At 72.8% G+C, this 57,671-nt stretch carries 49 protein-coding genes and 1 other RNA gene (1 of these 50 running past the window's edge); 16 read left to right on the top strand and 34 right to left on the bottom strand.

Going from position 1 to position 57,671, the window contains the following annotated elements:
• On the top strand, positions 1 to 422 hold the 3' portion of the coding sequence (locus tag MTQ01_RS21160; protein WP_247492335.1) for an SsgA family sporulation/cell division regulator. The gene continues 55 nt to the left of window position 1, outside the view; 422 of the gene's 477 nt are visible here — the last part of the coding sequence; its start codon lies beyond the left edge, outside the window; it ends in the stop codon at positions 420 to 422.
• Positions 423 to 448: 26 nt separating this feature from the next.
• Here MTQ01_RS21160 and MTQ01_RS21155 read toward each other — a convergent pair whose 3' ends face one another.
• On the bottom strand, positions 449 to 1,816 hold the full coding sequence (locus tag MTQ01_RS21155) for an FAD-binding oxidoreductase (RefSeq protein ID WP_247492334.1): 1,368 nt from the start codon (positions 1,814 to 1,816) through the stop codon (positions 449 to 451).
• A 280-nt stretch (positions 1,817 to 2,096) separates the two neighbouring features.
• The gene (gene hppD, locus MTQ01_RS21150) at positions 2,097 to 3,239 is read right to left on the bottom strand and encodes a 4-hydroxyphenylpyruvate dioxygenase (RefSeq protein ID WP_247492333.1); all 1,143 of its coding nucleotides are present in this window, start codon (positions 3,237 to 3,239) and stop codon (positions 2,097 to 2,099) included.
• Positions 3,240 to 3,461: 222 nt separating this feature from the next.
• Here hppD and MTQ01_RS21145 point away from each other — a divergent pair, with 222 nt between their 5' ends.
• From MTQ01_RS21145 to MTQ01_RS21125, 5 genes are all read left to right on the top strand, one after another.
• The gene (locus MTQ01_RS21145; protein WP_247492332.1) at positions 3,462 to 3,977 is read left to right on the top strand and encodes an Lrp/AsnC family transcriptional regulator; all 516 of its coding nucleotides are present in this window, start codon (positions 3,462 to 3,464) and stop codon (positions 3,975 to 3,977) included.
• The gene (locus MTQ01_RS21140) at positions 3,974 to 4,621 is read left to right on the top strand and encodes an ABC transporter permease (protein ID WP_211042568.1); all 648 of its coding nucleotides are present in this window, start codon (positions 3,974 to 3,976) and stop codon (positions 4,619 to 4,621) included. The genes MTQ01_RS21145 and MTQ01_RS21140 overlap by 4 nt, the downstream gene beginning before the upstream one ends.
• Complete coding sequence (locus MTQ01_RS21135; RefSeq protein WP_247492331.1) at positions 4,614 to 5,852, top strand: betaine/proline/choline family ABC transporter ATP-binding protein; 1,239 nt, start codon at positions 4,614 to 4,616, stop codon at positions 5,850 to 5,852. The genes MTQ01_RS21140 and MTQ01_RS21135 overlap by 8 nt, the downstream gene beginning before the upstream one ends.
• The gene (locus MTQ01_RS21130) at positions 5,849 to 6,730 is read left to right on the top strand and encodes an ABC transporter permease (RefSeq protein WP_247492330.1); all 882 of its coding nucleotides are present in this window, start codon (positions 5,849 to 5,851) and stop codon (positions 6,728 to 6,730) included. The genes MTQ01_RS21135 and MTQ01_RS21130 overlap by 4 nt, the downstream gene beginning before the upstream one ends.
• A 71-nt stretch (positions 6,731 to 6,801) precedes the next feature.
• Positions 6,802 to 7,782, top strand: a complete 981-nt coding sequence (locus MTQ01_RS21125; protein ID WP_374207825.1) for a glycine betaine ABC transporter substrate-binding protein — start codon at positions 6,802 to 6,804, stop codon at positions 7,780 to 7,782.
• 170 nt (positions 7,783 to 7,952) lie between these two features.
• Here the strand turns inward: MTQ01_RS21125 and MTQ01_RS21120 are convergent, their stop codons facing one another.
• The 11 genes from MTQ01_RS21120 to MTQ01_RS21070 form a co-directional block, all read right to left on the bottom strand.
• Positions 7,953 to 8,753: a S16 family serine protease gene (locus MTQ01_RS21120; RefSeq protein ID WP_247492329.1), complete on the bottom strand. Its 801-nt coding sequence runs from the start codon at positions 8,751 to 8,753 to the stop codon at positions 7,953 to 7,955.
• 187 nt (positions 8,754 to 8,940) lie between these two features.
• Entirely contained in the window at positions 8,941 to 9,585 is a 645-nt protein-coding gene (locus MTQ01_RS21115; RefSeq protein WP_247492327.1) for an IclR family transcriptional regulator, read from the bottom strand.
• Between the two features lie 487 nt (positions 9,586 to 10,072).
• Positions 10,073 to 11,854 carry a DEAD/DEAH box helicase gene (locus MTQ01_RS21110; protein ID WP_247492325.1) on the bottom strand — a complete coding sequence of 594 codons (1,782 nt, stop codon included), beginning with the start codon at positions 11,852 to 11,854 and terminating at the stop codon, positions 10,073 to 10,075.
• Between the two features lie 216 nt (positions 11,855 to 12,070).
• Entirely contained in the window at positions 12,071 to 14,374 is a 2,304-nt protein-coding gene (locus MTQ01_RS21105; RefSeq protein ID WP_247492324.1) for a xanthine dehydrogenase family protein molybdopterin-binding subunit, read from the bottom strand.
• Positions 14,375 to 14,385: 11 nt separating this feature from the next.
• Positions 14,386 to 16,464: a 2Fe-2S iron-sulfur cluster-binding protein gene (locus MTQ01_RS21100; protein ID WP_247492322.1), complete on the bottom strand. Its 2,079-nt coding sequence runs from the start codon at positions 16,462 to 16,464 to the stop codon at positions 14,386 to 14,388.
• Positions 16,461 to 17,390, bottom strand: coding sequence for a xanthine dehydrogenase family protein subunit M (locus tag MTQ01_RS21095; protein WP_374207823.1), 930 nt, complete (start codon positions 17,388 to 17,390; stop codon positions 16,461 to 16,463). The genes MTQ01_RS21100 and MTQ01_RS21095 overlap by 4 nt, the downstream gene beginning before the upstream one ends.
• Positions 17,391 to 17,778: 388 nt before the next feature.
• Positions 17,779 to 19,458 (bottom strand): beta-N-acetylhexosaminidase, encoded by a 1,680-nt coding sequence (locus MTQ01_RS21090; protein WP_247492321.1) that lies wholly within the window; start codon positions 19,456 to 19,458, stop codon positions 17,779 to 17,781.
• 83 nt (positions 19,459 to 19,541) lie between these two features.
• The gene (locus tag MTQ01_RS21085; RefSeq protein WP_211043103.1) at positions 19,542 to 19,679 is read right to left on the bottom strand and encodes a DUF6126 family protein; all 138 of its coding nucleotides are present in this window, start codon (positions 19,677 to 19,679) and stop codon (positions 19,542 to 19,544) included.
• 254 nt (positions 19,680 to 19,933) lie between these two features.
• The gene (locus tag MTQ01_RS21080; protein ID WP_247492320.1) at positions 19,934 to 21,163 is read right to left on the bottom strand and encodes a hypothetical protein; all 1,230 of its coding nucleotides are present in this window, start codon (positions 21,161 to 21,163) and stop codon (positions 19,934 to 19,936) included.
• Between the two features lie 133 nt (positions 21,164 to 21,296).
• Positions 21,297 to 21,596, bottom strand: coding sequence for a DUF3039 domain-containing protein (locus MTQ01_RS21075; RefSeq protein ID WP_247492319.1), 300 nt, complete (start codon positions 21,594 to 21,596; stop codon positions 21,297 to 21,299).
• A 278-nt stretch (positions 21,597 to 21,874) separates the two neighbouring features.
• The gene (locus tag MTQ01_RS21070; protein ID WP_211041116.1) at positions 21,875 to 22,435 is read right to left on the bottom strand and encodes a YqgE/AlgH family protein; all 561 of its coding nucleotides are present in this window, start codon (positions 22,433 to 22,435) and stop codon (positions 21,875 to 21,877) included.
• A 238-nt stretch (positions 22,436 to 22,673) separates the two neighbouring features.
• Between MTQ01_RS21070 and murA the strand changes: the two genes are divergently transcribed.
• The 3 genes from murA to MTQ01_RS21055 all read left to right on the top strand — a co-directional run bounded on the left by murA (position 22,674) and on the right by MTQ01_RS21055 (position 25,750).
• Positions 22,674 to 24,002 (top strand): UDP-N-acetylglucosamine 1-carboxyvinyltransferase, encoded by a 1,329-nt coding sequence (gene murA, locus MTQ01_RS21065; protein ID WP_211041117.1) that lies wholly within the window; start codon positions 22,674 to 22,676, stop codon positions 24,000 to 24,002.
• A 215-nt stretch (positions 24,003 to 24,217) separates the two neighbouring features.
• Positions 24,218 to 24,958, top strand: coding sequence for a GntR family transcriptional regulator (locus MTQ01_RS21060; protein WP_247492318.1), 741 nt, complete (start codon positions 24,218 to 24,220; stop codon positions 24,956 to 24,958).
• 153 nt (positions 24,959 to 25,111) lie between these two features.
• Positions 25,112 to 25,750, top strand: a complete 639-nt coding sequence (locus MTQ01_RS21055) for an HAD family phosphatase (protein WP_247492317.1) — start codon at positions 25,112 to 25,114, stop codon at positions 25,748 to 25,750.
• Between the two features lie 169 nt (positions 25,751 to 25,919).
• On the opposite strand, the gene MTQ01_RS21050 is transcribed toward MTQ01_RS21055, so the two are convergent.
• From MTQ01_RS21050 to MTQ01_RS21015, 8 genes are all read right to left on the bottom strand, one after another.
• On the bottom strand, positions 25,920 to 26,201 hold the full coding sequence (locus tag MTQ01_RS21050; RefSeq protein ID WP_007382399.1) for an HU family DNA-binding protein: 282 nt from the start codon (positions 26,199 to 26,201) through the stop codon (positions 25,920 to 25,922).
• Between the two features lie 454 nt (positions 26,202 to 26,655).
• On the bottom strand, positions 26,656 to 28,080 hold the full coding sequence (locus MTQ01_RS21045; protein WP_247492316.1) for an NAD-dependent malic enzyme: 1,425 nt from the start codon (positions 28,078 to 28,080) through the stop codon (positions 26,656 to 26,658).
• 565 nt (positions 28,081 to 28,645) lie between these two features.
• Positions 28,646 to 31,228, bottom strand: a complete 2,583-nt coding sequence (locus tag MTQ01_RS21040) for a UvrD-helicase domain-containing protein (protein WP_247492538.1) — start codon at positions 31,226 to 31,228, stop codon at positions 28,646 to 28,648.
• A 96-nt stretch (positions 31,229 to 31,324) separates the two neighbouring features.
• Positions 31,325 to 32,146 carry an anti-sigma factor gene (locus MTQ01_RS21035; protein WP_247492315.1) on the bottom strand — a complete coding sequence of 274 codons (822 nt, stop codon included), beginning with the start codon at positions 32,144 to 32,146 and terminating at the stop codon, positions 31,325 to 31,327.
• The gene (locus tag MTQ01_RS21030) at positions 32,143 to 32,682 is read right to left on the bottom strand and encodes a sigma-70 family RNA polymerase sigma factor (protein WP_308294424.1); all 540 of its coding nucleotides are present in this window, start codon (positions 32,680 to 32,682) and stop codon (positions 32,143 to 32,145) included. Before MTQ01_RS21030 ends, MTQ01_RS21035 begins: the two co-directional genes overlap by 4 nt.
• A 180-nt stretch (positions 32,683 to 32,862) precedes the next feature.
• Entirely contained in the window at positions 32,863 to 33,996 is a 1,134-nt protein-coding gene (locus MTQ01_RS21025; RefSeq protein ID WP_247492314.1) for a uroporphyrinogen-III synthase, read from the bottom strand.
• A gap of 342 nt (positions 33,997 to 34,338) precedes the next feature.
• The gene (locus MTQ01_RS21020; protein ID WP_247492312.1) at positions 34,339 to 35,736 is read right to left on the bottom strand and encodes a NarK/NasA family nitrate transporter; all 1,398 of its coding nucleotides are present in this window, start codon (positions 35,734 to 35,736) and stop codon (positions 34,339 to 34,341) included.
• 238 nt (positions 35,737 to 35,974) lie between these two features.
• Positions 35,975 to 36,961 (bottom strand): hypothetical protein, encoded by a 987-nt coding sequence (locus tag MTQ01_RS21015; protein WP_247492310.1) that lies wholly within the window; start codon positions 36,959 to 36,961, stop codon positions 35,975 to 35,977.
• 630 nt (positions 36,962 to 37,591) lie between these two features.
• Here MTQ01_RS21015 and MTQ01_RS21010 point away from each other — a divergent pair.
• Positions 37,592 to 38,566 carry a helix-turn-helix transcriptional regulator gene (locus MTQ01_RS21010; protein WP_247492536.1) on the top strand — a complete coding sequence of 325 codons (975 nt, stop codon included), beginning with the start codon at positions 37,592 to 37,594 and terminating at the stop codon, positions 38,564 to 38,566.
• A 228-nt stretch (positions 38,567 to 38,794) separates the two neighbouring features.
• On the opposite strand, the gene MTQ01_RS21005 is transcribed toward MTQ01_RS21010, so the two are convergent.
• Positions 38,795 to 39,610 carry an SDR family oxidoreductase gene (locus MTQ01_RS21005; protein WP_247492308.1) on the bottom strand — a complete coding sequence of 272 codons (816 nt, stop codon included), beginning with the start codon at positions 39,608 to 39,610 and terminating at the stop codon, positions 38,795 to 38,797.
• Between the two features lie 134 nt (positions 39,611 to 39,744).
• Positions 39,745 to 40,731 carry a pirin family protein gene (locus MTQ01_RS21000; protein ID WP_247492306.1) on the bottom strand — a complete coding sequence of 329 codons (987 nt, stop codon included), beginning with the start codon at positions 40,729 to 40,731 and terminating at the stop codon, positions 39,745 to 39,747.
• Between the two features lie 73 nt (positions 40,732 to 40,804).
• Between MTQ01_RS21000 and MTQ01_RS20995 the strand changes: the two genes are divergently transcribed.
• A complete protein-coding gene (locus MTQ01_RS20995) occupies positions 40,805 to 41,116 on the top strand; it encodes a GNAT family N-acetyltransferase (protein WP_247492303.1) in 312 nt (103 codons plus the stop codon).
• A 48-nt stretch (positions 41,117 to 41,164) separates the two neighbouring features.
• Here MTQ01_RS20995 and MTQ01_RS20990 read toward each other — a convergent pair whose 3' ends face one another.
• On the bottom strand, positions 41,165 to 41,632 hold the full coding sequence (locus tag MTQ01_RS20990) for a PPOX class F420-dependent oxidoreductase (RefSeq protein WP_247492301.1): 468 nt from the start codon (positions 41,630 to 41,632) through the stop codon (positions 41,165 to 41,167).
• A 61-nt stretch (positions 41,633 to 41,693) separates the two neighbouring features.
• Between MTQ01_RS20990 and MTQ01_RS20985 the strand changes: the two genes are divergently transcribed.
• Positions 41,694 to 42,572, top strand: a complete 879-nt coding sequence (locus tag MTQ01_RS20985; RefSeq protein WP_308294423.1) for a GNAT family N-acetyltransferase — start codon at positions 41,694 to 41,696, stop codon at positions 42,570 to 42,572.
• Between the two features lie 194 nt (positions 42,573 to 42,766).
• Positions 42,767 to 43,945: an MFS transporter gene (locus MTQ01_RS20980; RefSeq protein WP_308294422.1), complete on the top strand. Its 1,179-nt coding sequence runs from the start codon at positions 42,767 to 42,769 to the stop codon at positions 43,943 to 43,945.
• A 46-nt stretch (positions 43,946 to 43,991) separates the two neighbouring features.
• Here MTQ01_RS20980 and MTQ01_RS20975 read toward each other — a convergent pair whose 3' ends face one another.
• Positions 43,992 to 44,741 (bottom strand): chitinase, encoded by a 750-nt coding sequence (locus MTQ01_RS20975; protein WP_374207820.1) that lies wholly within the window; start codon positions 44,739 to 44,741, stop codon positions 43,992 to 43,994.
• Between the two features lie 334 nt (positions 44,742 to 45,075).
• Between MTQ01_RS20975 and MTQ01_RS20970 the strand changes: the two genes are divergently transcribed.
• Positions 45,076 to 45,966, top strand: coding sequence for a nucleotidyltransferase domain-containing protein (locus MTQ01_RS20970; protein WP_374207819.1), 891 nt, complete (start codon positions 45,076 to 45,078; stop codon positions 45,964 to 45,966).
• 107 nt (positions 45,967 to 46,073) lie between these two features.
• Here the strand turns inward: MTQ01_RS20970 and ssrA are convergent.
• The 5 genes from ssrA to ftsE form a co-directional block, all read right to left on the bottom strand.
• Positions 46,074 to 46,445, bottom strand: a transfer-messenger RNA (tmRNA) gene (gene ssrA / locus MTQ01_RS20965).
• 217 nt (positions 46,446 to 46,662) lie between these two features.
• Positions 46,663 to 47,142, bottom strand: a complete 480-nt coding sequence (gene smpB, locus MTQ01_RS20960) for an SsrA-binding protein SmpB (RefSeq protein WP_247492299.1) — start codon at positions 47,140 to 47,142, stop codon at positions 46,663 to 46,665.
• Positions 47,143 to 47,159: 17 nt separating this feature from the next.
• Positions 47,160 to 48,323, bottom strand: a complete 1,164-nt coding sequence (locus tag MTQ01_RS20955) for a S41 family peptidase (protein ID WP_247492298.1) — start codon at positions 48,321 to 48,323, stop codon at positions 47,160 to 47,162.
• 78 nt (positions 48,324 to 48,401) lie between these two features.
• The gene (gene ftsX / locus MTQ01_RS20950; protein ID WP_247492297.1) at positions 48,402 to 49,313 is read right to left on the bottom strand and encodes a permease-like cell division protein FtsX; all 912 of its coding nucleotides are present in this window, start codon (positions 49,311 to 49,313) and stop codon (positions 48,402 to 48,404) included.
• A 10-nt stretch (positions 49,314 to 49,323) separates the two neighbouring features.
• Positions 49,324 to 50,013: a cell division ATP-binding protein FtsE gene (gene ftsE, locus MTQ01_RS20945; protein ID WP_211041134.1), complete on the bottom strand. Its 690-nt coding sequence runs from the start codon at positions 50,011 to 50,013 to the stop codon at positions 49,324 to 49,326.
• Positions 50,014 to 50,553: 540 nt separating this feature from the next.
• Here ftsE and MTQ01_RS20940 point away from each other — a divergent pair.
• Positions 50,554 to 50,751: a hypothetical protein gene (locus tag MTQ01_RS20940; protein ID WP_247492296.1), complete on the top strand. Its 198-nt coding sequence runs from the start codon at positions 50,554 to 50,556 to the stop codon at positions 50,749 to 50,751.
• Positions 50,752 to 50,966: 215 nt separating this feature from the next.
• On the opposite strand, the gene MTQ01_RS20935 is transcribed toward MTQ01_RS20940, so the two are convergent.
• From MTQ01_RS20935 to MTQ01_RS20920, 4 genes are all read right to left on the bottom strand, one after another.
• The gene (locus MTQ01_RS20935) at positions 50,967 to 51,572 is read right to left on the bottom strand and encodes an LPXTG cell wall anchor domain-containing protein (RefSeq protein ID WP_247492295.1); all 606 of its coding nucleotides are present in this window, start codon (positions 51,570 to 51,572) and stop codon (positions 50,967 to 50,969) included.
• 673 nt (positions 51,573 to 52,245) lie between these two features.
• Positions 52,246 to 53,361: a peptide chain release factor 2 gene (prfB, locus tag MTQ01_RS20930; protein ID WP_247492294.1), complete on the bottom strand. Its 1,116-nt coding sequence runs from the start codon at positions 53,359 to 53,361 to the stop codon at positions 52,246 to 52,248.
• Between the two features lie 28 nt (positions 53,362 to 53,389).
• Positions 53,390 to 54,604: a serine/threonine-protein kinase gene (locus MTQ01_RS20925; RefSeq protein ID WP_247492293.1), complete on the bottom strand. Its 1,215-nt coding sequence runs from the start codon at positions 54,602 to 54,604 to the stop codon at positions 53,390 to 53,392.
• Positions 54,605 to 54,758: 154 nt separating this feature from the next.
• Positions 54,759 to 56,459 carry a serine/threonine-protein kinase gene (locus MTQ01_RS20920; RefSeq protein ID WP_247492530.1) on the bottom strand — a complete coding sequence of 567 codons (1,701 nt, stop codon included), beginning with the start codon at positions 56,457 to 56,459 and terminating at the stop codon, positions 54,759 to 54,761.
• 514 nt (positions 56,460 to 56,973) lie between these two features.
• Here MTQ01_RS20920 and MTQ01_RS20915 point away from each other — a divergent pair.
• Positions 56,974 to 57,671: FHA domain-containing protein (locus tag MTQ01_RS20915; protein WP_247492292.1), on the top strand; the 698-nt coding region annotated here is incomplete at its 3' end.

Below are 57,671 nucleotides of genomic sequence, written 5' to 3'. Positions count from 1 at the left end.
GTTCCGTCGTGGTTCCCGCGCAACTGCGCTACAGCGACGACGACCCGTACGCCGTCCACATCTCCTTCCACACCGACACCCCGCACCCGGTGCACTGGACCTTCGCGCGCGACCTGCTGGTGGAGGGCGTGTTCCGGCCGTGCGGACACGGGGACGTACGGGTCTGGCCGACCAAGGTGGACGGCCGCAACGTCGTCTGCATGGCGCTGACTTCACCCGACGGGGACGCTCTCCTGGAGATCCCCTCCGCGCCGATCGCCGCCTGGCTGGAACGCACCCTGCGGGTCGTTCCGCCGGGAACGGAGGCCGAACGGCTGGGAGTCGACGACGGGCTGCGGCTGCTGCTGACGCCCACTCCGGTGGACGACCCCTGCGCCGGCGATCTGCGCCCCTCGGACGATCCCGGCGAGACGGGCGCCTGAGTGCGCCCGACCCGCCGGGCGCGGGATCAGAAGAGCTTGCCGGGGTTGAGCAGACCGAGCGGGTCGAACGCCTGCTTGATGCCCCGGTGCAGCTCCAGGGAGACGGGCCCGACCTCCTGGGCGAGCCAGTCCTTCTTCAGTACGCCGACGCCGTGCTCACCGGTGATGGTGCCGCCCAACTCCAGGCCCAGGCCCATGATCTCGTCGAACGAGACCCTGGCCCTGGCCGACTCCTGCGGATCGCTCGCGTCGAAGCAGACCGTGGGGTGGGTGTTGCCGTCGCCGGCGTGTGCGCAGACGCCGATGGTCAGATCGTGCTTCTCGGCGATCTCCGCGACCCCGTCCAGCATCTCGCCGAGCCGGGAGCGCGGTACGCAGACGTCGTCGATCATCGTGGTGCCCTTGACCCGCTCCAGCGCCACCAGCGCCGAGCGCCGGGCCTGCAGGAGCATCTCCGACTCCGCCGCGTCCTCCGCCGGCACGACCTCGCTCGCCCCGGCCGCCGCGCACAGCTCGCCCACCGCGCGCAGGTCGGCCGCCGGGTCGGCGGTGTCGAAGGCCGCGAGCAGCAGCGCCTCGGTGGTCTCCGGAAGCCCCATCCGGGTCATGTCGTTGACCGCCCGAAGGGTGGTGCGGTCCATCAGCTCCAGCAGCGAGGGCACATGGCCGCCCTCCATGATCCGGCAGACCGCGTCGCAGGCGGCCTGTGCCGAGGGGAACTCCGCGGCGAGCACCAGCGGCCTGGGCGGCTCCGGGCGCAGCGCGAGCACCGCGCGCACCACGATGCCCAGACTCCCCTCCGACCCGACCATCAGCCGGGTGAGGTCGTAGCCTGCGACGCCCTTGGCGGTGCGCCGGCCGGTGGTCAGCAACCGCCCGTCGGCGAGCACCACTTCGAGGCCGAGTACGTACTCCGCGGTGACGCCGTACTTCACACAGCACAGCCCGCCGGAGGCGGTGCCGATGTTCCCGCCGATGGTGCACTCCTCCCAGCTGGAGGGGTCGGGCGGGTAGAAGAGGCCCTGTTCGGCGACGGCGCGCGAGAGCGTGGCGTTGACCACGCCCGGTTCGACGACGGCGATGCGGTCGACCGGGTTGATCTCCAGGATGCGGTCCATCTTCACCAGGGACAGCACGATGCAGCCGTCGCTGGCGTTCGCCGCCCCCGAGAGCCCGGTCCGCGCGCCCTGCGCGACGACGGGCGTACGGGTCGCCGTGGCCGTCCGCATGACGTGCTGCACCTGCTCCACGGTGCGCGGCAGCACGACGACCGCGGGCGCGCCGGCCGGGCAGAAGCCGGCCATGTCGCTGCCGTACGCGGCCATCACCTCGGGGTCGTCGACCAGGGCCTCGGGCGGGAGGCCCTCGCGCAGTGCTTCGATCAGGTCCGCCATGGGGTCAGCCTTGCACCTGCGGGCGGCCGGGGACAACACACCGTTCTCCCGGGAACCCGTGCGCCCGGCGGGCGCCGGACGCGGGGCGCGGGGGCGGCCGGACGCGGGGCGCGGGGGCGGCCGGACGCGGGGCGGGCCGGATGTCGCGCGGGTGCCGGGGCGGCACACCGCGACCGGTGCCGCACGGCGGCCGGCTCCGGCACGAACGGCGGCCGGCTCCGGCGGAACTCGTCGTCCGCCGGAGCCGGTTGGTGGAGGCAGCGGCTGCCGCCGGGATCGCTCAGAGGTTGCCGCGCCGCTCCTGCTCGCGCTCGATCGCCTCGAAGAGGGCCTTGAAGTTGCCCTTGCCGAAGCCCATGGAGCCGTGGCGCTCGATCATCTCGAAGAACACCGTCGGACGGTCCTGGACGGGCTTGGTGAAGATCTGCAGCAGATAGCCGTCCTCGTCGCGGTCGGCGAGGATCTTCAGCTCGCGCAGCTCGTCGACCGGCACCCGGGTGTCGCCGACCCACTCGCCGAGGGTGTCGTAGTAGCTGTCCGGCACGTCGAGGAACTGCACACCGGCGTCGCGCATCGTGCGGACCGTGGCGACGATGTCGTTGGTCGCGAGCGCGATGTGCTGGACGCCGGGGCCTCCGTAGAACTCCAGGTACTCGTCGATCTGGGACTTCTTCTTCGCCACGGCCGGCTCGTTGATCGGGAACTTCACCTTCTTGGTGCCGTCCGCGACCACCTTGGACATCAGCGCCGAGTACTCGGTCGCGATGTCGTCGCCGACGAACTCCTTCATGTTGGTGAAGCCCATGACCTTGTTGTAGAAGCCCGTCCACTCGTTCATCCTGCCGAGCTCGACGTTGCCCACGCAGTGGTCGATGGCCTGGAAGGTGCGCTTGGCGGGGCCGGCGACGATCGGCTCGGCAGCGACGTAGCCGGGCAGGTACGGGCCGTCGTAGCCGGTGCGCTCGACCAGGGTGTGGCGGGTCTGTCCGTAGGTCGCGATCTGCGCGAGCACGACGGTGCCGTGCTCGTCCTTCAGCTCGTGGGGCTCGGTGAGGCCGGTGGCTCCGTGCTCGACCGCGTGGGCGTACGCGCGGCGGGCGTCGGGCACCTCGATGGCCAGGTCGACGACGCCGTCGCCGTGGGCGGCGACGTGCTCCACCAGGAACCGGCCCCAGTCGCTCTCCTGCTTGACGACCGAGGTGAGCACGAAGCGGGCGCCGCCCGACTCCAGGACGTAACTCGCCAGCTCCCGGCTGCCGTTCTCCGGTCCGGAGTAGGCGACCAGCTTCATCCCGAAGGCGGTGGAGTAGTAGTGCGCGGCCTGCTTGGCATTGCCGACGGCGAAGACCACCGCGTCCATGCCCTTCACCGGGAAGGGGTCGTCCTGCCGGGGGGTCTGGAGGGTTTCAGTGAGCTCAGTCATGGCCGCAGGTTCTCGCCGATCCGCAAGGTGCGCAATAGTTCCGACAATCACTGGACATCGTGTACAGCGGAACTGGCCGACCGTCGGCACATCTGTACATGGTGACCAGAGGTTCTGGTCGTCGGGCGTGTAGTTGTCGGAGGACCGGGCAGAAGGACGCTCTGATGTGTCCAGGCCAACTCGACCCGGGGGCACGTCCGTACAAGAGGAGAACGGCACCGCATGGCCATAGACCCGCTCGACGGCAGACTCCTGGAGCTGCTGGCCGCCGAGCCGAGGATCGGCGTACTGGAGGCGTCCCGGCGGCTCGGCGTGGCACGGGGCACCGTGCAGGCGCGGCTGGACCGCCTTCAGTCGACCGGCGTAATCCGGGGGTTCGGCCCCGACGTGGACCCGGCGGCGCTCGGCTACCCGGTGACGGCGTTCGCGACGCTGGAGATCAAACAGGGCCAGGGCCCGGACGTGCGCGCCCATCTCGCCGGTGTCCCCGAGGTGTTGGAACTGCACACCATCACCGGCGAGGGCGACATGCTCTGCCGGCTGGTCGCCCGCTCCAACGGCGATCTCCAACGCGTGATCGACCGGGTCGTGGGCTTTGATGGGATCATGCGGGCCTCCACAGCCATCGTGATGGAGAACCCCGTGCCCCTGCGCATCATCCCGCTGGTCCGTCAGGCCGCGGGCACCGCGGGCCATCCGGGCGCCGAGGGCACAGTTCCGACGGGAGACGGCGAGTGAGTTTCTGGGAGTACCTGGGCAATCGGCACCAACAGCTGCTGACGGACGGCTTCCAGCACGCCAGCGCCGTCTTCCAGTGCATGGTGCTCGCCACCCTCATCGGCGTACTGCTCGCCGTGGCCACCTACCGCAGCGAGTGGGCCGGCAACCTGGCCACCACCACGACGGCGACGATCCTGACCGTCCCCTCGCTCGCCCTGCTCGGCCTGCTGATCCCCGTCGTGGGCCTCGGCGTCGCACCGACGGTCATCGCGCTGACGCTCTACGGGCTGCTGCCCATCGTGCGCAACGCCATCGTCGGCCTGCGCGGCGTCGACCCGACACTGGTGGACGCCGCGAACGGCATCGGGATGTCCCGGCTGACCCGGCTGGTACGGGTCGAACTCCCGCTCGCCTGGCCGCCGATCCTCACCGGGATCCGTGTGTCGACGCAGATGCTGATGGGCATCGCGGCCATCGCCGCGTACGCCTCCGGGCCGGGCCTGGGCAACCTCATCTTCCGCGGCATCGCCTCGCTGGGCAGCGCGAACGCGCTGAACCAGGTCCTCGCGGGCACGCTGGGCATCGTCATCCTGGCGCTGCTCTTCGACGCCGCCTACATCCTGATCGGACGACTGACCATCCCTAGGGGGATCCGTGCCTGAAGCAACCGGTGAGCCGAGCGAGACCTCGGGCGCGACGATCCGGCTGGAGGGCCTGACCAAGCGCTACCCGGGCAACCCCGCGCCCGCGGTGGAGAACGTCAACATGGAGATCAGGGCGGGCGAGACGGTGATCTTCGTCGGCCCGTCCGGCTGCGGCAAGTCGACGACGCTGAAGATGATCAACCGGCTGATCGAGCCGACCTCGGGTCGCATCCGGATCGACGGCGAGGACGTCACCGACATCGACCCGGTCCGACTGCGCCGTCAGATCGGCTACGCGATCCAGTCCTCCGGCCTCTTCCCGCACATGACGGTCGCCCAGAACATCGCGCTCGTCCCCAAGATGGTCGGCTGGTCCAAGGCGCGGGTCGCCTCCCGGGTGGAGGAGATGCTCGACCTGGTCGGTCTGGAGGCGCGGGAGTTCGCCGGCCGCTACCCGCGTCAGCTCTCCGGCGGCCAGCAGCAGCGCGTGGGAGTGGCGCGGGCGCTGGCGGCCGACCCCCCGGTGCTGCTGATGGACGAGCCGTTCGGCGCGGTGGACCCGATCACCAGGGACCACCTCCAGGACGAACTCATCAGGCTCCAGCACGAGTTGCGCAAGACCATCGTCTTCGTCACGCACGACTTCGACGAGGCCATCAAGCTCGGCGACCGCATCGCCGTACTGCGCGAGCGTTCGCACATCGCGCAGTTCGACAGCCCCGAGGCGATCCTGACCAATCCGGCCGACGAGTTCGTCGCCGGGTTCGTCGGGGCCGGGGCGGCGCTCAAGCGGCTGAACCTGACCCGGGTGCGGGACGTCGGGGTGGTCGACTTCCCGACCGCCTCGGTGGAGGACCCGCTGCAACGCATCTTCGACCTGCTCGGGCCCAACGGCACCAACGAGCTGCTCCTGCTCGACCGGCACCGCCGCCCGTACAAGTGGCTGCGCCGCGGCGACCTCTCGCGCGCACGCGAGTCGCTGGCCCGGGCGGGCTCGCCGGTCACCCACCACGTCTCCCGGGACGCCACGCTGCGCGACGCGCTGGAGGCCGTGCTGACCGACAGCGGCGGCCGGGTGGCCGTCACCGGGCGCCGCGGCGAGTACACCGGCGTGGTCGACATGAAGACGCTCATGAACTCCGTCCACGAACTCCTGGAGGAGGACCGGATGGAGGCCGTGGAACACCAGCACGACCTCGCCGAGGAGCGCGAGCGGCAGACCCAGGCCGCACAGGAGGGGTTGTCGTGAGCGCACCCGGACAGCCGCCGAGCACCGGTTCCACCGCGGTGCGCGCGGAGACGGAGCAGGGCGCGGCGGGGAGCGGGGCGGCGGAGGCCGAGCGCACACCGGGCGACCTGGTGGCACCCGAGTCGGTGCGGGCACGGCTGACCTGGCCGCGGCTGCTGGTGATCCCCGGCCTGGTCGCGGTCGCCCTGCTGCTGCTCTGGCTGTGGTTCCGCGGCGCCCAACTGGACGACGTCGCCCGCAACTCGCTTGCCGACGGCAACGTGTGGGTGCGCACCCGCCAGCACATCGAGATGACGGTGATCTCCACCTTCTTCGTGCTGATCATCGCCATTCCGCTCGGCATCGCACTGACCCGCCGGAGACTGCGCCCGGCCGCGCCGGTGGCGGTGGCCATCGCCAACCTCGGACAGGCGATCCCCGCGCTGGGACTGCTGATGCTGCTGGTCATCTGGCTGGGCATCGGCCAGCGTTCGGCGATCATCGGCATGGTGATCTACGCCGTGCTGCCGGTGCTGGCGAACACCATCGCCGGGCTGCGCGGCATCGACCCCCAGCTCACCGAGGCCGCCCGGGGCATGGGGATGTCACCGGTCGGAGTGCTCACCAGGGTCGAACTCCCGCTGGCCGTACCGCTGATCCTCGCCGGCGTCCGCAACGCCCTGGTGCTCAACGTCGGTACGGCGACGCTGGCGACGTTCGGCGGGGGCGGCGGGCTCGGCGACCTGATCGCCGACGGCATCACCAACCAGCGCATGCCGATCCTGGTGCTGGGTTCGACGCTCACCGTGGCGCTCGCCCTGCTGATCGACTGGTTGGGCTCGCTGGCCGAACTGCTGCTGCGCCCCAGGGGGCTGGAGACCGTGGAGGGGAAGTCGTGATGGGCGGCACGAGGACACGAGGTACGGGCGCCGCGCGAGCCGGCGCGGGGACAGGAGCGCGCGGACGGTTCGTGCGCCGCGCCTCGGCACCGGCGGCGGCGTTGACCGCACTCGCGCTGCTGCCCGCGCTCGCCGGCTGCGGACTGGTCAGCGGAAGCCCCATGACCGACGAGGTCGGGCCCGGCAGCATCGGGAAGGGCCAGCCGCTCAAGGGCGCCCAACTCACCGTCACCTCGAAGGAGTTCACCGAGCAGATCATCCTCGGCTCGATGCTCGGACTGGTCTTCAAGGCCGCGGGGGCGCAGGTCGTCGACCGCACCAACATCCAGGGCTCGATCGGCGCCCGGGAGGCGGTCAAGTCCGGCGACGCCGACGCCATGTACGAGTACACCGGCACCGGTTGGATCACCTACCTCGGCAACACCGAGCCGATCCCCGACCCGCAGAAGCAGTGGAAGGCCGTGCGCGACGGCGACCGCGGGAACGGCGTCACCTGGCTGCCGCGCTCCACCCTCAACAACACCTACGCCCTCGCGGTGAACCCGGCCAACAAGAAGAAGCTCGGTGTGGAGGACGTCTCCGACGTCGCCGCGCTGAGCAAGTCGGACCCCTCGGCCGTGACGGTCTGCGTGGGCGCCGAGTTCGCCTCCCGCGAGGACGGGCTGCCGGGCCTGACCGAGGCGTACGGCATGAAGATCCCGGCCTCCCGCATCAAGAAGATGAGCGACGGCGTGATCTACACCCAGACCGCCTCCGCGCGCTCCTGCAACTTCGGCCAGGTCTCCACCACCGACGGCCGCATCAAGGCGATGGACCTCCAGGTGCTCGATGACGACAAGCGCTTCTTCCCGCAGTACGACGCCGCGCCCACGATCCACACCCGGACGCTGGAGAAGTACCCGGCGATCGCGAAGGTCTTGGCACCGCTCACCAAGGCCCTCAACAACGGTGTCGCCCAGGAGCTCAACGGACGGGTCGACGTGGACGGCGAGGACCCGCACGAGGTGGCGAAGGACTGGCTGGTGGAGAAGGGGTTCATCAAGGAGGGCTGACCGCCCTGCAGGACGGTGGCCACCGCGGCGCACGGCCGTGCGGCGCACGCCGGGCGGCCGTGCGCCGGGCGGGGACGGACGGTCGGGCCGGTACGGCGCGCGGCCGGTACGGGTCCGCACCGGCGGCAGCCGGACTCCCGGGTCCGTACGGCGCAGGGGCTCGCGAGGGGTCAGCAGGACGGTACGTCTCCGCCGTCCTCCAGCGCCTTGAGCGAGTCCACCGCGCCCCGCAGGGTCTCCACCGGCACCAGTCGCAGCCCGTCGGGCGCGGCCGCCTCGGCCGCCGCGCACTCGTCCGCGGGCACCAGGAACACCGAGGCACCGTCGCGCTTGGCCGCCAGCGTCTTCAGCGGTACACCGCCGACCGGGCCGACCCGGCCGCTCGCGGTGATGGTGCCGGTGCCGGCGACCGTACGGCCGCCGGTGAGATCGCCACCGCGCCCGTCGCCGTCCAGCAGCTCGACGATGCCGAGCGCGAAGAGCAGTCCCGCGCTGGGTCCGCCGATGTCCTCCAGCGCGAGGTCGACCTCCACCTCGTCCGCCGAGAGCCGGAGTTGCCGGAGCGCGGCCTGCACCGCGGCGCTCTGCGACTTGTTCATCTGCTCGGTGTTGTGCTTGCGGATCTTCTCGACCGAGTCGCCCCGGGGGTAGACGGCTTCCTTGGGCATCACCGCCCGGTCGTCGTCCAACCAGCCCCTGACGACGTCGGTCAGCCGCAGCTCGGTGTCCGCCGTGGTGGCGGCGATGGTGGTCATCAGCAGCCTGCCGTCGGCACTGCGCACCTCGCCCCCGTCCGCCTGCACGCTGATCACCCGCTTGCCCTCGTGCTCGCCCAACACATCGGCGGTGACGCCGGGTTGGGCGACGACGTACGGCAGCGGGGCGAGGGCGGCTACCGCGACCAGCGCGACGATCGGCACGGCGCACGCCGCCAGCAGCGGGCCACGGCGGGAGGAGAGGCGAGACATCACCCGTGCAATCTAACGCGCGCCGGGCGCGTCACCCGCCGGGGGCCGCACCTGCCGCACCGGGCGGCGCGGGCGGCGTACGTGCCCGGCGTACGCGTCGAGGGCGGCGTACGCGTCGCGTGCGGGAGCGGGGGCGTCGTACAGGGCGGGGCCGGGGGTGTGGATCGGCGGTGTGGATCGGGCGGGGCGGTCAGCGCAGGGCGTCCGCGACTTCCTTGGCGGCGGCGACGACCCGGTGGCCGATGCTTTCGGGAACGGAGTCGGAGAGCATGATCACGCCCACGCTGCCCTCGATCCCGCCGACGTCCCGCAGCGGTGCCGCGGCGCCGCTGGCGCCCGCCTCCAACTCGCCGTGGGTGAGCACGAAGCCGTCGGAGACCTCGTCGTCCGCCCTGCGTCCCACGGTGATCGCCCTGCCCGCGGCGCCGCGGTCCAGCGGATGGCGGAAGCCGGCGCGGTAGGCGACGTGGTAGTCGGTCCAGCTGGGTTCCACGACGGCCACCGCCAGCGCCTCCTGGCCGTCCACCAGGGTGAGATGGGCGGTCGCGCCCACCTCCTCGGCGAGCGAACGCAGCGCGGGCAGCGCCGCCTCCCTGACCAGCGGATGGACCTGGCGCCCCAGGCGCAGCACCCCGAGGCCCACACGTGCCCGGCCGCCGAGGTCGCGCCGGATCAGCGCGTGCTGCTCAAGCGTGGCGAGGAGTCGGTAGATGACGGTCCTGTTGACCCCGAGCCGGTGCGAGAGCTCGGTCACCGTCAGTCCGTGGTCGGTGTCGGCGAGCAGTTTGAGGACGCGCAGTCCCCGGTCGAGCGTCTGAGATGTCTCCGCGGTCACGACGCCCCTCTTCTCAAGTCACTGGGCGGACCGGGCCGGTTCCTCACGGAGGTGCCGACCGTCCGGTGAACGGACGCGGGTGGAGCCACCGGTCCGCGCCGGCACATCGCGCCGGCGGCGCTCCGGGGGCGGCGCTGCCCGCGGGGCGTACTGCGTGACCGGAAACCTAAGCGACCCGTACCGCTCACCGGAAGCCTCCGTCCAGAATCCGGTCAACTTCCGCACGGCTTCCCGGCGTCGCCACGACAACGGGTGTCCGACTAGCGGAACATCCGGCGCACTCACAGGACAGACCGCGTCCGCGGCGAGTTGGCGCCCGGCGCCAACTGGCCACCCCGGACGGCGAACCCCGCGCCCGGTACCGCACTCCCCCGCGCCGCCGAGGAGCCCGCAGACGGCCCGGCGGCGCACGACGCCCGCCGCGCGAGAGGACGGCCGCCCCGCGGCCCGCCGCATCGCGGACCCGGTGAGGATCCGACCGACGGACCTAACGCATCCGGGTCGCCCACTCCTGCACCTTGGCGATCCGGGTCTGCAACTGCCCCGCCGTCGCCTCGGCGGAGGCCGGACCGCCGCACAGCCGGCGCAGCTCGTTGTGGATGACACCGTGCGGTTTGCCGCTCTGGTGGACGTACGCACCGACCATCGTGTTGAGCTTGCGCCGCAGCTCCAGCAGCTCCTTGTGCGTGACCACCGGGCGGCGCTCGGCCGGAATCTCCGGCAGGTCGGCCTCGGCGTCCGGCCGCTTGCGGCTGTGCGCGATCTGCTTCGCCTGGCGCTTGTGCAGCAGTATCTGCACCTGGTCCGGCTCCAGCAGCCCCGGGATGCCCAGGTAGTCCTGCTCCTCCTCGCTGCCCGGGCGCGCCTGCATCCCGAACTCGGCGCCGTCGTACATCACCCGGTCGAAGACGGCGTCCGACTCCAGGGCCTCGAAGGAGAGTTCCTCCTGCTCGCCGGTGTTCTCGTCCTCGGCGCGCTCGGCCTCCTTCAGCAGGTCGGCCTCCTCGGCGTACGGGTCGTCGTCGGCCTTCTTGGGCTTGTCCAGGACGTGGTCGCGCTCGACCTCCATCTCGTGGGCGAACCCGAGCAGCATCGGGACCGTCGGCAGGAAGACCGAGGCGGTCTCGCCGCGCCGGCGCGACCGTACGAAGCGGCCCACGGCCTGGGCGAAGAAGAGCGGGGTCGAGACCGTGGTCGCGTACACCCCGACGGCCAGCCGCGGTACGTCGACGCCCTCGGAGACCATTCGCACCGCGACCATCCAGCGGTCCTCGGACTGCCGGAAGTCCTCGATGCGCTGGGAGGCGCCGGTGTCGTCGGAGAGCACGACGGTCACGGCCCGACCGCAGATGTCGCGCAGCAGCTTGGCGTACGCCCGGGCCGACTCCTGGTCGCTGGCGATCACCAGCCCGCCCGCGTCCGGGATGGCCTTGCGCACCTCCTCGAGGCGCCGGTCGGCGGCCTTCAGCACGCTCGGCATCCACTCGCCCTTGGGGTTGAGTGCGGTGCGCCATGCCTGGGAGACGGCGTCCTTGGTCATCGGCTCGCCGAGCCGGGCGGCGATCTCGTCGCCGGCCTTGGTGCGCCAGCGCATGTTGCCGCTGTAGGAGAGGAAGATGACCGGCCGCACGACGCCGTCGGCGAGCGCACCGCCGTAGCCGTAGGTGTAGTCGGCCGACGAACGGCGGATGCCGTCCGCCCCCTCGACGTAGGTGACGAACGGGATCGGGTTGGTGTCCGAACGGAACGGCGTACCGGTCAACGCCAGCCGCCGGGTGGCCGGTTCGAACGCCTCGGAGCACGCCTCGCCCCACGACTTGGAGTCGCCGGCGTGGTGGATCTCGTCCAGGATCACCAGGGTCTTGCGCTGCTCGCAGCGGTTGCGGTGCAGCATCGGCCGCACCCCGACACCCGCGTACGTCACGGCGACACCGTGGTACTCCTTGCTGAGCGCGCCCGCGCTGTACTCCGGATCGAGCTTGATCCCTATGCGCGCGGCGGCCTCCGCCCACTGCTTCTTCAGATGCTCGGTGGGCGCGACGACGGTGACCTGCTGGACGACGTGGTGGTGCAGCAGCCAGGAGGCCAGCGTCAGCGCGAAGGTCGTCTTGCCGGCACCCGGAGTGGCGACCGCGAGGAAGTCGCGCGGATGCTGCTCCAGGTACGCGTCCATGGCCCCCTGCTGCCAGGCGCGCAGCTTGCTGGCCGTGCCCCACGGGGCGCGGCCCGGGAAGGCCGGGGAGAGATGGTGCGAGGTGGCGGTACTCACGGTCTCCGGGAGGGGTCGGTCGACGGCAACCGCGTCAGCCTACCGGGCACTCGGGGGTGACGACGGCGGGATCCGGCCGCCGCGCTGTGCGACTCCGGGCACACTCCCGCCGTCTCCGACCCGGGCGACCGGACACGGCGCGGCCGGGCACGGGGCACGCCGCGAGGCGCGGCGCGGCCGTTCGCGGGCACGGGGCTGCCGGGCACGGCCGGGCCGCTAACCCGTCACCACCGCCGCGGCGGGGCGGATCGGCAGGCGGTTGACGGGCCGGCCGGTGGCCGCGCGCACCGCCGAGGCGATGGCGGCCGGGGTGACGACCACCGGTACGGCACTGACCGATTTGGCGCCGAAGGGCGCGACCACATCGCGCTCCTCCAGCAGCTTGACGATCTTGATGTCCGGTACGTCGAGAGAGGTCGGCATCGCGTAACTGGTCAGATCGGGATGGCGCACCACGCCCTTGGCGACCCGCAGATGCTCGGTGAGCGCGGCGCCCAGGCCCTGGGTCATCCCGGCCTCGATGCGGGAGCGGACGATCGCCGGGTTCAGCAGCCGCCCGACGTCCTGTGCCACGGCGAGCTCCACCACCCGTACGGTGCCGAGCTCCACGTCCACGTCGACCACCGCGCGCACCGCGGCGAAGGCGAGGCTGACGAAGGCGTCACCCTGCCCGCTGTCGTCCAGCGGCTCGGTGGGGTGCGGGCGGCACTGGGCCGTGGCCCAGAGCTCCTTGCCCTCCAGCACCTCGGCGACCGGCGTGGAGAGCACCCCGTCGTAGGAGGTGATCTTTCCCTCCGAGATGCTGAGCAGCTCGGTGGACATCCCGAACTTGGCCGCGAGCGGCTGGAGGAGCTGGGTGCGGACCATCTTCGCGGCGCGCTCGACCGCACCGCCGGAGACCCAGGTGTGCCGGCCGCGCGCGCCCGGACCGGCGGGCGGCTGGTCGGTGTCGACGGTGGCCACCCGCACCTCGTCGACGCCGAGCACGTCCTGCACGATCTGCCGCGCCAGGGTGGTGAAACCCTGGCCGGTTTCCACCGCGGCGCAGAGCACGGTCGCGACCGGGCCCTCGACCTTCACGGTCGCGGTGGACACCTCGTCGGTGCCCTCCGCGCCGAGCATGTGCACCATCCCGACCGCGTGGCCGACTCCCCGCCGCACCGCGCCGGGGTCGCCGGCACCCGCCGGGCCGCCGGGCAGCAGCCACTGCTCGGCCGGGGACTCGTTGGGCAGCGGCGGCAGCGGGTACTCCCGTACCGCGTCCAGGAGTTGGGCGACCGGCGCCGGGCAGGTGACGCTCTGGCCGGTGGGCAGCAGATCGCCGGTGGACATGACGTTGCGGCGGCGCAGCTCGACCGGGTCGAGCCCCAGCCGCGAGGCCAGCTTGTCCATCTGGCCCTCGTAGGCGGCGCACACCTGCATGGCGCCCTCGCCGCGGACATGGCCGGAGGGCGGGTTGTTGGTGCGCACCGCCCAGCCGTCGATCACCGCGTGCGGCACCACGTACGGGCCGACGGCGAAGGAGACCGCCGCGGCGAGCGCGTCGGCCGAGGCGTCGGCGTAGGCGCCGCCGTCCTGGAGGATCTGCGCCTCCACCTTGACCAACCGGCCCTCGCCGTCGGCGTGGTGGCGGTAGCGGAGCATGGTCGGGTGGCGGTGCGAGTGGCCGAGGAAGGACTCGTCGCGCGCCGCGGCCAGCTTGACCGGTCTCGCGGTGCGGATCGCCAGCAGCGCGAGCGGCAGCTGGAAGCTCAGGTCCTCGCGGTCCCCGGTCGCTCCGGGCACCGCGGTCACCACGAACTTGACCTGCTCGGCCGGGAGTCCGAGGCAGGCGGCGGCCTGGTCGCGGTCGCTGTGCGGATCGGTGCAGGAGGTGTGGATCTCCACACCGCCGTCCTGCCGGGGCACCGCGAGTCCGGCCTCGGCCCCCACCGGCGAGGGGTCCTGTCGGCCGATCCGGTAGAGCCCCTCGACGACGATCTCGCCGGTGGCCTCGGAGTCGCCGAAACGCAGCGGGATGTGGCGCAGCAGATTTCCGTCCGGGTGGATCGGCTCGGCCTCGAACGCCTGCTCCGGGTCGGTGACCGGCTCCAGCACCTCGTACTCCACCACGATCGCGGCCATCGCCATCCGGGCGGTGTCCGGGTGGTCGGCCGCGACGGCGGCGACCGCCTCGCCGTAGTGCCGGACGAGGTCGCGGGCGAAGGCCGGCCGGTCGGCGATCTTGCGCCCGTGGGTGGCGCTGCCGGGTACGTCCTCGTGGGTGACGATCGCGTGCACGCCGGGCATCGCCGCGGCCTGCGAGGTGTCGATCGAGGTGATGCGCGCGTGCGGGTGCGGGGCGCGGAGCACGGCCGCCCACAGCAGCCCCTCGGCCCACAGGTCGGCGGCGTAGGGGAAGGTGCCCTGGGCCTTGGCCAGACCGTCGGTGGGCAGCAGGGACCTGCCGAGGCCGCGGGGCGCGGCGGTGGCGGGAGGCGGCAGCGCGCCGTCGCCCGCGCCGGCCGTCTGGGACGTCATGTCGCCGATCGTCACGGCGCGCCTCCGGGCTGCTCCTCGGTCCTGGACTGCTGCGGCACCCCGTGCGGTGGCGACACGGGGCCGCGCGGCACATCGGCCGGGCCGCGGCCGACCGCACTCTGCTGGTCGGTGTGCGGCTGGTGCTGGTGTTCCTGGTGCGTGCCCTGCGCCTGGTGCGTGCCCTGCGTCTGCTGCGGGACGGGCGCCCGCTGTGCGGACTGCTGGTTCTGGTGCTGGTGGTTCTGGTGCTGGTGCTGGTTGTGGTGCGGCTGGCTCTGCTGTTCGGCGAGCTTGGCGGCGCGGGACTCGGAGACCTCGCGGACCGCCTCCAGAACGCCCCGGTAGCCCGAGCAGCGGCACAGATTGCCGCACAGCGCCTGCCGGACCTCCAGGTCGTTGGGGTTGTGGTTGCCGGCGAGCAGATCGTGCACCGTCATCGCCATGCCGGGTACGCAGAAGCCGCAGTGCGCACCGGCGCGTTCGGCCAACGCCCGCTGCACATCGGAGGGTTCGCCGTCCTTGGCCAGCCCCTCGACCGTACGGACCTCCGACTCCGCGGCGGTGATCGCGGGCACCAGGCACGAGGCGACCAACCGCCCGTCGACCTGTACGGAGCAGGCGCCGCACTCGCCCTGCGAGCAGCCGTCCTTGGCACCCGCGAGGCCCAGGCGCTCGCGCAGCACGTAGAGCAGCGACTCCCCGATCCACGCGTCGGCCACCGGCCGGTCCGCGCCGTTGACGTGCAGGACGTAGGACTCCAGCGGGTGTTCGGAGTCCTCGGCCGGCTGCACCTCGGCGGCCGGCTCCGGCTCCGCGTCCGCGGTCTGCTCCGCGGCCTCCGACCCGGTGTTCGTCGGCGCGGCGTCGCGGTCCGGCTCGGGGCTCTGCTCCGGCACGGCGTTCGTCGGCACGGCGTCGCGGTCCGGCTCGGGGCTCTGCTCCGGCGCGGCGTTCGTCGGCACGGAGTCCTGTTCCGGCTCGGCGTTCGTCGGCTCCGCGGCGCGCTCCGGCGCGGTGGCGGTGTCGGTCGCCGCGGTGTCGGTCGCCGCGGGGTCGGTCGCCGCGGGGTCGGTCGCCGCGGGGTCGCTCCCGGACCGCGGCACGGGGACCTCGAAGGCGGCGGCGTGCCCGCCCGGCTGCTCCGGGGTCGTTCCCCGCACGGCCGACGGCTCCGACGCGCCGCCCGTACCGGGCCCGGCCGGGTACTCCGCCGACGGCCCTGCCAGGTGGTCGGTGCCGTACTCCGTGCCCTGCCCGGGTCCGTGCTCCGCGAGGTGCTCCGTGCCGTGTACGGCGCCGTTCTCGCGGTCGTGATCCGCGGCGGGGGCGCCGGTGGTGTCCGGCGCGGGGCGCGGCTCGGGCACCGGCGCGTGCGCGGGAGTGTGCAGGTGCTCCGCCTCGCCGTACGCGCCCTCCGCGGGCCCGGGCGGGTAGCCCGCGGCCGGGTAGGGGGCGGCGGCGAAGTCCGGCGCGGGGTGGGCGGCGAGGTCGGGAGCGGGCCAGGAGACCGTCTCCCGGCCGTGGCCGTAGGTGCCGGTCTGTGCCGCGGCGACGTCCAGCGGGGTGGCCGGGTCCAGCGGGTCCAGCGTCGGCTGCGCGGCGTACCCGCCGTCGGGGCCGGGGAGCCGGCCCGCCTCCGGGTAACCGGTGCTTTCGGGTCCGGCGTCCGGGTGGCCGGTCGGCGTACGTGCCTCGTGGGCGCCCGCGAGTGCCGCGGCGGCGCCCTGGCCGAGGGCGGTGTGGTCGTTCGCCCGCATGCGGTCGGGGGTCTGGTCGACAGCCGGGTACTGCTCGCCCACCGGCGCGAACGGCATCGTCCACTGGCCGGTCGCCGTCGGGTCGGTGGACGCGGCCGGTGTCATCGGCGGGATGGCCGGCGGCTCCCAGCCCGCTCCGGTGCCGGGTGCGGCGAGCGGCGCGGCCAGCGGGTCGTACTCGGCGGCCCCGGCACCACCGCCGACCGGCGGCAGATCGGCCGGCAGCTGAACGAAGGCGGTGGCGTCCGCGTCGTACTCCCCGCCCCAGCCGCCGGCCGGCGGCACGCTGTGCGGGTCATCGGACGTGCGCCACCGCTGCTGGTCGTCGCTCATGCGAGAGCCCTCCCCAGTGCCCGGCGAGCCAGTGCCGCCACGGTACGCCGCAGATGCAGCGCGGCGGGCGGAAGTTCGACGGCCGCCTCCCCGTCCTCGGTGGGCTCGGGGTCGGGGATGCAGGCCATCGCGACGTACTGCCCGAAGGCTTCGAGCGCCTCGGGCGCGAGCGCGCTGGCGCCCTTGTCCATCACCACCGACCAGTCGATCAGCGAGGCCACCCACTGCTCGGCCTCCAACGGGCGCAGCGGCATCGGCGCCACCGCGCCGATCGCGCACCGCACCCCGCGTCTGGCCGGGTCGAGGACGACGGCCGCGGACGCCTGCGCGCGGCTCGGGCCGGTGCGGGCGGTGGCCTTGAGGAAGGACTGCGGGGCGTGCAGCAGCGGGACCCGGAGGTGGCCGATCACCTCGCCGGGCCGGAGCATCTCCATACCGGCGAGCAGGTGGCTGACCGGCACCTCGCGACGGGCGCCCCGGCTGCCGGCGATGACCAACACCGCTTCGAGGGCGGCCAGTACGGGCAGGGTGTCCCCGGTGGGGGCGGCGGTGACGACGTTCCCGCCGAGGGTGCCGGCGTTGCGGATCTGGGGCGGGCCGGCCGCGCGGGCGGCGGCGGCGAGCGCCGGGAAGAGGGCGGCGAAGTCGGGACGGCCCATCCGGGCGTGGGTGAGTCCGGCGCCCAGCAGTCCGTGGCCGTCCTGGTACTCCCAGCCGCGGAGTTCACTGATGCGGGCCAGGCTGACCAGCCCGGCGGGCCGCAGCCGACCGGAGTTGACGGCGACCATCAGGTCCGTGCCGCCCGCGACGGGTACGGCGGCGGGCATCTCGGTGAGCGCGGCCACCGCCTCGTCGAGCGTGGCGGGCAGGACGACGGACCGCCTGAGCCCTGGGCTGTGTGGCGCATGCGGCGCGTGCGTGCTCAATCCAGCTGCCCCTTCCCCGGCTGCCCGGCTTACTCAGCCGTACGGTACGTGCTCAGAGGCTGGAGGTGGCAACTCTGGCACAACTCCGGGGCCGCACGACGCGAGGGGCGCCGTTGTCCGGCGCTCCGCGGATCCGGTCGCGGCCACAAGGGAGTTGGGAAAGACCACGATGGGCAGGTTATGCCCGAATCGTCACCCTGTGCCGCGACGCCGAGCCCCGTACCGCCGCCCGGCGCCTCTCGGACACTTCCCGAAGCGCCGCCCCGCAGCCCCGACCCGGGGCGGCCGGGACCGCGCAGCGGGAGGACCGGTTCGCCGCCGCCGGCCCCGGCGACCGAAAGCCACGCTTCCAGCCGCCGGGGCCCACCGGGCGCCCATCAGCGTCCGCTCACACGATCGGGGGGACTCCGTCGATCGGACGTCCGAGCACACCGGGACGCTGCTGCCAGGGCCTGGGGCCGCCCGGCGGCCGGTAGTCGACGCCCATGGCGTCGAGCCGGGCGTAGTGCCCGCGCTCCATCCGACCCTCGAAATCCGGCCAACTCCGGTGCTCCCGGCCGCTCCAGACCACCTCCGCGAACGCGGCGAGCCGGGGGAACGCCTGGTAGTCCACCCGTTGACGGCTCTCCGCGACCTCGGTCCACAGGTTCGCCTGCGCGCCGAGCACCCGCCCCTCGGCGTCCGTACCGACCAACTCCGGCGGCAGCGGCTCGAACTCGTACACGTCGCGCAGCGTGCGGACGAAGCCGATGGGCACCGGCTCGTCCTCGCCCGCGGCCTGCCGGTGGTCCAGATAGACGTGCTGCTCGGGGCACATCACGACGTCCCGGCCGGAGCGCGCCGCCGCCACACCGCCCGCGTAGCCGCGCCAGGAGGTGACGGCCGCCCGCGGCCCCAGTCCGCGACCGTCGGTCGCCAGACCGCCGCCGGAGAGGATCTCGTCCCAGCCGATGAGCCGGCGCCCGCGCTCGGCCAGCCAGCGGTCGAAGTGCCGGATGAACCAGGCCTGCAGCTCCTCCTCGTCCGCGAGTTCGAGGTCGACGATGCGCTGCTTGGCGGTCTGCGAGGCCTGCCACTGCTCCTTGGGGCACTCGTCCCCGCCGAGGTGCACGAACTCACCGGGGAAGAGCTCCAGGATCTCGGTGAGCACGTTCTCGTAGAAGTGCAGCACCTCGTCGGTGGGGGCGAGCACATTGGCGCTGATGCCCCAGTCCGTCCAGACGTCGAGCGCGCCGGTGTCCACCGCGTCGGTGTTGCCGAGCTCGGGATAGGCGGCGATCGCGGCCTGCGAGTGGCCCGGAACCTCGATCTCGGGCACGACGGTGATGTGCCGCTCGGCGGCGTAGGCGACGATCTCGCGGATGTCGTCCTGGGTGTAGCACCCGCCGTGGCGGCGCTCGTCCCACAGCTCGGAGGCCCGGTGGCCGACCCGGGTGCCGGGCCGCCAGCCGCCGACCTCGGTCAGTCGCGGGTAGCGCTTGATCTCCACCCGCCAGCCCTGGTCGTCGGTGAGGTGGAGATGCAGCACGTTCAGCTTGTGGGCGGCGAGCAGGTCGATGTACCGCAGCACCCCGTCCTTGGGCATGAAGTGCCGGGAGACGTCGAGCATGAACCCGCGCCAGCCGAAGCGGGGCGCGTCCTCGATGCTGCCGTACGGAAGCGGGTCGGTCTGCGCGCCGGGCAGCGGCGCCCGGCGGTGGGCGACCGGGCCGAGGAGCTGGCGCAGGGTCTGGGCGGCCCAGAAGACGCCCGCGGCGCTGCCGCCGACCAGGCGCACCCCGGACTCGTCGACGGTCAACCGGTGGGCCTCCGCGGCGAGTTGCCCGTCGAGCTCCAGACGGACGACCGCGCCGGGCCCGTCCGGGAGCAGCGGCCAACCGGTGGCCGCACCCAGCGTCGTACGGAGCCAGCGCGCGACGCCTTCGGTGCCGGGCGCCGCGGTCAGGGCCGTGTCGGCGTCGAGTCGCAGCACGCCCCCGGCGGGGTGGACGGCGACGGGAGCGGGGATCAGTGAGGGGCTGAGAGGGGTCTCGGACGCACCTGACAGCGAAGAGGAGTCCATGGTCATCGGAGGCTACGGGGGCCCTCTGCCCGACACAAGGTCTATACCAATATCGGCAGCTCAAACCTGTTTCCGGCGCCACCGGGACGTCACTTCTGCGCGTGGTCCCCCACGAAGAACAGCAGCATCACAAAACCGGCGAAGAGGTGCGTCGCGAAGACATAGATGAAGACACGCAGCCAGACGCTGCGCTCCTTCCAGCTCTCCGAAGCCGCCCGACCGCTCATCGTCCCTGTCCCTTCACCGACCCGGCAGGTCAGCCACCACGGTCCCACAACGCGCACCGCGCCCGCGCCGGGGCCCGGGCCTTCGTACCCCGGGCGCGACCGGGGGTACGCCCCCGAGCCCGTCGCGCCCAGCCCGCCGCACCGCCGTCCTGCCGTCCTGCCGCAAGCCGCCCTCAGCCCGCCGCACCCGCCGTGCGCACACCGCCGGGGCCGTGGCGACCGCCGGGGCCGCCGGGGCCGCCGGGGCCGCCGGCTCAGCCCGCCACGCGGCTGTTCCGCTCCACCGCCAGCCGCCACACACCCCGTACCGAGCCGACCACCACGAACAGCAGATGGGCCAGGAACACCGCGTCCCACCAGCCACCGCCCACCCCGCCGAGCGCCATCGCCACCGTGCCTCCGGACAGCAGCAGCACCAGCGCCAACCGCCGTTCCACGTATGGGCTGTGCAGCAGTCGCTCGCGCCACACGCGCTCCCCGTACCACCAGCGCAGCAGCAGCCCGCCGCCCACCACCGCGGCTGCGGCGCCCAGTCCGGCGCAGAGCGCCGCGAGCGCCGGCCAGGGCTGCCCGTCCGAGGCGGCCGCGGCCACGAAACCGGTGGTGAAGAGCGGCACCAGCGGGAGCACCGCGGCGACCGCCAGCTCCACCGCACGGGCCTGGCCCGGGTGGCCGAACAGCTCCGCCCTGGTCGCGGCCCTGGCCGCCTGCACCCGGTCCGCGGGCCGCGCGCCGACCCGCAGCACGGAGACCCACCACAGGCCGATCAGGGCGAACAGCATCGTGCAGAGCACGCCGATCGCCAGCCGCCAGTCGATGCCGGCGACCACCTGGAGCCCGAGGAAGATCACCACCACCGGCAGCCAGCGGAACCGGCGCCACCAGGGCGGTCTGGCTCCGGCCAACGCCGCCTCGTCGGCGCCGAGTTCGGCGGCCCGGGCCCAGGCACGGTCGCGCTCGGAGGTCAGCTCGCGGCGCCGCTGCCCGGGCAGCGCCTGCCGCAGACTCAGCGAACGGGCCAGCGCGAGCTGGGCCTCCACCTCCTCGGGGGCGAGGTCCACGGCGTGCCGGGCGAGCGTCACGCTCTCCTGGATGCGGTCCAACTCCCGGTAGGCGTCGGCCAGCAGGACCCGGGGCCGCCAGTCGTGCGGATCGGCGGCCAGAGCGCGACGGCCGATCGTCAGCGCGCGGTGCTCGTCGCCGAGAGCCAGCAGGACCTGCCCGGCCAGGCAGAGCTGGTCGACCGGATCGCCGTCCAGATGCAGCAGCGCCCAGTCGGTCGCCTCCCGGCTCTCCGCCCGGGAGCCGCGCAGCGCGTGGACGTAGGCCCGCAGCAGATAGCCGAGGCTGCCGGCGGCCCGCACCCAGTCGTCGTCGAGCAGGGCGTGCGCCTCGTCGAGGCGGCCGGACTCGCACAGGTGCTGCACCAGCTCGATCCGGTCCCGGCCGTCGGGATCGACTCCGTCCACACCGTCGTGCACCACGCCCCCGCTCTGCTCGCGCTTCGGCTGCCACTGCCCGGGCGCAAAGACCTGCCCCCGGCGCGCCGCGAAGGCGCGTCGGGGGCAGGCCGGGCCCTGCGCAACAGCGTATCGGCGGCGACGCCGCCCGCGGTGGCTACTTCTTGCCGCCGCCCTTGCCACCCTTGCCGTCCTTGTCCCCGCCCCCGGAGGTCATGGACTCGTAGATCTCCTTGCACATGGGGCACACCGGGTACTTCTTCGGGTCGCGACCCGGGACCCACACCTTGCCGCAGAGCGCGACGACAGGGCTGCCGTCGAGCGCGCTGGACATGATCTTGTCCTTCTGGACGTAGTGCGCATACCGCTCGTGATCGCCGTCGCCGTGCGACGTCTGCGGAGTCGGCTCGACGAGCGTGCCGGTACCCGTTCCGCGGTCGGGCTCAAGAGTGCTCATACGAACCAAGGGTACCCATCCCCGACGGGTGCGCGCGGCCCGCGCGGCCCGGCCGTCGGCGGGCGGAACGGGCGCCGGCACAGCCGAGTTCGCCGCCGCACGGACCGGGCTCCGCGACGGGCGCGAAGGACGCACGGACGTGACGCACGGACGTGACGCACGGGCGGCACGGACGTCGGACGCAGGGCCTCGGACGCAGGGCGGCACGGGACCGGCCCGAGACACGGGAGCCCGCGGGCCCGGCGCACGGGAGCCGCAGGCGCGACCGCGGGACACCGTCAGTTCAGCGAGGCGTCGTCGGGGTAGGTGGCGACCATCGCCAACTCGTTGCGCTGGCGCCGCAGTACGGAGCGCCACAGCCCCTCGGGCTCGGGCGTCGAGACGTCGCCCGGCTCGGAGTCGACGACGTACCAGGCTCCCTCGGAGACCTCCTCCTCCAACTGGCCCGCGGCCCAACCCGCGTACCCGGCGAAGATCCGCAGCGAGCCGAGCTCGGCCGCGAGCACCTCGGGCGGCGCGTCGAGGTCGACCAGCCCTATCGCGCCGTGCACCCGGCGCCAGCCGAGCGGCCCCTCCTCGCCGGGGATCACCGCGACGCCGAGGGCGGCGTCCAGCGAGACCGGGCCGCCCTGGAACACGACTTCGGGGGTGCCGGCGAAATCGGCCCAGGGTTCCAGGATGTCGCCCACGTCAACCGGCGTCGGCCGGTTGAGGACCACGCCGAGGGAGCCGTCCTCGTCGTGGTCGAGCAGCAGTACGACGGCGCGGTCGAAGTTGGGGTCGGACAGTGCCGGGGTCGCCACCAGAAGCCGTCCGGTGAGCGAGGTCACCTGCGTCATGCCCATATCGTCGCGCAGATCCGCGGTCCCGGGAGAGTCAAATTCAGCAACGGGCCCCGCGCGCGCCCCGAACCTGGCCTGAAACACCGCGAATTCGTCACCCCGCGAGTTCGCGTGTAAGCGGAACGTAGACCCGGGCGCACACGTAGTCGGAGAGGCGCCGGATGGCTACTACCATTCCAGTTTGTCCCCTGCCGGCAGGGCGGAAGATGAGGCCCTAGGAGAGATCGCGAGTTCCATGACCGTCAGCACCGACGACGTTCTGCTTGTCCACGGCGGCACCCCGCTGGAGGGTGAGATCAGAGTCCGGGGCGCGAAGAACCTCGTACCCAAGGCGATGGTCGCCGCGCTGCTGGGCAGCGAGCCCAGCCGACTGCGCAACGTCCCCGACATCCGCGACGTACGCGTCGTACGCGGACTGCTCCAGCTCCACGGCGTGACCGTGCGCGGCGGCGAGGAGGAGGCCGAGCTCGTGCTCGACCCCTCGCACGTCGAGAGCGCCAACGTCGCCGACATCGACGCGCACGCCGGCTCCTCCCGGATCCCGATCCTGTTCTGCGGCCCGCTGCTGCACCGTCTCGGCCACGCCTTCATCCCGGGCCTCGGCGGCTGCGACATCGGCGGCCGTCCGATCGACTTCCACTTCGACGTGCTGCGGCAGTTCGGCGCCACGATCGAGAAGCGACCCGAGGGCCAGTACCTGGAGGCCCCGCAGCGGCTGCGCGGCACCAAGATCGCGCTGCCGTACCCCTCGGTCGGCGCCACCGAGCAGGTGCTGCTGACCGCCGTGCTCGCCGAAGGCGTCACCGAACTGTCCAACGCGGCCGTGGAGCCGGAGATCGAGGACCTCATCTGCGTACTGCAGAAGATGGGCGCGATGATCTCCATGGACACCGACCGGACCATCCGGATCACCGGTGTCGACCGACTCGGCGGCTACAACCACAGCGCCCTGCCGGACCGGCTGGAGGCGGCGTCCTGGGCCTGTGCCGCACTCGCCACCGAGGGCAGCGTCTACGTACGCGGCGCCGCCCAGCGCGAGATGATGACCTTCCTGAACACCTACCGGAAGGTCGGCGGCAACTTCGAGATCGACAAGGACGGCATCCGCTTCTGGCACCCCGGCGGCCCGCTGAAGGCGATCGCGCTGGAGACGGACGTCCACCCCGGCTTCCAGACCGACTGGCAGCAGCCGCTCGTCGTGGCGCTGACGCAGGCGTCCGGGCTGTCGATCGTGCACGAGACGGTCTACGAATCCCGTCTGGGCTTCACCTCGGCGCTGAACCAGATGGGCGCGCACATCCAGCTCTACCGCGAGTGCCTGGGCGGTACGCCCTGCCGCTTCGGCCAGCGCAACTTCCTCCACTCCGCGGTGGTCTCCGGCCCGACCAAGCTCCAGGGCGCCGATCTGGTCATCCCCGACCTGCGCGGCGGCTTCTCGTACCTGATCGCGGCGCTCGCGGCGCAGGGCACCTCCCGGGTGCACGGCATCGAGCTGATCAACCGTGGCTACGAGAACTTCATGGACAAGCTCCCGGCCCTCGGCGCGAAGGTCGAACTGCCGTAGCCCCACCCGGCCCCGGCCGCCACCGTGCGCGGCGGCCGGTCCCGGACGTCGTGCCCGAGGTCCCGAACAACCGTGTGCCACACGGCCGTTCGGGACCTCCCGCACATCCGGGCGCACCACTCGCCGCGGCCGGGCACGCCCACCCACGCCGCCGGGCCGCGATGACATCATCGGGGCACCACCGGCCACGCCACGCGACAAGCCAAGGAGCCCTGTTGACCCGGAGGCATGAGCAGATCGCAGAAGCGCTGCGCGAGGCCATCGCGGACGGTCGCCACCCGGTGGGCGGCGCACTGCCCTCGGAGGCCGAACTCGCCGAGCGCCACGGCGTCTCCAGGGGGACCGTTCGGCAGGCGGTGAGCGCGCTCCAGGCGGAGGGGATGATCGGCTCGCGGCAGGGCGCCCGCCGCGTCGTGCTCTCCACCGCCCCCAGCCAGTCCTTCGCCGAACTGCGCAGCTTCGCCCAGTGGGCACGGGCCGGCGGCCACGCCCCGGGCGGCCGGGTGCTGGAGTCCGTCCGCTGCCCGGCCCGGGGCGAGGAGGCCGCGCTCCTCCAACTGGCCCCGCAGGCCCAGGTGCTGCGGGTGCTGCGGGTGCGCACCCTGGACGGCGAGCCGGTCCTGCTGGAGCGGACCGTGTACGCGGGCTGGATCGCCGACGCCGTGCAGCGGCTGCCGGGCGACTGCGAGTCCGTCACCCAGGCGCTGTACGACGACACGGGCCTGGTCTTCGCGCACGGCGAGCACCACATCGACGCGGTCGCGGCCGGTACCGTCGACTCGCAGCGTCTGGGAGTGCGGCGCGGCAGCCCGCTGCTGCGCGTGCGGCGCACCACGACGACGCCGGAGGGACGTCCGGTGGAGAGCTCCGACGACCGCTACCGGCCGGGGTCGGTGGTCTTCACGGTGCGCAACTCCACCCGGGCGAACCCACTGGCCCGCCTCGGGCGCGACTGACCACCGCCGGTTCGGCCCGTCGGGCACCGCAGGCCCGGACCGCCGGCCCGGAAGACCGCCCCGAGACCGCCGGACGGCACACCAGCGTGTGCGCAGATCACCGCGCCGGGCGCCAGACGGCACCGACAGGCGCAGAGAGAAGAGCGAGCGCCCATGCCCACCCCTCCCGACGCCCTGCTGTGCGACATGGACGGCACCCTCGTCGACACCGAGGACTCCTGGCTGGAGACGGTGAGCGGGCTGCTGCGCGAGTACGGCCAACCGCACGACCCGGCGGTGGTGCGGGAGTTCGCGGGGCTGCCGCTGGAAAGCGCGGCCCGGCTGCTCGCCGGCCGGGCCCGCCGCCCCGCCGACGCCGTGGCGGAACGTCTGCACCACGGGTTCACCGCACGGGTGTCGACCGGCGTGCGGCTCAAACCCGGCGCCGCGGAACTCCTCGACCGGGCCGCGGCGCTCGGCGTTCCGATCGCCCTGGTCACCGCCTCCGAACGCGAGGTGACCGACCGGGTGCTCCACACCCTCGGCGCCTCGCGGTTCGCGCTCTCGGTGGCCAACGGCGAGACCGCACGGGGCAAACCGCACCCGGACCCCTACCTCGCCGCCTGCCGGCTGCTCGGAGCGGCGCCCGGACGCTGCCTGGCCGTGGAGGACACCCCGGTCGGCGTACGGGCGGCGCTGGCGGCCGGCTGCCGCGTGCTGGCGGTGCCCACGGTGCCGGGCATCGTCGCGGGCGACCGTACGACGGTGGTGGGCTCGCTGCGGCAGGTCGCGCTGCACTTCGCCCTCGACTGACCCGGCGGAGCCGTTGGGCTTGGTGCGGCAGCGGGCGCCCGGTGGTCGTCGGGCCGGGCCGGGTACACCGCAGGGGTGGTTGTCCGGATCTCTCCGGACAACCACCCCTGCGGTGTACTGCGGAGCCCCGGCGAACCGGGGCGGCGGCCCGCTGACGGGCCGGTGGGCGTTACTTGCCCTTGGCGGCTTCCTTGAGCTTCGAGCCCGCCGAGACCTTGACGCTGTAGCCGGCCGGGATCTGGATCGGGTCGCCGGTCTGCGGGTTACGCGCGGTCCGAGCGGCACGGTGAGTGCGCTCGAAGGTCAGGAAACCCGGGATGGTGACCTTCTCGTCGCCCTTGGCGACAATCTCGCCAACGGTCTCGGCGAAGGCGGCCAGCACGGCGTCGGCGTCCTTGCGGGTCACCTCGGCGCGGTCTGCCAGGGCGGCGACCAGCTCACTGCGGTTCATTCTGTTACTCCCGTGTTCTTCTTGCCGATGAGGCGTGAGATCGAAGCCGATGCTGCCAGGGGCCTCTGACAGCCACTGGACCCGGGTCGGGTCTGGCGACCCTCGCGCCCGCACGCATCCTGCCCCTACCAGTGGGGGGAAAGCCAATCCGCTGCCCTGCCGCTTCTGGCGGAAAGGGGCGGCTCCCGCTGGGGTGACGCTCCGTACGCTCTGTCCAACGTGTCGAGTCCGACACGTCTGGCGTAACACTAGGTGCGCCCGGGCGCAGCCGTTCCGGCGACGCGCCGCAGGGAAATATGGCGGTGGCCACAGAAATCGCTTGCACAGCCCGTCCCGCACCGGTTCCGGACCGGTGCGGGAGGGCGTGCCGGAGCGTGCGGAAGGGCCGGCCGGCGGCCCGGGCCGCGGTCGGGACCGTTCCCGGGGCCGCCCGCCGGCTGCGCCGCGGTGCTGCTCAACCGGCGGGCTGCGCCTCCTGAGCGGCCCTGGCGGCCTCCCGCACGGCGTCGGCGACCGCGCCCGAGACCTTCTCGTTGAAGACGCTGGGGATGACGTAGTTGGCGTTGAGCTCGTCCTCGCCCACGACGTCGGCCAGCGCCCGTGCCGCGGCCAGCATCATCGAGTCGTTGACGGTGCGGGACTGCGCGTCCAGCAGGCCGCGGAAGACACCGGGGAAGACCAGCACGTTGTTGATCTGGTTCGGGAAGTCGGAGCGACCGGTGGCGACCACCGCGGCGGTCTGCCGGGCGTCGGCCGGGTCGACCTCCGGGTCGGGGTTGGCGAGCGCGAAGACGATCGCGCCCTCCGCCATCGCGGCCACGTCGTGGGCGTCCAGCACGTTCGGGGCGGAGACGCCGATGAAGACGTCCGCGCCGACCACGGCCTCCTTCAGGGTGCCGCGCACCCCGTCGGGGTTGGTGTGGTCGGCGATCCAGCGCAGCACCGAACCGCTGTCGACGCCCTGGAGGTCCTCGCGCTCGGAGTGCACCACACCGTGGATGTCGGCGACCACCGCGTGCTTGACGCCGGCCGCGAGCAGCAGCTTGAGGATCGCCGTACCGGCCGCGCCCGCACCGGACATGACGACCCGTACGTCCGAGATCTCCTTGCCGACGACGCGCAGCGCGTTGTAGAGCGCGGAGAGAACGACGATGGCCGTGCCGTGCTGGTCGTCGTGGAAGACCGGGATGTCCAGCGCCTCGCGCAGCCGTGCCTCGATCTCGAAGCAGCGGGGTGCGGAGATGTCCTCCAGGTTGATGCCGGCGAAGCCGGGCGCGATGGCCTTGACGATCTCCACGATCGCGTCGGCGTCCTGGGTGTCCAGGCAGATCGGCCAGGCGTCGATGCCGGCGAAGCGCTTGAAGAGGGCGGCCTTGCCCTCCATCACCGGAAGCGCGGCCATCGGGCCGATGTTGCCGAGGCCGAGCACCGCCGAACCGTCGGTGACGACGGCGACGCTGTTGCGCTTGATGGTCAGCCGCCGGGCGTCCTCGGGGTGCTCGGCGATCTGGGTGCAGACCCGGGCGACGCCGGGCGTGTAGACCATGGAGAGGTCGTCACGGTTGCGAATCGGGTGTTTGGACGACATCTCGATCTTGCCGCCCAGGTGCATCAGGAACGTACGGTCGGAGACCTTCCCGAGTGTGACGCCCTCGATCTCGCCGAGCCGGGCGACGATCGCCGAGGCGTGGTCGGTCGAGGTCGCCGCGATGGTGACGTCGATGCGGAACCGCTCATGGCCGGAGGCGGTGACGTCCAGGCCCGTGACATGGCCGCCGGCGGACTCCACGACCGTCGTGATCTGACTGACCGCGCTGCCACCGGCGGGGAGTTCGAGCCGGACGGTCATTGAATAGGAGACGCTGGGCGCCGTAGCCATGGTCGGTGTCCTCCGCTGTGCCTGAAAATCGCAATATCGCGCGTGCTCCCGAATAGTCGCACCTACCGATGGGTACCGGGTAACCGGATCTTGTGGATTTTGGAAACTCTTTTCCACCATCCGGATGGAGTTTCGGCAGGTGGCACGGGGTGGGGACGCCCGGGGCCCGGATGACAGCGGTCGACGGGGCCTGGAGGGACCGGCCCGTGCAGGCGGCTCGGAGGCGCCGGGGGCGGCGGGCAGGGAGTGGCGGGAGGGCCGCGGCTCAGGCTTCGCTCGTGCGGAGCGGCCCGGCTCGTGCCGCACGGCCGCTCGGATGCTGCCGAACGGCCGTGCGGAAGAAGCTCAGTGGCGCCGACCCGCCAGCTCGCCTCGCGGCAAGTGGTCGCTCGTAGCGACTGTGGTTGGGCCCGGGGGCATGGATCGGGCCGACGCCACTAGCCAGGCTAACAAAGACAGCGCAACCGCGATTCCCCTGCGACGGAGGGGAATCGCGGTGTACCGCACACCGGTCTGTCGACGGGCGGGTGCGGGCGTCCGTCGTGGCGGGGCAGCTGCGGACGCGTCAGTCCCGCAGCAGGTCCGGTACGCCCGCCGCATCCGGGAGGTCGCGGGCGCCCGAGACCACGGTCAGCCGCTGGGTCGCCCGGGTGAGCGCCACATAGAGCACGCGCAGCCCGGCGGGCGACTCGTCCGCGATCTCGGCCGGCGAGAGGACGAGCGTCGCGTCGTACTCCAGGCCCTTCGCCTCCAGGCTGCCCAGCGCCACGACCCGCTCCCCCAGCCCGGCCAGCCACTGCGCCGCTTGGCGACGCCTGGACATCGCCACGACGACGCCGACGGTGCCCTCCACCTCGTCCAACAGCCGCTGCGCCTCCACCCGCACCGCCGCCGCAAGCGCAGCTTCCGCGGGCGCCGCCGCCCCGGGAGCCGCAGCCGGTGCCGCCTCGCCGGGCGCAGCCGGTGCCGCCTCCGCGGGCGGGACGGCTACGAAGCGGGGCACCAGACCGGTGGAGCGGACCGCCCTCGGCGGGGTCGCGCCGGGCATCGCCAGCGCCAGCACCCGTGCTGCGAGGTCGGCGATCTCCGAGGGGTTGCGGTAGTTGACGGTCAGTTCGAAGCGGCTGCGCAGCCGGGCGCCCAGCGCCTCGTCACGCGCCACCGCCGCCTCCTGCGGATCGCTCCAGGAGGACTGCGCGGCGTCGCCGACCACGGTCCAGGTCGCCTGCCGGCCGCGCCGCCCCACCATCCGCCACTGCATCGGTGTCAGGTCCTGCGCCTCGTCCACGATGACGTGGGCGTAGTTCTGGCGTTCGCGTTCCTCGCGGTCCCGCCCCGAGCGGTCCCGCCGGGTCGGGTCCCGGTCCGCCGCCGTGGTGACCTCCTCCAGGCCGGTGAACTGGTCCAGCGGGTCGACCTCGCGCCGGCGCCTGGGCGCGGCGGGCACCCCGAGCTGACCGAGCAACTCGTCCCACAGCGCGATGTCGTGGACCGAGAGCGGCAGCACGGGGCCGGCCGCGGTGCGCGCGACTGAGTCGGACGCGGCGGAGTCGGACGCGGCCGGAGGCGGGGCTGCGGCGGAGTCGGCGGACGGCAGCTCGGGCTGCGCCCACTCGGACGTGCCGGCCCCCGGCCCGGACGGCGGCTCGGGCTCTGCCTCGGACGGCGCCTCGGGCTGCGCCGCGGATGCCAACCGGGCGAAGGAGGCGGCGAGTTCACGCACCTCGCGGCCCTGGAGCAGCCGCCGCGACCAGCGTGCCAGCCGGTCCCGGTCGCCCATCGAGGTCAGTACGTCGAGCGGGCCGATCTCCGGCCACCAGGCGGTCAGGAAGTCGAGGAAGTCGTCCTCCTCGCTGATGTCCTCGTCGAACGCCTCGCGGGCCTCGGCGGCGAGTTCGGGGTCGTCGTAGTGCCGGGTGCCGCCCGCCTTGGCCCACAGCGCGTCCAGCAGCAGACGTCTGGCGCGCGGCCGGAGCAGGTTCACCGGGGCGGTGCCGCCGAGCACCGCCTGCCGGATGTCCGCCAGCTCCTGCTCCGGCAGCTCCACCCGGCGGCCGAAGGCGACCACCCGCAGCGTCGGCGGCGCGGACCTCGCGGCCCGTGCCAACGCGCCGCGCGCGGCCCTGCGCAGCACCTTGACCATGCGGGCCGAACCCTTGATCCGGGCGACGGCCGGGGAGTCGAAGGCGTTGGCCTCGACGCCGTCGACCAGGGACCCCACCGCGCGGATGGCGACCTGGCCCTCCTCGCCGAGCGAGGGCAGCACCCCCTCGGTGTACGAGACGAGCAGCGGTGTCGGGCTCACCACCAGGATGCCGCCGGCGTAGCGGCGCCGGTCCTGGTAGAGGAGGTACGCGGCACGGTGCAGCGCCACGGCGGTCTTGCCCGTCCCCGGGCCGCCCTCGACCAGGGTGACCGAGGCTGCGGGGGCACGGATGACGGTGTCCTGCTCGGCCTGGATGGAGGCGACGATGTCGCGCATCGAGTGCGTACGGGCCTGGCCGAGCGCCGCCATCAGCGCACCGTCGCCGGTGACGGCCAGCTCCTCGCCGTCCAGGCGCGCGGTCAGCTCGGGCCGCAGCAGGTCGTCCTCGACGCCGAGCACCCGGCGGCCCTTCGAACGGATGACGCGGCGGCGCACCACCCGCCCGGGTGCGACCGGCGTCGCGCGGTAGAACGGCGCGGCGGCCGGCGCGCGCCAGTCGATGACCAGCGGGCTGTACTCGGCGTCCAGCACGCCCAGGCGCCCGATGTGCAGGGTCTCGGCGATGTCGGCGGTGTTGTCCGGCCGCACCGCGCCCTCGGCCGGCTCCACGGAGGTGTACGCGCCGTCGGCTCCTCGGCGGCCGTCCTTGCCGGTGAGCAGGTCGATCCGTCCGAAGAGGAAGTCCTCGAACTCGCTGTTCAGCCGGTGCAGATGGGCGCCCGCACGGAACACCTGGGCGTCGCGTTCGGCGAGCGAGCCGGGTGTACCGACCTGCCCGCCGCGCACCGCGTCGTCCCGGAGGAACTCGGCTTCGCCGATCTTCTCCTCCAGCCGCCGGTAGACGGTGTCCAGATGGATCTGCTCCCGGTGGATCTCCCGGTCGCGTACGCCTGCGTCCTGCGTTTCCAACGCAAGGGCCCCCTTCTGCTCAGTCCAGGGCAGCCGTCAACCGTACACCTCGCACGGGTCGCTCCCGGACCCCGCACACGGGGCGTCGGCGCACGTCGCGGTGGTGCTCGCGGCGGCGGGGCGGGGCGGCTACTTGTCGACGGTGACGAGGCGTTGGCCGTCCAGCGTGCGCACCTCGAAGTGGTCGATGTCGGCAGGACCGTAGGCGGAGCCGCCGACGTAGTAGACCTCCTTGCCCGGCCCGTAGCCGGTGTCCGGGACGGCCCAGGTGGTGACGGTCTGCTCGCCGCCGTCCCGGCCGACCGCGATCAGCCCGCAACTGCGCGGACCGGTGACGCCGGTCAGCCGCACCGCGATCTCAGTGCCCCACCGCTTCTCGGTGAGCGAGACGGTGGCGTCGACGTCGCTCCCGGGCGCGCTGCCGTGGTGCTTCTCCCCCGCGTCGTAGGCGGCACGGATCGGATCGGGCGGATCGGGCGGGGCCCCCGTGTCCGGGCCGGTCAGCAGCGCCGCTCCGCCGAGGGCGGCGGCGACCAGCACCGCGGCGGCGGGCACCGCGAGCGCCAGCCGCCGTCGGGCCCGCCGCCGTCGCTCGGCTGCGGCCCGGGCGAGGACGCTCTCCAGCAGCGCCTCCCCGGCCCGTACCGGTTCGGCGTGGTGCCCGGCCGGGGCGGCGGAACGGGGCACGGCGTCCGCGTCCGGCCGGGCGTCCGCGTCGTCCGGCGCGGCCGTGACTCCCGGGGGCGCGTCGGCGGCGGCGCGGCCGGTCTCGGTGTACTCGGCCAACAGCGGGGCCAGGCCGAGGAGTTCGTCGAGCGCGGCGGCACAGCGCCCGCAGTCGGCGAGGTGCGCCTCGAAGCGCTCGGCTTCCTCGGGACCCAGCGCGCCGATGGCGTACGCCCCGACGTCGTGGTGGTCGTGGTGGTCCTGGTGGTGGGCGAGCGAGGTCATGCTGACACCCCTCTCTCCTCCAGCGAGAGCTTCAACGAGCGCAAGGCGTAGTACACCCGCGAGCGCACGGTGCCGGCGGGTATGCCCAGCACCTGTGCGGCCTCGTTGACCGTACGCCCCCTGAAGTACGTCTCGACCAGCGCTTCCCGGTGGGCGTCGGTCAGATCGCCCAGCGCCTCGGAGATCGTCATCATCCGCAGCGCGCGGTCGATCTCGTCGGCCGCGGGGACGCTCTCCAACTGGGCCTCGTCCACCTCGCGCGGTCTGGCCCGGCGGCTGCGGTGGCCGTCGATCACGATGCGACGGGCCACCGTGACCAGCCACGGCCGGATCGAACCGGTGGCGCCCCGCAGTCGGTCGGCGTTGCGCCAGGCGCGCAGCAGCGTCTCCTGCACCACGTCCTCGGCCCGGTGGCGGTCGCCGTCCACCAACCTGAGCACGAAGGTCAGCAGCGGCCCGGCGTGCTCCTCGTAGAGGGCCCGGATCAGGGCGTCGTCCTGCGACGTTCGGTCAGCCACGGCCGCATCCTCGCTCACGCGGAACCCCAGTTGAAGTGTGCGTACCCCCGCGGATGGATACGCACGCGGGAGCCGCGGCGTTCAACCGCGGGGTACGGAAATCGTCGACGCCCCGTGCGGGGTGGGGGTTGGGCCGCGCGACGCCGTTGCGGCGCGTGGGCCGGGGGCGGCGGGTCGGGGTGCTCGGTCGGCGTGTGTTCAGTCGGCGTACTTGTCGCCGGTGGTCGGGTCGTGCGCCAGCCGGTAGCCGCGTTTGACCACCGTCTGTACGAGCCCGCCGGCACCGAGCGCCGAGCGCAGCCGGGCCACGGCGGTCTCCACCGCGTGCTCGTCGGTGCCCGACCCCGGCAGTGCGCGCAGCAGTTCGGACCTGGGCACCACCCAGCCGGGGCGACGGGCGAGCGTACGCAGCAGCGCCATCCCGGCGGGAGGCACCGGCCGCAGTTCCCCGTCCAGTACGACGGCGTGGCCGCGGATCTCCAACTGCCGTCCCGCGACCGCCAGGGGGCGCCGGGGCAGGTCGGTGCACAGCACCTGGACGAGGGGCCCGAGCCGGAACCGTTCGGGCTGCCGGGTCGGGATGTCCTCGGCCTGGAGCGGAAGCGCGGTGACCGGACCGACGCACACCGGCAGCACCTGCCGCCGAAGCGCCTCCACCAGCCGTGCGCGCAGGTCGAGTTCACCGGCGCGGCGCAGCAGGGAGACGGCGGCGGGGGCGCTGGTGAACGTCAGTGCGTCCACCGAGCCGCCGACGGTCGCCTCGATCAGCCGGTCCAACGGCGCGGTGTCGCGCGGCGGCAGCCAGCGGTAGACCGGTACGCCGACCACCTCGGCGCCGGCCGCCCGCAGCGCGTCGCTGAAACCGGGCAACGGCTCGCCGTGCAGTTGGACCGCGATCCGCCGGCCCTCGACCCCCTGTTCCAGCAGCCGGTCCAGCACCTCGGCCATCGACTCGGAGGCCGGCGACCACTCCTCCTTCAGCCCCGCCGCCCGTACCGCCCCCTTCACCTTCGGGCCGCGCGCCAGGATCTCGGTCTGCGAGAGCCGCTGCAGCAGGGCCTCGCCCAGGCCCCAGCCGTCCGCGGCGGAGAGCCAGCCGCGGAAGCCGATGGCCGTGGTGGCGATGGTCACGTCCGGCAGGTGGTCGATCAACTGCCGCGTGGTGCTGAGGAGTTCGCCGTCGTCGGCGAGCGGAACGATCCGCAGCGCCGGACCGTGCTGGACGGCCGCGCCGCGCCGGGCGAGCAGCGCACCGAGCTCCTCGGCGCGCCGTGCGGCGGTGACCCCGACGGTGAACCCGTCCAGGGGCCTCGGCTGTGGTGCGTGCTCCATCGGCGGGCCCTCATCCCGTAGTCCCGTAGTGCCGTAGTCCCGTAGTGCCTGGCCTGTGTTCCGGCGTTCCGGCGTTCCGGCGTCCCTTGTGCCGGGATTCGTGTCCCGCGCTCCGGCGTCCCGTGCTCTTGTACGATCCCGCGATCCCGTACCCGCGGCCCGTACCCGCGCGGTTCTGCTCCGGCGGTTCTGCTCTGCCGGGGTTCGCGGTCTGTGCCCGGTGCGGGGGCCTGCGCACCGCCGGGCGCGGACGCGCTGCGTACGAGTGTCCGACGTCTGGAGCGCCGACGCGCGCCCCGGGCGGAGTGCCGCGGCGGGTCCGCAGGGCGCACGTGCCGCGCCTCAGACCCCGGCGAAGGCCGGTGCCCGGTCCGCGGCGCCTTCCTCGTGCGTCCCGCCCGCCCCGGCGGCGGTCTTCCGGGGGCCGCTCCGACGGCGGGTGTACACCTGCCGCGTCACCAGGAAGCACACCGCGTAGAAGGCGAGGAAGCCGACGAACGCCGCGGTGCCGGTACCGGTGGCCTGGAAGGATTGGCGGAAGGCGAGGTTGATGGCGAGCCCTCCGAGCGCACCGACGGCGCCGATCAGCCCGATGGCCGCGCCCGAGAGCCGGCGGCCGTAGGTGTCCGCCTCCTCGCCCGTGAGCCCCCGGGCGAGGGCCTTCGCCCGGTAGATGCCCGGGATCATCTTGTACGTGGAGCCGTTGCCCAGACCGCTCAGCACGAAGAGCGCGATGAACCCGGCCAGGAAGAGCGGCATCGACTCGCGCTGCGAGGCCACCGCGACCACGCCGGTGGCCGCCGCCATGGCGGCGAAGTTCCACAGGGTGATGCGTCCGCCGCCGAACCGGTCGGCTAGCAGTCCGCCCAGGGGACGGATCAACGAGCCGAGCAGCGGCCCGACGAAGGTGAGCGAGGCGGCCTGGAGCGGAGTGCGGTCGAACTGGTTCTGGAGCACCAGGCCGAAGGCGAAGCTGTATCCGATGAAGGAGCCGAAGGTGCCCACGTAGAGGAAGGACATGATCCAGGTGTGGGCGTCGCGTATCGACTCCCGTGCCGCCCCGGTGTCGTTGCGCACCGGTGCGAGGTTGTCCATCCAGCGCCAGGCGCAGGCGGCGGACACCACGATCAGCGGCAGATAGAGGCCGAGCAGCACCCGCGGCTGTCCGGCGCCGGCGGTGGCGATGACGGCCAGCGCGGCGAGTTGGACCGCCGGCACCCCGATGTTGCCGCCGCCGGCGTTCAGCCCGAGCGCCCAGCCCTTGCGGTGCAGCGGGTAGAAGGAGTTGATGTTGGTCATCGAGGAGGCGAAGTTGCCGCCGCCGACCCCGGTCAGCAGGGCGACGAGCATGAACGTGCCGTAGGAGGTGCCGGGCTCCATCACCGCGAACGCGGCCAGCGTGGGCAGCAGCAGCATCGCGGCGGAGACGACCGTCCAGTTCCGGCCGCCGAAACGGGCGACGGCGAAGGTGTACGGCACCCGCATCACCGCCCCGACCAGGGTCGCCATGCCGACCAGGAAGAACTTCCCGGCGGCGTCGATCCCGTACTCGGGGCCCATGAACAGCACCAGCACCGACCACAGCGACCAGATGGAGAAGCCGATGTGCTCGGAGAGGATGGAGAAGGCCAGATTGCGGCGGGCGACGCGTTCGCCGTGCTGCCGCCAGAAGTCCGGGTCCTCCGGCTCCCAGTGCTCGATCCAGCGGCCCGGACCGCGTGCGGTGCCTCGGGCTGTCATGGTGCCTCCCCTGCGGGCCGCACCGTCCTCGCGCCGGGGCGCGGTGCGGGTCGGTGCGTGCGTGTGTACGTGCGTGTGTGCGGTGTGATCGGTGCGTGCGGCGTGGTCGGAGTGTCGAGTGCGTGCGGCGTGACCGGGGTTGTCGGCGTGATCGTTCGCCGAGCCGGGAGTCCGAGAGTAGGGACCGCAGGTTTCCGCGCTGTGTCCAGGGGTGACGCCCGCGCTACCGCTGGCTCCGCTAGCTCGCCTGGGCGCGGTGAGTCGGCTCGGCGAGTTCCAGGAGCGCGGCGATGGCGACGGCCGGCAGGGTGCTCTCCTGCGCGGGGCAGGCGCGGGCCGCCACCGGTCGCGGGCCGCGCGCGGTGAGGGCTGCGGTGATCCGGGAGGGGCCGACCCAGTAGTCGGCCGCGTCCAGGGTGTCGCTCACCAACCGGGTCAGCTCCGGCCCGTCGGGGTCGAGCAGCCGTTCCGGGCCGGCGGAGCCGCGCGAGCCGGACGCCCGCCGGTCCCGGCCGATGCCCGGGACTCCGTCGACAGGAGTCCCGACGCCCGGGAACCCGTCGCCGTCGGCGCCGGTCACCGGGGTGACGCCGTGGATGGTGTGGCTGCCGTGGTGGCTGTACGCCTCGATCACCACGCGCGGGCCCTCCAGATACTCCTCGACGACCAGTTCGCCCGCCGGCAGCCGGCCGACCAGCCGTTCGGCTTCGATCACACCGTGCACCACGGCCGGTTCCGCCTCGGCGGGGTCCGTGCCGGCGGCGGGGCCGCGCGGGCGCACGGTGCAGGGGAAGCCGACTTGGCAGGCGGCTCTCGGCAGTTCGACCGCCGAGCAGAGGGCGTGGCGCACGGGAACGGAGGTGATCGCGTTGATCTGCTCGCGCAGGGCGAGGGGGTCGCTGAGCACCGCGACCGATCGGGGGCTGCTGCCCGCCAGGCGCAGATGCCAGTTGGCGCGGGCGGCGGCGAGCGCGGTCGCGTCCTCGAAGCCGAAGACCGAGACCCGGGAGACCCCGGTGAGATGGGCGAGGCCCGCGGCCAGACGCCGGTGGTCGCGCCAGTCGGCCTCCAGGACCTGGTCCGCCTCGGCGGCGGCGCGGTTCATGCCCGGCGCGGTGAGGTCGGGACCCACCATGAGGGTGTGGGCCCCGACCTCACGCGCCACCCGGACCGTCTGCACACGGGGGTTGAGCAGAACGGCCAGGGGTGTGAGGGGTGGATTCACCGGACGCGTCTCCGCGCACGAGGTGCGACGGTGAGCAAGCGGTCCGGTGACCGTCCGGCGGAACGGCCACCCCAACGTGACACCGGTCTGGCATCGCCGAGGGGGGAGCAGCGATGATCCAGGGTGTGACGACTTTTCACACTGCGCGCCCAGGCATCGGACACCACCCGGTCCCAATCCTCTGCCTGGACGTGTCTAAGGTTGCCGCGCCGGAAGCTGAGCGGACTCCCGGTCCGCGCGGCGGTGTGTTCCCCACGGGATGCGAGCGTGGTCATGGCTCTCTCCGAAGGCACTCAGTGGTCGTACCGTTCCCGCGCCGGTCACATCCAGATGTTGTCGCCGGAGTTGACCCCGGTGGCGTGCGTCTGCGCTGCGGCGGTGCCCGCGACGCCCAGCTGCGCGCCCAGGGCTGCCAGCGCGACAATCATGGATGCAGCGAGTGCACGTGTAAGTCTCTTCACAGGACGCCTCCCTAACCGTGTCCGGTGAACGAAGGTCTCACCTTCATTCCGGTGTCGATATTTGCGACTTCTGAGCCAAGAACCAAGAGGTTTGCCCTGGCAGTATCTCGCCTGGCAGGTTGTCGCCCGAGCAGCAGGGACGGAACGAGGAAACTGAGTCGTGCTGGAGATGTGCGAAATAGACGAGGTCGCGGCACGCGTGTACCGACTGCGCGTACTGCACCCCACCGACTCCGTGGAGCTGATCGCCGGCCGCAGCGGGCTGACGGTCGAGGAGGTGCGGGCCACCGAGCAGCGCCTCGCACGGCTGAGCCTGCTCCAGCCCTCCCCCAGCGGGGGCTGGTCCGCCGTGAGCCCCGAGACGGCCGCGGACACACTGCTCTCCGCGGCGCAGCAGGACGTGCTGGAGCGGCAGACCGCGATCGCCACGGCTCGCGCGCAGATGCACGCACTCACCGGCGACTACCTCGAGGCCAGAAGTATGCGCTCGGCCAAGGGCCGTGTCGAGGTGATCGAGGGTCTTGACAACATCCGCGCGGTGATCGACGACCTCGCCCGCACCTGCAAGAGCTCGGTGGACGTCCTCAGCCCCGGCGGCCCGCTGGACGAGGCCGCGGTCAGCTCCGCCACCCCGCTCGACCTGGACACTCTCGCCCGCGGCGCGCACATCCGGATCCTGTTCCAGCACAGCACCCGCAAGCACCGGCTGACCGCCAAGTACGCGGCCCGGATCACCGCGGCGGGAGCCCAGATCCGCACCACGGGCGTGATGCCCTCGCGGCTGCTGATCTACGACAACGAGGCCGCGGTGCTCCCGGTCGACACCGAGGACACGGCCGCCGGCGTCGTGCTCGTGCGCGACCCCGCGGTGCTGGGTTTCCTCCAGCGCCTGTTCACCCACCACTGGGACAGGGGGCTGGACTTCACCGCCGAGGAGGAGGAGAACGGCCCCGAGCCGACCCAACTGGAGCGCGACGTACTGCTGTTGATGGCCGCCGGCAAGAAGAACGAGGTCATCGCGCACCAACTCGGCGTCTCTCCGCGCTCGGTGAGCCGGATCGTCGCCGTGCTGCTGGACCGGCTCGGCGCCACCAGCCGTTTCCAGGCGGGCGTACGGGCGGCGATGAACGGCTGGATCAGCTGAGCGGTCCACCACCGCGCCGGTGATGACATCGCTGTCGCGCGGACGCCCGCCGACGGTCGAAGCCCGCGACGGGCGCCCGCCCTCGCCGAAGTCCGGGGGCGGCGCCCGCCGTTGACCGAAGGGGCGACCCGCTGTGGCCGCCGCGGCGGGCGACCGGCACCGGGCGCGTACGGGCCCGCGAAGGCGGCGCGTACGGGCCGGAACGGGCGCGTACGGGCCCGCGGGGCGCTACGGCGTTTCGGTGGGGGCGCGGTGTTCCGCGTTCGGCGCGGACCGTCGCGACCGCAGCCACTCCTCGAACGTGGTGGTGCCGCGCAGCACACCCGAGGTGCCCCGGTCCTCGCCGCCCGGGACGGTCAGGGCGCCGGCGCGCAGAGCCCGGCCCAGGGCGCCCGGCACACGCACCGGCAGGGGCAGGGCGCGGCTGCCGTTCGACTCCCGCCACAGCCGGGCCAGTTCGCCCAGCTCGTGCGCCCGCGGGCCGGTGATCTCGACCAGCCCGCAGGTGGGCTCGGCGGTGGCGACGCGGACGACGGCGTCGGCCGCCTCCGAGGTGTCGACGGGCTGCAGCAGCGCCCCGGGCACCGCGTGCACCCCCAGCCGCTTGAGCGGCGCGAGGAAGGACGCGGCGACGAACTCGTGGAACTGCGTGGCGCGCACGATCGTCCACGGCGTCCTGCCGCGCTCGACCAACCGCTCCTGGTCGGCCTTGGCCCGGTAGTAACCCAGCGGCACCTCGTCGCAGTTGACGATCGAGACGCACACGTGGTGGGCGACCCCGGCCGCCGCCTCGGCCTCCAGCAGCCGGGCGGTGCCCCCGACCAGGGTGCTGCGCGCCGCTGCGCTCGTACCGGTGCGGTTGCTCGCGTCGACGACGACCGCGGCGCCGTCGAGCGCCCGGGCCAGCCCCGCGCCCGTGGTCAGGTCGACGCGGTGCTCGGGCCCGGTGCGGCTGAGCACCCGTACGGCGTGGCCCCCGCTCCGCAGTCCAGCCACCACGCGGCGGCCGAGCAGCCCTGTTCCTCCTACTACGGCGATGTCCATACGCACCCGACGCGGAGCCGACCGGGAATGTGACACACCACCTCGGCGACGGCTCCTCCGTGTGCGAACGCGAAGGCGTCCCGAAGGGCTTGAGGAGGCTTCGGAGCGGCGCGGGCGGCGGTCGGCGCAGCGGCTCAGCGGGCGCTGCCGCGCGGCCTCAACGGAAGGCCGGGCAGCTGCGGGGCGGGCAGCCGCCGGGTGCGTCCGGTGTACCCCGTCACCGCGCCGAAGCGCTCGGACTCCGCCTCCCACTGGGTACGGGCCTCGACAACCTCCTCGTGGCTGCGCGCCACGAAGTTCCACCACATGACGATCTCCTCGCCGAACGGCGGGCCGCCGAGCAGGATCAGCCGGGCGGGCTCCCGACTGCTGTTCGCCAGCGCAAGCTGTTCGGCGCCGGGCGCCACATAGGCCATCTCGGCCGCGGCGACCGGCTCGCCGGCGACGTCCACGCCCCCGGTGTCGACCAGTACACCGTGCTCGAACTCCGGGTCCACCTCCAGCGAGAGCTCGGCGCCCGGCGGCAGCAGCAGCTCCGCGCCGAGCAGCCGGCTGAAGGTGGGCACCGGCGAACGGCTGCCGCACAGTTCGCCGAGGAAGACCCGTACCGTCGCGCCGCGGTGGTCGAGCGGCTCGGGCACATGGCTGCGGAAGTCGCGGGGCGCCCCGCGGTGCGCGTCGGGGAGGGCGACCCACAGCTGCACGCCGTGCAGCACCGTCGTCGCCCCGGTGGAGACCTCGGAGTGGCAGACGCCGTGCCCGCCGGTCATGAGGTTGAGCTCGCCCGGGCGCACCAGGGCGTGCACCCCGGTGCTGTCCCGGTGCTCCACCTCGCCGGAGAAGAGCCAACTGACGGTCTGCAGACCGGTGTGCGGATGCGGCGGCACGTCCATGCCGCCGCTGACGGCGACGTCGGTCGGCCCGAAGTGGTCGACGAAGCACCACGCGCCGATCAGCGAGCGCGACCGCTGCGGGAGCGTGCGGCGCACGGTGATCGCACGCGGGCCACCGAGCGGGACGTCCCTCGGCGTGAGAATCTCGACAGCGGGCCGGTCGTCCGCAGCCCTGGGGGCGCGGTCCGCACAGCGCAGCTCGGCGGGACTGGGTTCGACGTTGCTCATTGCGTTCGCGCTCGCTCTCGCCGCAGGATCAGGCCGTACCAGTCTCACACCGGACGCGACAGGAGCCCACCCGATGAGTACCGACGTCACGGTCCGCGACAACCCCGAGCTGTCCCGGTACGAGGTGTACTCCGGCGAGGAGCTCGCCGGTTTCGCCCAGTACACGGTCGAGGGCAACAGGGTCTCGCTCACCCACACCGAGACCGATCCCGCGTTCGCCGGCCGCGGGCTGGCCGGGCGGATGGTCGGCGAGGCGCTGGACGATCTGCGCGGCAAGGAGCGCGAAGTGCTGCCGTACTGCCCGTACGTGCGCAAGTTCCTGGCCAAGCACCCCGAGTACGTCGACCTGGTGCCTCAGGAGGAGCGCGCCGGATTCGGCCTGTAGGCGGCCGAGCGCACGGGCTGAACGGGGCCGGGCGGCGCCGGGCTCCGCTCAGTCCTGTGCGAGCCGCGCGGGGAAGCCCCCGGTGGCCACCGGGCCCCAACGGGTGGGCGTGACACGGATGATCGACTTGCCCTGCCGGACCATCGCCTGCCGGTACTCGTCCCAGTCCGGGTGCTCCCCGGAGATGCTGCGGAAGTAGTCGACCAGCGGCTCGGTGGACTCCGGCGAGTCGAGCACCTCGGCCGTGCCGTCCACCTGCACCCAGGGGCCGTCGAAGTCCTCGGAGAGGACGATCACGCTGACCGAGGCGTCGCGTTTGGCGTTGCGGGTCTTGGCGCGCTCGGGGTAGGTGGAGACCACGATGCGTCCGGTCCCGTCCACCCCGCAGGTGACCGGCGAGCCCTGCGGCGAGCCGTCGGTGCGGCGGGTGAGGAGGATCGCCCGGTGCCGCGGGCGCAGGAAGTCCAGCAACTCGTCGCGGGACACCGGGGTGTTGGTGGCGATGGAAGGCGTCATTCCACGAGGGTAGGAGACCGGGCGGCCGATAACCGGTTGCGCGCGCTCGTAGGGTCGGAACGTGACCGTCCCTCCCTCCTCCTCGAAGCGGCCCTCCTCGGATCCGGACCGCCACGGCAGCGCCGCGCCCGGCGACGGCGACACCGTACGGCGGTTGCTGGCCGCCTACGACGCCCAACTGCGCGGCTGGGCCGGGGCGTTGCCCCCGGGCGCACGGCAGGAGCGGCAGGGCCCGCTGCTGCGGGTCGCCGGAATGCACCGGGGCTATCTGCTTCCGCCGCGCGAACTCGACCTGGACACTGCCGGGTTGGACCGTCTGATCGCGGAGCAGCGCGACTGGTTCGCGGCGCGCGGCGAGTCCGTGGAGTGGAAGACCCACGCCCACGATCTTCCGGTCGAGGTGCCGGAACGGCTGCGCGCGGCCGGCTTCGTGCCCGAGCCGCCGGAGACGGTCATGGTCGCCGACACCTCGGCGATCGCCGCACAAGCACCCGATCTGCCTCCGGGCGTCGTCCTGCGGCGGATCAGCGAGCGGGCGGACCTGGAGCGGTTCGCCCGGATGCAGGGCACCGCCTTCGGCGAGGAACGGCCGTGGCGTGCCGAGGAGTTGGCGCGCCAGATCGAGGCGGCACCGCAGGAGACCGCGGTGCTGGTGGCCGAGGCGGAGGGCGAGGTGATCAGCGGGGCGCGGCTGGAGTTCGAGCCCGGCACCGACTTCGCCGGCCTCTGGGGCGGCGGAACCCTCCCCTCGTGGCGCGGTCGTGGCGTGTACCGGGCACTGGTGGCGGCGCGCGCCGCTCTCGCCCGGGACCGCGGCGTCAGCCATCTGCGCGTCGACGCCTCCGACCGCAGCGCCCCGGTTCTGCGCCGGCTCGGCTTCCACGCGCTCACCACCACCACGCCGTACCTCTGGACACCGCCGGAGGACCCGCGCGGGTGAGGTGACCCGCTGCCGGTCGCCCGTCACCCGTCACCCGTCACCCGTCGCCCGTCGCCCGTCGCCCGTCGCCCGTCGCCGGAAAACGGTTGGACTGCGCGGACCCGCTGACGGAATCTGGTGCGATGCCCCCTGCCGCTCCGGCCCCGACCGGCCGACGTCCCGGTACGCACCGACTCGCCCCCTACTCAAGGCTGTTGCGCACTCCCGGCGCCGCGGCGTTCTTCGCCTCCGGCGTCCTCGCGCGCCTGCCGATGGCCATGTTCGGCGTCGCCGCGGTGGTGATGGTCGCGACGTCGCGAGGGTCCTACGCGCTGGCCGGGGCGGTCAGCGCGACCGGCCTGGGCTTCGCCGCGGTGGTCGCCCCGCTGGTGGCCCGCGCGGTGGACCGGCTGGGCCAGGCGCGGGTCGCCGTACCCGCGGTGCTCTTCGCCGTGGCCGCGCATCTGTCCCTCGCCGCCGCGGTACGGGCCGACGCCCCCACCTGGACGCTCTTCGGCTGCGCCGCCCTCGCCTCCACCGCGCCGAACACCGGCGGGATGTCCCGAGCGCGCTGGGCGCGGCTGTACCGGGACGACCCGGGCGCCCGTCACACCGCCAACTCCCTCGAGCAGGCCGCCGACGAACTGTGCTTCGTACTGGGGCCGGTGGTGGCCGTCGCGCTCGCCGTCTCCTGGTTTCCGGAGGCCGGTACGGTCTTCGCCGCGCTCACCCTGCTGGTCGGCACGCTGCTCTTCACCGCCCAGCGCCGCACCGAACCGCCGGTGAACGAGGCGGGACCACGGGGACGGGCTCCGGTCCGCACCCCGGGGATGGCGCCGCTGCTGGCGACGTTCCTCGCCACCGGGGTCGTGTTCGGCTCGATGGAAGTGGTGACCGTCGCCTTCGCGGACCAGAGCGGTTATCCGGGTGCGGCCGGCGCGATACTCGCGGTCCAGGCGTTCGGTTCGGGGGCGGCCGGGCTGGCGTTCGGCCTGCTGACGCTCTCGGGCTCGCCGTGGCGCCGGTTCGTGCGCTGCGTCTGCGCGATGGCCGCGCTGATGACGCTGCCGCTGCTCTCGGCGTCCGTCGGCGGCCTGTGGTTGCTGGCGCCGACGCTGCTGCTGGTCGGCATGGCGATCGCGCCGACGATGGTGACGAGCATGACGCTCATTCAGGAGCTGGTGCCCTCCTCCCGCATCAACGAGGGCATGACCCTGGCGGTGACCGCGCTGCTCTGCGGCATCTCGGCCGGGGCGGCCGCCGGGGGCTGGGCGGCCGAGCGGCTCCCGGGCGCCTGGTCGTACGCCCTGCCGCTCTGCGCCGCGTCGACCGCGGCCGGTGTCGCGCTGCTCGGTGGGCGAGGCCCGGCACGCGAGCGGGCCGGGCAGGCTTGACGCCCACCCGGCCCGTCCGTGTCACTCGAAGGGGTCAACTCCGCGGTCAGCAGCGGAGGTTGTCACCCGGGGTGGTGCCGAGGAGGGAGCTGAACTCCTCGAAGAGCCGGACCCGGCTCTCGACCTTCTCGGGCTGGCCGCCGTTGCACTCCAGCGAGCCGTTGATGGTGCGGATGGTCTCGCCGAAGCCGTGGCCGTCGACGATCGCGGAGTGTGCGGTCATGGTGCCGGCACCGGTCTGGGTGTTCCAGAACCACAGGGCGGTCTTCCACGCGACCTCGGGGTCCTCCTGGACCAGGCGCGGGTTGTTCAGCAGGTCGATGCCGAGGGCGTCACCGGCCGCCTTGTAGTTGAAGTTCCAGCTCAGCTGGACCGGGCCGCGGCCGTAGTAGGCGTCCTGGCCGGCGGGGCAGCCGTAGGGCTGGGTGTCGTCGCAGTAGTGGGGGTAGTTGCTCTCGTCCTGCTCGACGACGTGCACCAGGCCACCGGTCTCGTGGCTGACGTTGGCCAGGAAGGCGGCGGCCTCGCGGCGCTTGGTCGCGTCGTCACCGGAGTTGGTGAACTCGGGGTAGGCGCTGAGCGCCCCGACCAGGCCCTGGTAGGTGTAGAACGAGTTCCGGTTCGGGAACATCTGCTCGAACTGGGCCTCGCTCACCACGAACTCGGCGGCCTTGGCCTTGCTGTCCTTCGCCTCGCTCCCGCTGGTGGCGGCGGTGGAGACGGCCGCCGTACCCAGCAGAGCGATGACGCCCAGCACCGCCGCGGTCAGCAGCGCGAAAAGCTTATTCCTTCGCACGGGAACACCTCTCAGGCGGCCCTCGGCCGCCGGGGTCACGAAATGGGAACGCTCTCATGAAAGGGTCCTATGCATGATCACGTCAAGGTCTAGACCAAGCATTGCGGAGAATGATCTTCCACTGACGGAGAGTTGTCACCATCTGTCGCCGTCTTCCGATTCCCGCCGCTCTCGGGCGACTTGACCCGCTCCCTCACCACTCGCGGCCGCCGGCGGGACAGTCGGTAGACTCCCCTGCCATGTGCGGATCCTTCTTCTCCTGAGGCGCGAACGCCCCGATTCGGCCCACCCGCCGGTGGGCCCGTCCGTTCTGCCTTCGCACAGGAGAAGTTCCGTGACCTTTCCGCACCACCGTCCGACCGACCCCGCCCCCGGCTACGGCACCGAACCGCCGTACGCGCTCGACGCCCGGATCGAGCGTCTGCGCACCCTCGCCCACGCCGAACCGCGGCTGGCCGGCGTACTGCTCTACGGCTCCTGGACCGTCGGCGAGGCCGACGCCCACTCGGACATCGAGGCGTACGTCTTCCTCGACGACTCCCCCGAGAGCCGCGCCGACGCACCGGACGGCTTCGACGGCGCCGCGTTCCTCCAACAGCTCGACCCCGGGCTGCCGTTGAGGCTCGTCCACACCAACCAGTTCGGTGTGCTCACCGTCGTCTTCGAGGATCTGATGCGCGGCGAGTTCCACCTCGTCGGGGCGAGCACCGGCATCCCCGAGATGGACGGCTGGCGGGGCATGGTCCATCTGCCCGACCCCGAGCGGGCCGTGCTCCTGGACCGCACCGGCCAACTCCTGCCGGCCGCGAGGGCGTTGAGCACGCTCCAGCCGCCGGAGCCGGCAGCCACCGCGCAGCAGTGCGCCGACGAGCTGGCCAACTGGACGCTGATGGTGGCCCACCTCCTGGCGCGCGGCGAACTCGCCCGGGCACACGCCTTCCTGGGCACGATGGTGGCGCCGCAGCAGCTCAAGCTCTGCCGGCTGCTGCGCGGCACCACGGCGCACTGGCTCACCCCCAGCCGCGCGCTGGAACTGGACCTGCCGCAGGCGGATCGCGCGCGGTACGCGGCCACCACCTCCGGCGTCGAACCGGACGCCCTGCGCCGCGCGGCCCGCAACTCCTGGGGCTGGAGCCGGGAGTTGATCGAGGAGGCCGCCGTGCGATGGGGCACCGGCCGCTCCGCGGCACTCCACCGCGACCTGGCCGCACTGCTCGGGAGCTGACCGGCCGGGGCCCGGCCGACGAGCGGCCGGGCCCCCTCCGGATCGGACCGGCAGACACAGAAAAAGCCTCCGGACCACGAGGGATTCGTGGTCCGGAGGCTTTTCTCAGGTGGAGATGGCGGGAATCGAACCCGCGTCCAACGGTGCAGGAGGAGGGCTTCTCCGAGCGCAGTCTGCTGTGCTTTTCTCGGCCCCGGCAGTCACGCAGACAAGCTGCCGACGGGCCCAGTCACTGTGAGATGTCCCGGCAAGCCCCGTGACCGGACTTACGCGGTGAGTTCCCTAGCTGATGCCAGGAACCGGGTCGGGAACGCACCCGGGCTGACACTTCGCAGGTCGCTGCTTAGGCAGCGAGGGCGAAGGAATCGCGCTTGGTGTTGGCGATTATTTTTTTGCGGCAGATGGTTAACGAGATCATTGCCGCGTTCCTCGGCTCGCTTCCCCTGCTTCGACATCCGCTGTCGAAACCGATCATCCCCATGTTGAGTTGACAAGACGAACCGGTCCGAGAGGACCGCTTCGCTGCTGTCGCCCATCGTACGTGAACAACACCGCGGACGGCCAACGAATTCCCCCGCCCCTCCGCGGGGCGTCCGGACGGGCCGACGACCGGACCGATCGGCCCCGCCGCAACCGTCCGCCCGGGCCGGCGCGCGCCGTGACCGCCTCCCGCCGGGACCGGTCCGGAGCGCGCGGTCAGGACCGCTGGCGCCGCCGCACCGCGGACATCGCCCGCTCGGCCTCCCTGCGGTCCTGCTTCTCCCGCAGCGTCTGCCGCTTGTCGTACTCGCGCTTTCCCCTGGCCAGCGCTATCTCGACCTTCGCCCTGCCGTCCTTGAAGTACAGCTTCAGCGGCACCAGGGTCAGACCGGACTCCTGGAGCTTGCCGATGAGCTTGTCGATCTCCTCGCGGTGCATCAGCAGCTTGCGCTTGCGGCGGGCGCTGTGGTTGGTCCAGGTGCCCTGGCTGTACTCGGGGATGTGCACGTTGTGCAGCCAGGCCTCACCGCCGTCGATCTGCCCGAACCCGTCCACCAGGGAGGCCCGGCCCTGCCGCAACGACTTCACCTCTGTCCCGGTCAGGACCATCCCGCACTCGTAGGTGTCGAGGATGAGGTAGTCATGCCGCGCCTTCTTGTGCTGCGCGATGAGTTTCTGACTCTTCTCTTTAGCCATAGCCGGGCCATTGTGGCTCAACCGGCGCCCGAGAGGCCACTCAATACCGTGCGGGCCTTCGCCGTCGCGCGCTCCCCCTCGCGGACCGTGACGTCCGGCGCCAGGCCGACTCCGTCCAGCTCACGCCCGGTGGGTGTCGTGTAGTGGCCCACCGTGAGCTCGGCGACCGAGCCGTCCGGCTGCTCCCTGGGCATCTGCACCGTGCCCTTGCCGAACGTCCTGGTCCCGACCACCAGCGCTCTGCCGCGGTCCTGAAGCGCCCCGGCCACCAGCTCGGCCGCGCTCATCGAGCCGCCGTCGACCAGGACGACCAGGGAGGTACGGGTGTCGCCGCCCCGCTCCGCGCGCAGCGCACGCTGGGTGCCGCCCTCGTCGTAGGTGCCGACCACTCCACCGTCGAGGAACACACCCGCGGTGTCCGCCGCCTCGTGCAGCAGCCCGCCCGCGTTCCCCCGCAGATCCAGCAGTACGCCGGTGCCCGCGGGCAGTGCCCGCACCGCTTCGCGGACATCCTCGGCCGTGCCCTTGGTGAAGGCCTCGACCGTGATCCGTACGCAGTCCGGGGCCATCTCGCGGACGGACACCGACACCGTGCGCAGCTCGGCCCGGCGCAGCTCGTGCTCCCACCGCCGGCCGTCCCGGCTCAGCCCCAGCTCGACCTCGGAGCCCGGCACGGCCTGCGGCTCGCTGTCGGCGCCGCCGTGGCCGCCGCGCAGCAGAGCCACCACCTCGGTGACCGGACTGGCCGCGACCGCCTCGCCGTCGACCGTCCGCAGCAGATCGCCGCGGCGGATGCCCGCACGGTCGGCGGGGCTGCCCTCGGTGACCCGCGCGACCTCCAGCACTCCCTGCGCGGAACGTCGTACCGCGATGCCCACACCGACGTACTCGCCGTCCAGCGCCTGCCGCAGCCCCTCGTACTCCCGTGCGCTGTACGCGGCCGACCAGCGGTCGCCGCTGCGGCTGACGAGCTCACCCGCATCGCTGCCGCCCACCGGCGGGGTGGGGGCGTCCGCGAGGGTACGGGGCCGTATCGGGGCGCCCTCGCCGCTGCCGCCGTCCGACTCCTGGCTCCAGGAGCCGGTGGCGAAGCCGGTCAACAGCACTCCGGCGAAAACGAATGCGATCCCTGCCCCGCGGCCGATGCGGCGGGGCCGGACGAACATCCATGTGCCCGACATGTTGCGGAGTCTAGGACAGAAGGGGCCTTCGCACGCGAGGTTGTGTGTACCGCTGTCGCGTCCTTCGTCACACCCGCGTTACACCCGCAGGTACTTGCGCAGCGCGAGGAAAGCTGCAAGAGCGGGCATCAGCACACCGACCGCGAGCACCAGCGGCAGCACCTTCAAAACCGAGTCCCAGCCGACGAATTGGATCAGCGGGATCTTGTCGGCCAGCCAGCTGTCGACCAGGAAGTACTTGCCGCCCATCAGCATGGTGCTGGCGAAGACACCGCCGAGCAGGCCCGCGACCGCCGCCTCCAGGATGAACGGGATCTGGATGTAGAAGCTGGACGCACCCACCAGCCGCATGATCCCGGTCTCCCTCCGGCGGCTGAACGCCGAGACCCGGACGGTGTTGACGATCAGCAGCAGCGCAACGATCAGCATCAGCCCCATCAGGAACAGCGCCGCGGTGTTCATGCCGTTGAGCAGGTTGAACAGGTCCTCCAGCAGATCCTTCTGGTCCTGCACGGAGTGCACACCGGCCCGGTCGGAGAAGGCGGAGCTGACCACGTCGAACTTGGTCGGGTCCGCGAGCTTGACCCGGTAGGACTCCTGCATCTGGTCCGCCGTCAGCGACGGGACCAGCGGGGAGTCGGGGAACTGCTCCTTGTAGTGCTTGTACGCCTGGTCGCTGGACTCGTAGTAGACCTTGTCGACGACCTGGAGCTTCTCCAGATCGTCCTTGATCTCCCGCTTCTGCTGCCCGGTGACGGCACCCCTGGTGCAACTGGGCTCGGTCTCCGCGTCGTTCTTGTTGCAGAGGTAGATGGAGACCTGGACCTTGTCGTACCAGTAGCCCTTCATCGAGTTGACCTGCTCCCGGGCCAGGAGCGCGCCGCCGAGCAGCGCCAGCGAGATCGCCACGGAGACGATCACGGCGAAGGTCATCGTGAGATTGCGGCGGAGACCAACGCCGATCTCCGAGAAGACGAACTGCGCGCGCATCGCGTCCCTTTCAGTGCTGGTAGCCGTAGACGCCGCGCGACTGGTCGCGGACGAGACGGCCCTTCTCGAGTTCGATCACGCGCTTGCGCATCTGGTCCACGATCTGCTGGTCGTGGGTGGCCATCAGGACCGTGGTCCCGGTCTTGTTGATGCGGTCGAGCAGCTTCATGATGCCGACGGAGGTGTGCGGGTCCAGGTTGCCGGTGGGCTCGTCCGCGATCAGCAGCATCGGACGGTTCACGAACGCCCGGGCGATCGCGACGCGTTGCTGCTCACCGCCGGACAGCTCGCCGGGCATCCGGTCGTCCTTGCCGCCGAGGCCGACGAGGTCGAGGACCTCGGGCACCGTCTTGCGGATCTGGCCGCGCGGCTTGCCGATCACTTCCAGGGCGAACGCGACGTTCTCCCCCACCGTCTTGTTCGGCAGCAGACGGAAGTCCTGGAAGACCGTGCCCAGCTGGCGGCGCATCTGCGGCACCTTCCAGTTGGACAGTCGCCCCAGGTCCTTGCCGAGCACGTGCACCTGCCCGGTGCTCGCCCGCTCCTCGCGGAGGATCAGCCGCAGGAACGTGGACTTTCCGGAACCGGAGGACCCCACCAGGAAGACGAACTCACCGCGCTCGATCTCCAGCGAGACATCGCGGAGTGCGGGGTGATTCTGCTTGGGGTAGCTCTTTGAGACGCTGTCGAATCGAATCACTGATTTACACCACGTCGACCTGGGTAGGGGCTACGGAGCCGCGAGCAGCACCGTGTCGGTGTGGGCGACCATACGCGACCCGCGCGAAGGACCGAAGCCGGTGCCCGGCTTAACCCACCCTGCCCGTTGGGCATTTGGGCATATTCAAGGTCTATCCGGCGTGACCGCCACCGGCGGACACGCTCGGTTCCGCGGCTTTTCGCTCCTGGACGATCCGTGATCGCCTCCGCTCTCCCGTCGAGCACCCCGGAACCGCTCGGGGAACGATCGCGACCGCCGCGGCGTTGAAGAACCCGGCCCCCGGAATCGGCCGACGGCCACCCCGGCAGCGGAATCGAGCACCCGGGCGGGCGGCGGGACGCCGGCGAGGCGGGCCCGCAGCGGTGCGTGAGCGAGGCGGACGGAGCTCGGAGGCGGGCCCCGGAGGGGCGGGCCCCCGGCCGAAGCGGGACCATGGAGGGGCGGGCCCGGCACGGAAGGGCCCGGCACAGGAGTCCCGGCGCGAGCGGGACGGCGGACGAGCACAGCGAGGAGCGGCGGATGACGCACGACCGTCTGGTGTGCGCCAACTGCGCGGGACCGGTGCGCGAGGGACGCTGCGCGGTGTGCCGCGCCGAGCGCGCCCGGCAGGCGCGGGAGACCGGACCGCTGGACCTGCTCTCCCCGGCCGCACTCGGCGGACTGCTGCTCCTGCTGCTGGCGCTGGCCCTGCTGGCCCACCAGGCGTCCACCGCCTGAACCGGCCCCACTCGCACTTCCCCGCCCCGCCCTTCCGGCCGGGCGTTCACCTCCCGCACCCGCGCCGCTTCCCCCGCACGTCTCGTACGGCCCCGCCCGGTGGCTGGGACCGGGGGCCGCGGACCGGCCCGTACACACGACGGCGGGGCCCGGACACTGGCCGTGTCCGGGCCCCGCCGGCCCTACTGCTGCTGCAGGATGCGTGACGCGTCGCCTCAGGCGGCTGCGGCGCCGCCGTCCTCGCGGCTCATCAGACGCGGAAGCAGACGGAAGCCGATACCGCCCGCGATCATCGTCGCGGCGCCGACCAGCAGGAACGTGGTCTCAGCCGCACCGGTCTCGGCCAGCTCCTCGTCCTTCTCCTGGCCGCCCTGCGGGTCCGGCTTCACCGGGGTGGTGATCTCTTCCTTGCCACCGGAGTCGGGGCTCTCGCCGCCGCCACCCGCAGAGGTGTCGGGGTCAAGACCGTCGTCCGGGTCCTCGGTCGGGTCCTCGGTCGGGTCCGGGTCCTCAGTGGGGTCCGGGTCCTCGGTCGGGTCCGGGTCCTCAGTGGGGTCCGGGTCCTCGGTCGGGTCCGGGTCCTCGGTGGGCTCACCGGGCTCGTCCGGGTCGTCCGTCGGCTCGCCCGGCTCGTCCGGGTCGTCCGTCGGCTCACCGGGCTCGTCCGGGTCCTCGCCGCCGCCACCGAGCAGGCCGCCGATGAAGCCGGAGTCGCCGCTGTTGTCGCCGTCGCCGGGGCCGGTCGCCTGAGCGGCGCCGGCCACGGTGAGCGAGAGGCCCGCTGCGAACACGGCACCGGCCGCGATCCGCGCGACACGCACTCGCGTCTTCTTATTGGTCACTACCAACTACCCCCAGTAGCTGTCATTTCATCAATACGCGGCGAATGCCGAACAGTGCCGCTCCGGGAACGACACCCTTGGGACAAGGCCGAGTTGCGCCGAGTCCGAAGCCGCCCCCACACACGCACGAACACACCAGGCACACGCCTGCCGAGCGAACAGCTTTCCCACTAAAACCATCACCGTCAAGCGACATCGGTGCGAAATGTCCCTCGTGAGCGGGGAGTTGCCGCTGTAAGTGGTCTGTTGTGAGCGAACCGACACCACCGGCCCGGCGCGAGCGGTCATATCGGGCACCTGCGGCACGACAACTCCCCTGCCGCGCTACGGTGTTGACGAACGGTACGAGTGATGATTCAAACGGCTTCACCATGACATGGAACGAGTCGTCCCCCAAAGCACCTTCTGCCCGTTGTTGCCGACGAGAAAACCCCAACGGGCGCACGGCTACGGAGAGTTGCATCCTGCACGGACATCGATCGCGCCACGGGCGAGCGCGGACCACGGGCCCCTGGGGACGCCGTCACGCCGTCACCCCCGCCGCGAAGACGACGGGGGTGACGGGTGAGGTCGCGTGGCAGTGGCCAGTGGCAGTGGCAGTGACCGGTCGCAGAGGCAGTGGCCGCGGAACGGCAGTGGCGCCCGGCGACGGTCAGCCGGTCGGCTGCTCCTGCTGCTTGCGCCAGCGGATGCCGGCCTCCAGGAAGGCGTCGATGTCGCCGTCCAGCACACCCTGCGGGTTGCCCACCTCGTGCTCGGTGCGCAGGTCCTTGACCATCTGGTACGGCTGAAGCACGTACGAACGCATCTGGTTGCCCCAGGAGTTGCCGCCGTCGCCCTTGAGCGCGTTCATCTTCGCCTGCTCCTCCTCGCGGCGGCGGGCGAGCAGCCGGGCCTGGAGAACGCGCAGTGCGGCGGCGCGGTTCTGGATCTGGGACTTCTCGTTCTGGCAGGAGACGACGATGCCGGAGGGCAGGTGGGTCATGCGCACGGCGGAGTCGGTGGTGTTGACCGACTGGCCGCCGGGGCCGGAGGAGCGGAAGACGTCGATCCGCAGCTCGTTCTCCGGGATCTCGATGTGGTCGGTCTGCTCCACCACGGGCAGCACCTCGACACCGGCGAAGGACGTCTGGCGGCGGCCCTGGTTGTCGAACGGCGAGATCCGCACCATGCGGTGGGTGCCCTGCTCGACCGAGAGCGTGCCGTAGGCGTAGGGCGCCTTGACGGTGAAGGTGGTCGACTTGATGCCGGCCTCCTCCGCGTACGAGGTGTCCAGCACCTCGGTCGGGTAGCCGCGGCGCTCGGCCCAGCGCAGGTACATCCGCTGGAGCTGCTCCGCGAAGTCGGCGGCGTCCACTCCGCCCGCCTCCGCGCGCACCGAGACCATCGCCTCGCGCTCGTCGTACTCGCCGGACAGGAGCGTACGGACCTCCAGCTCGTCGACGGTCTTGCGCACCGAGACCATTTCCCGCTCGGCCTCGGCCCTGGTGTCCGCGTCGTCCTCCGCCTCGGCGAGCTCGAAGAGGACCTCCAGGTCGTCGATCCGGCCGTGCAGCTCCTCGACCTTCCTGAGTTGCCCCTGGAGGAAGGAGAGCTTGCTGTTGACCTTCTGGGCCCTGTCCTGGTCGTTCCACAGGGCCGGATCGGCCGCCTCCTGCTCCAGCGCGGCGATGTCCGCCCGCATCGTGTCGAGATCGAGGACAGCCTCGATCGACTCCATGGTGGAGGAGAGGGACTTCAGAGCTTCGGATACATCGACGAGTGCCACGGCTCCAGCCTAACCGCTCCGCCGACGGTCACGGAGTGGACTGGTCGACTGCCGGTTTGGAGGAGTCCCCGTCGTCGCCGCCGAGGACCAGCCAGCCGCCGACTCCCAGCGTCGCCGCGGCCACTGTCGCCACCGCCGCCAGCTTCAGCCGGCGCCGGCGCTCGGCGGCCCGGTGCCGTGCCGAACCGGCGCGCGGCAGACCGGGCGCGCGGGGGGTGCGCGCGGTGCCGAGCGCACCGCCCGCCAGCTCCTGGGGACCGGGCACGCGCATGCTGGTGTGCGTATCGCGGTTGGCCGACTCCGGGTCGGCGGCCGTCGCACCCTGGACCAGCGGTACCGCGCTGCGGGTCGGGAGCGGCTCCTGGTGGTCCTCGTACCCGGTGGGCGCGGGCGCGGGGGCCGGCTCGGCGTCCGGCTCGTCGATGTCCAGCACGGGCAGACCGGCGAGCGGGGGCAGCAGCTCCCGCAGCCGGGACGCGACTTCGCCGGCGCGCAGCCGGGAGGCGGGCCCCTTGGCGAGGCACTGGTGCAGCAGCCGCCAGAGCTCGTCGGGGATCCCGGGCAGCGGCGCGACCGCCTCGGTCACGTGCCGCCGCAGTACGGCCCCGGGGTGGCCGCCGCCGAACGGCGTGAATCCGGCGAGGAGTTCGTAGAGCACGGTGGCGAGGGCGTAGATGTCGACGGCCGCGCGCGGCGGCAGCCCCTCGACGATCTCCGGCGCGACGTAGTCGGGAGTGCCGACCACTCGACGGCCGCCGGCGCGGCTGGGCTCGTCGATGAGCTTGGCCACCCCGAAGTCGGAGAGCAGCGCGGCACCGGTGGACTCGTCGAGGAGGATGTTCTCCGGCTTGACGTCGCGGTGCACGTACCCGGCGGCGTGGGCCGCGGCCAGCGCGTCGGCGATGTCCGCGGTGATCGCCACCGCCTCGCCCGGCGGCAGTCGCCGCTCGCGGTCCAGCCGACTGCGCAGGTTGACGCCCCGGACGAGGTCCATCACCAGCGCGAGGTCGTTGCCGTCGACGACGAGGTCGCGGATGCCGACCACGTGCGGGTGGTCCAGACTCACCAGCGCGGCGCGCTCCTGTACGAAGCGGCCGACGAGCTCCTGGTCGGCGGAGAGGTCGTCGCGCAGCAGCTTGATCGCCACCGCACCGTCGGGCCCCTCGCCGAGCCAGACCGTACCGGCGCTGCCGCGACCCAGGATCTGGTAGGCGGTGTAACGACTGCCGATCTTCCGTGCCATGACGACAAAGTTACGCGCCCGGACCCGCCACGGGTACGACGGATTGCACGAACCGCGGCTTCTGTGCGGGAAAGAGCCACTTGCTATGTCGACAAGTCTCCGTCCCTGCCGCCCGGTTGGGCGCCGGTGACACTCGACCGGCGCCCGGGGGCGGTCAGTTGGTGAGGTTCTTGACGCCGTCGCGGACCGATTCGTACCAGCCGACGACGGTGTCCCAGAACGCCTGGCCGTCGGCGATCCAGTCCTGGACCGGGGTGAAGTTCCAGACGAGCCAGGTGATCAGTGCGAAGACCAGGATCACCATCAGACAGCCCTTGAGGCAGCCGAGGCCCGGGATCCGCATCGGGTTCGCGCTGCGCTGGCGGGGCTCCCTGGGCCGACGCGGCTCCGGCTCGGGCGGTCGCTGCTGACGGCGCGGCGGCGGCTCGGGCTCGTACCGCTGGGGCTGCGGCTGGTAGCCGCCCTGGTAGCCCTGGTGCGGCGGGTGGCCCTGCTGCCCGTACCCGTCCTGGTACTGCTGGCGGCGCGGACGTCCGTAGTCGGGCGGTGGCTGCTGGTGCTGCGCACGGGGCGGGGGCTGCTGCTGCGGGGCAGGACGCCGGGGAGGACGGCGGCGGAGCGGGTCCTCGCTCGGGTCCAGCGGGCGGTACTGGGTCTGGTCGTTGCGGTCCCGGGCGGCCCGCATCTGGTTCTGCCAGGGGTGCGCGCCGTCGCCTCCGCCGTCACCGGCGCCGTCACGACCGCCGTCGCCGGACACGGGAGGCATCACGCTGGTGGCGTCCGTGCCCGCACCCTGCCCCTGCCCGGGGCCGGTCTGCGGCAGCACGCTCGTCGCCCCGTGCGGATCGGCGCCCGAACCGGTGGGCAGCACCTGGGTGGGCTCCGCGTCCCCGCTTCCGCCGCCGACGACGCCCGGTCCGCCGCTGCCCGGCACCGGGGCGGGCTGCGGGTCGGGCGCCAGCAGACCGGCCACCCCGAGCGCCGCGGCGTACTGCTCCGGTGCGGCACCGGGCGCGATCCCGGAGGCGACCGTGCGCAGCGCCCGGGCGAGGTTCTCCGCGCCGGGGCGCTCCTCGGGGCGCTTGCGCAGGCAGTGCTCGATGACCGTCCACAGCGGCTCGGGCACCTGCTCCGGGCGGCGCGGCTGCTCGCTCAGGTGCCGGTGCAGCACCTCCAGCGTGCTGCCGCCGCCGAACGGGGGCTGCCCGGTGAGGAGTTCGTAGAGCAGGATGCCGGCGCCGTAGATGTCGACGGCGGAGGTCTGCGGCTTGCCCTCGGCCGACTCCGGCGCCACATAGGCGGGAGTGCCGACGAACTCGTGGGTCCGGGTCAGCCCCGGGGAGTCGGCGATCCGGGCGATGCCGAAGTCGGTGAGCATCGGGCTCATCCCGTGCTCGCCCTCGGTGATCAGCACGTTCGCCGGCTTGAGGTCGCGGTGGACGACGCCGTCCGCGTGGCTGGCGGCGAGCGCGTCCGCGACCTGGGCGGTCAGCAGCGCGGCGCCGACCGGCGAGAGCGGACCGTTCTCGCGCAGATAGCGGTGCAGGTCGGGCCCGTTGATCAGGTCCATCACGAGGGCGAGCAGATCGCCCTCCACCACCAGGTCCCGGGTGCGGACGATGTTCGGGTGGGTGAGCCGCAGGAGTACGGAGCGCTCCCGCAGGAAGCGCATCACGACGTCGGCGTCGTTCGCCAGCTCCTCCTTGAGCACCTTGATCGCGACGAGCTCGCCCGGCTCGCCGGCCACGGCCGCCTCGGCCCCCGCGGTCTCGCGCTGCCGAGCCCGCCACACGGTGCCCGTGGCGCCGCGTCCCATTGGCTCCTCGAGCAGGTACTTGCTGCCTACCGGCCGCACGTCATCGGCTCCCTGATCGTGGTCGTGGCTCACCGCGGGCCGGGCCCGCGCACCTGAGGCGTCGGAGTCCGCCACCCGCCGCACCCCGACCTCGGTCGGCACACGGCGGACGGACCTGTCGGGGCCAACTGTAGTGCCGGGCACCACCGGCGCTCACCCTTGTCCCGGGGCCGGCGCACCGGCACCGCGAGCGGCCGGGACCGCCCTCGGCGGACCGTCGGAACGGCCTGCCCCCGGCGCCCCGGGCCCGGGTGACAAGACGCGGCACGCGGTCGATCGGTTGCCGAACGACCATGAACCGATCCGGAACCGAGGGCGATGACGGTCACCGGACGGGCAGTCATGGCCGGAAGACCGGTCAACTCCGTTGTGAACTCGGCCACATATGATCCCTCGTGTGCATCTCCCCAGCCAATCAAGATCATTGGAGGCCGTGGAGGGCGCAGATTGTCGGCAGCAGGTGCGAGGATGCACCCCACGGTCTGGCACGTGGTTGATGAACCGGGAGGGGCCGATGCCGAACCAGATCCGGCTCACAGTCCTCGGACCGCGCGGCGGTGCGAGTCAGCACGGTGGCGAGTGCGACGTGCTCGTGACGGCCCCGCCGGGCACCGTGCTCGCCGCGATCACCGGCGGCCTCGGCGCGGCGCTGGCTTCCACCACCGGGCCGGCCGGCGGCCAGGGCCACCCCGGAGGCAGCCCCGGGAGCACCGAGAGCGCGGCCCGCGGCGCGCAGCCGGGCGGCGGCGAGTCCGTGGCCGTGTACTCCGGCAGCCGGCGGCTCGACCCCCAGCGGCAGATGGTCGGCGAACCCCCGCTGACCGACGGAGCGGTGATCTCCCTCCACGGCCCCGTGCGCGACCCCGCCTCCCCCACACCCGACAGCCTCCGGCTGGAGACCGTCTCCGGGCCCGACGCCGGTGGCGTGCACCTGCTGCACGGCGACCTGATCAGAGTGGGCCGCTCCGTCGACGCCGACGTCGTGCTGGACGACCCGGACGTCTCGCGGCTGCACTGCGTGGTCGCGGTGGCGCCCGACGGCGCGGTGACCGTCGCCGACCTCGGCTCCACCAACGGCACCGCGGTCGACGGCGCGCCGGTCGGCGACCGCCCGCGCCCCCTTCCGCCCGGCGCCGTGCTGCGCGTCGGCGAGTCCGAGCTGTGGCTGCGCTCGGGGGCGCTGCGCGCGGCGGAGGCGTCCGCGGGCGCGCC

This window comes from Streptomyces sp. XM4193 (assembly GCF_023072595.1).
GTDB lineage: Bacteria > Actinomycetota > Actinomycetes > Streptomycetales > Streptomycetaceae > Streptomyces.
The sequence above is the reverse complement of the archived record's forward strand: the minus strand, read 5'-3'. Positions and strand labels throughout refer to the sequence as shown.

Coding starts and splice junctions, on each gene's coding strand:
- MTQ01_RS21155 (WP_247492334.1), bottom strand. CDS start 1,816: ATGGCGGACCTGATCGAAGCACTGCGCGAGGGCCTCCCGCCCGAGGCC.
- hppD (WP_247492333.1), bottom strand. CDS start 3,239: ATGACTGAGCTCACTGAAACCCTCCAGACCCCCCGGCAGGACGACCCC.
- MTQ01_RS21145 (WP_247492332.1), top strand. CDS start 3,462: ATGGCCATAGACCCGCTCGACGGCAGACTCCTGGAGCTGCTGGCCGCC.
- MTQ01_RS21105 (WP_247492324.1), bottom strand. CDS start 14,374: ATGACGTCCCAGACGGCCGGCGCGGGCGACGGCGCGCTGCCGCCTCCC.
- MTQ01_RS21100 (WP_247492322.1), bottom strand. CDS start 16,464: ATGAGCGACGACCAGCAGCGGTGGCGCACGTCCGATGACCCGCACAGC.
- MTQ01_RS21090 (WP_247492321.1), bottom strand. CDS start 19,458: ATGACCATGGACTCCTCTTCGCTGTCAGGTGCGTCCGAGACCCCTCTC.
- MTQ01_RS21085 (WP_211043103.1), bottom strand. CDS start 19,679: ATGAGCGGTCGGGCGGCTTCGGAGAGCTGGAAGGAGCGCAGCGTCTGG.
- MTQ01_RS21075 (WP_247492319.1), bottom strand. CDS start 21,596: ATGAGCACTCTTGAGCCCGACCGCGGAACGGGTACCGGCACGCTCGTC.
- MTQ01_RS21070 (WP_211041116.1), bottom strand. CDS start 22,435: ATGACGCAGGTGACCTCGCTCACCGGACGGCTTCTGGTGGCGACCCCG.
- murA (WP_211041117.1), top strand. CDS start 22,674: ATGACCGTCAGCACCGACGACGTTCTGCTTGTCCACGGCGGCACCCCG.
- MTQ01_RS21055 (WP_247492317.1), top strand. CDS start 25,112: ATGCCCACCCCTCCCGACGCCCTGCTGTGCGACATGGACGGCACCCTC.
- MTQ01_RS21050 (WP_007382399.1), bottom strand. CDS start 26,201: ATGAACCGCAGTGAGCTGGTCGCCGCCCTGGCAGACCGCGCCGAGGTG.
- MTQ01_RS21045 (WP_247492316.1), bottom strand. CDS start 28,080: ATGGCTACGGCGCCCAGCGTCTCCTATTCAATGACCGTCCGGCTCGAA.
- MTQ01_RS21035 (WP_247492315.1), bottom strand. CDS start 32,146: ATGACCTCGCTCGCCCACCACCAGGACCACCACGACCACCACGACGTC.
- MTQ01_RS21025 (WP_247492314.1), bottom strand. CDS start 33,996: ATGGAGCACGCACCACAGCCGAGGCCCCTGGACGGGTTCACCGTCGGG.
- MTQ01_RS21020 (WP_247492312.1), bottom strand. CDS start 35,736: ATGACAGCCCGAGGCACCGCACGCGGTCCGGGCCGCTGGATCGAGCAC.
- MTQ01_RS21010 (WP_247492536.1), top strand. CDS start 37,592: ATGTGCGAAATAGACGAGGTCGCGGCACGCGTGTACCGACTGCGCGTA.
- MTQ01_RS21005 (WP_247492308.1), bottom strand. CDS start 39,610: ATGGACATCGCCGTAGTAGGAGGAACAGGGCTGCTCGGCCGCCGCGTG.
- MTQ01_RS21000 (WP_247492306.1), bottom strand. CDS start 40,731: ATGAGCAACGTCGAACCCAGTCCCGCCGAGCTGCGCTGTGCGGACCGC.
- MTQ01_RS20995 (WP_247492303.1), top strand. CDS start 40,805: ATGAGTACCGACGTCACGGTCCGCGACAACCCCGAGCTGTCCCGGTAC.
- MTQ01_RS20990 (WP_247492301.1), bottom strand. CDS start 41,632: ATGACGCCTTCCATCGCCACCAACACCCCGGTGTCCCGCGACGAGTTG.
- smpB (WP_247492299.1), bottom strand. CDS start 47,142: ATGGCTAAAGAGAAGAGTCAGAAACTCATCGCGCAGCACAAGAAGGCG.
- MTQ01_RS20955 (WP_247492298.1), bottom strand. CDS start 48,323: ATGTCGGGCACATGGATGTTCGTCCGGCCCCGCCGCATCGGCCGCGGG.
- ftsX (WP_247492297.1), bottom strand. CDS start 49,313: ATGCGCGCGCAGTTCGTCTTCTCGGAGATCGGCGTTGGTCTCCGCCGC.
- MTQ01_RS20940 (WP_247492296.1), top strand. CDS start 50,554: ATGACGCACGACCGTCTGGTGTGCGCCAACTGCGCGGGACCGGTGCGC.
- MTQ01_RS20925 (WP_247492293.1), bottom strand. CDS start 54,604: ATGGCACGGAAGATCGGCAGTCGTTACACCGCCTACCAGATCCTGGGT.